Annotated in this window: 60 protein-coding genes and 1 pseudogene (1 of these 61 running past the window's edge); 11 read left to right on the top strand and 50 right to left on the bottom strand. The window is 30.8% G+C overall.

All coding sequences use genetic code 11. The features are described 5' to 3' along the window. Window positions 1-691: 691 nt before the first annotated feature. The 4 genes from KM800_RS08510 to KM800_RS08525 all read right to left on the bottom strand — a co-directional run bounded on the left by KM800_RS08510 (window position 692) and on the right by KM800_RS08525 (window position 2,340). Entirely contained in the window at window positions 692-1,012 is a 321-nt protein-coding gene (locus KM800_RS08510; protein ID WP_217812691.1) for a DUF960 family protein, read from the bottom strand. Further along, a complete protein-coding gene (gene radC, locus KM800_RS08515) occupies window positions 1,013-1,507 on the bottom strand; it encodes a RadC family protein (RefSeq protein ID WP_217812692.1) in 495 nt (164 codons plus the stop codon). It lies immediately after the preceding gene. After that, window positions 1,491-1,832 (bottom strand): hypothetical protein, encoded by a 342-nt coding sequence (locus tag KM800_RS08520; RefSeq protein WP_217812693.1) that lies wholly within the window; start codon window positions 1,830-1,832, stop codon window positions 1,491-1,493. The genes radC and KM800_RS08520 overlap by 17 nt, the downstream gene beginning before the upstream one ends. 106 nt (window positions 1,833-1,938) lie before the next feature. Further along, window positions 1,939-2,340 carry a hypothetical protein gene (locus KM800_RS08525; RefSeq protein WP_217812694.1) on the bottom strand — a complete coding sequence of 134 codons (402 nt, stop codon included), beginning with the start codon at window positions 2,338-2,340 and terminating at the stop codon, window positions 1,939-1,941. A gap of 223 nt (window positions 2,341-2,563) precedes the next feature. Between KM800_RS08525 and KM800_RS15660 the strand changes: the two genes are divergently transcribed. Beyond that, a complete protein-coding gene (locus tag KM800_RS15660) occupies window positions 2,564-2,644 on the top strand; it encodes a putative holin-like toxin (RefSeq protein WP_330655533.1) in 81 nt (26 codons plus the stop codon). A 211-nt stretch (window positions 2,645-2,855) separates the two neighbouring features. On the opposite strand, the gene rlmH is transcribed toward KM800_RS15660, so the two are convergent. The 5 genes from rlmH to KM800_RS08550 form a co-directional block, all read right to left on the bottom strand. Beyond that, window positions 2,856-3,335, bottom strand: a complete 480-nt coding sequence (gene rlmH / locus KM800_RS08530; RefSeq protein WP_217812695.1) for a 23S rRNA (pseudouridine(1915)-N(3))-methyltransferase RlmH — start codon at window positions 3,333-3,335, stop codon at window positions 2,856-2,858. Between the two features lie 78 nt (window positions 3,336-3,413). Further along, window positions 3,414-3,737: a hypothetical protein gene (locus KM800_RS08535; RefSeq protein WP_217812696.1), complete on the bottom strand. Its 324-nt coding sequence runs from the start codon at window positions 3,735-3,737 to the stop codon at window positions 3,414-3,416. An 87-nt stretch (window positions 3,738-3,824) separates the two neighbouring features. Then, window positions 3,825-5,018 (bottom strand): YibE/F family protein, encoded by a 1,194-nt coding sequence (locus tag KM800_RS08540; protein WP_217812697.1) that lies wholly within the window; start codon window positions 5,016-5,018, stop codon window positions 3,825-3,827. 67 nt (window positions 5,019-5,085) lie between these two features. Further along, on the bottom strand, window positions 5,086-7,287 hold the full coding sequence (gene clpA / locus KM800_RS08545) for an ATP-dependent Clp protease ATP-binding subunit ClpA (RefSeq protein WP_217812698.1): 2,202 nt from the start codon (window positions 7,285-7,287) through the stop codon (window positions 5,086-5,088). Between the two features lie 2 nt (window positions 7,288-7,289). Further along, a complete protein-coding gene (locus KM800_RS08550) occupies window positions 7,290-7,589 on the bottom strand; it encodes an ATP-dependent Clp protease adaptor ClpS (protein WP_217812699.1) in 300 nt (99 codons plus the stop codon). A gap of 307 nt (window positions 7,590-7,896) precedes the next feature. Between KM800_RS08550 and KM800_RS08555 the strand changes: the two genes are divergently transcribed. After that, window positions 7,897-8,628, top strand: coding sequence for a TerC family protein (locus KM800_RS08555; protein WP_217812700.1), 732 nt, complete (start codon window positions 7,897-7,899; stop codon window positions 8,626-8,628). Between the two features lie 18 nt (window positions 8,629-8,646). Here KM800_RS08555 and yqeB read toward each other — a convergent pair whose 3' ends face one another. From yqeB to xdh, 6 genes are read right to left on the bottom strand one after another with little or no spacing between them, the layout of a single operon-like run. After that, complete coding sequence (yqeB, locus tag KM800_RS08560) at window positions 8,647-9,471, bottom strand: selenium-dependent molybdenum cofactor biosynthesis protein YqeB (protein WP_217812701.1); 825 nt, start codon at window positions 9,469-9,471, stop codon at window positions 8,647-8,649. Window positions 9,472-9,477: 6 nt separating this feature from the next. Next, window positions 9,478-10,056, bottom strand: coding sequence for an NTP transferase domain-containing protein (locus KM800_RS08565; RefSeq protein WP_217812702.1), 579 nt, complete (start codon window positions 10,054-10,056; stop codon window positions 9,478-9,480). Beyond that, window positions 10,053-10,778: a selenium cofactor biosynthesis protein YqeC gene (gene yqeC / locus KM800_RS08570; protein ID WP_217812703.1), complete on the bottom strand. Its 726-nt coding sequence runs from the start codon at window positions 10,776-10,778 to the stop codon at window positions 10,053-10,055. The genes KM800_RS08565 and yqeC overlap by 4 nt, the downstream gene beginning before the upstream one ends. Window positions 10,779-10,795: 17 nt before the next feature. Beyond that, window positions 10,796-11,410: a sulfurtransferase-like selenium metabolism protein YedF gene (yedF, locus tag KM800_RS08575; RefSeq protein WP_217812704.1), complete on the bottom strand. Its 615-nt coding sequence runs from the start codon at window positions 11,408-11,410 to the stop codon at window positions 10,796-10,798. A gap of 29 nt (window positions 11,411-11,439) precedes the next feature. After that, the gene (gene selD / locus KM800_RS08580) at window positions 11,440-12,471 is read right to left on the bottom strand and encodes a selenide, water dikinase SelD (protein WP_217812705.1); all 1,032 of its coding nucleotides are present in this window, start codon (window positions 12,469-12,471) and stop codon (window positions 11,440-11,442) included. A 4-nt stretch (window positions 12,472-12,475) separates the two neighbouring features. Next, entirely contained in the window at window positions 12,476-15,058 is a 2,583-nt protein-coding gene (gene xdh / locus KM800_RS08585) for a selenium-dependent xanthine dehydrogenase (RefSeq protein WP_217812706.1), read from the bottom strand. Window positions 15,059-15,255: 197 nt separating this feature from the next. Here xdh and guaD point away from each other — a divergent pair, with 197 nt between their 5' ends. After that, on the top strand, window positions 15,256-16,530 hold the full coding sequence (gene guaD / locus KM800_RS08590; RefSeq protein WP_217812707.1) for a guanine deaminase: 1,275 nt from the start codon (window positions 15,256-15,258) through the stop codon (window positions 16,528-16,530). A gap of 88 nt (window positions 16,531-16,618) precedes the next feature. Here the strand turns inward: guaD and KM800_RS08595 are convergent, their stop codons facing one another. From KM800_RS08595 to KM800_RS08615, 5 genes are all read right to left on the bottom strand, one after another. Next, the gene (locus tag KM800_RS08595; protein ID WP_217812708.1) at window positions 16,619-17,470 is read right to left on the bottom strand and encodes a DegV family protein; all 852 of its coding nucleotides are present in this window, start codon (window positions 17,468-17,470) and stop codon (window positions 16,619-16,621) included. Between the two features lie 115 nt (window positions 17,471-17,585). Beyond that, window positions 17,586-18,368, bottom strand: a complete 783-nt coding sequence (locus tag KM800_RS08600) for a hypothetical protein (protein WP_217812709.1) — start codon at window positions 18,366-18,368, stop codon at window positions 17,586-17,588. Next, entirely contained in the window at window positions 18,368-19,063 is a 696-nt protein-coding gene (locus KM800_RS08605) for an ABC transporter ATP-binding protein (protein WP_217812710.1), read from the bottom strand. The genes KM800_RS08600 and KM800_RS08605 overlap by 1 nt, the downstream gene beginning before the upstream one ends. Continuing rightward, on the bottom strand, window positions 19,064-19,453 hold the full coding sequence (locus tag KM800_RS08610; protein WP_217812711.1) for a GntR family transcriptional regulator: 390 nt from the start codon (window positions 19,451-19,453) through the stop codon (window positions 19,064-19,066). Between the two features lie 179 nt (window positions 19,454-19,632). Further along, complete coding sequence (locus KM800_RS08615; protein WP_217812712.1) at window positions 19,633-19,893, bottom strand: hypothetical protein; 261 nt, start codon at window positions 19,891-19,893, stop codon at window positions 19,633-19,635. A 258-nt stretch (window positions 19,894-20,151) separates the two neighbouring features. On the opposite strand from KM800_RS08615, the gene KM800_RS08620 reads away from it, so the two are divergent. Beyond that, window positions 20,152-21,168 (top strand): AI-2E family transporter, encoded by a 1,017-nt coding sequence (locus KM800_RS08620; protein ID WP_217812713.1) that lies wholly within the window; start codon window positions 20,152-20,154, stop codon window positions 21,166-21,168. 66 nt (window positions 21,169-21,234) lie between these two features. On the opposite strand, the gene KM800_RS08625 is transcribed toward KM800_RS08620, so the two are convergent. Then, a complete protein-coding gene (locus KM800_RS08625; RefSeq protein WP_217812714.1) occupies window positions 21,235-21,462 on the bottom strand; it encodes a hypothetical protein in 228 nt (75 codons plus the stop codon). A gap of 227 nt (window positions 21,463-21,689) precedes the next feature. On the opposite strand from KM800_RS08625, the gene KM800_RS08630 reads away from it, so the two are divergent. Further along, the gene (locus tag KM800_RS08630; RefSeq protein WP_217812715.1) at window positions 21,690-22,913 is read left to right on the top strand and encodes a pyridoxal phosphate-dependent aminotransferase; all 1,224 of its coding nucleotides are present in this window, start codon (window positions 21,690-21,692) and stop codon (window positions 22,911-22,913) included. 67 nt (window positions 22,914-22,980) lie between these two features. Further along, window positions 22,981-23,424 (top strand): hypothetical protein, encoded by a 444-nt coding sequence (locus tag KM800_RS08635; RefSeq protein ID WP_217812716.1) that lies wholly within the window; start codon window positions 22,981-22,983, stop codon window positions 23,422-23,424. Between the two features lie 64 nt (window positions 23,425-23,488). On the opposite strand, the gene KM800_RS08640 is transcribed toward KM800_RS08635, so the two are convergent. The 11 genes from KM800_RS08640 to KM800_RS08690 all read right to left on the bottom strand — a co-directional run bounded on the left by KM800_RS08640 (window position 23,489) and on the right by KM800_RS08690 (window position 36,973). After that, window positions 23,489-25,378 (bottom strand): LTA synthase family protein, encoded by a 1,890-nt coding sequence (locus KM800_RS08640; protein ID WP_217812717.1) that lies wholly within the window; start codon window positions 25,376-25,378, stop codon window positions 23,489-23,491. 106 nt (window positions 25,379-25,484) lie between these two features. Further along, window positions 25,485-27,029 (bottom strand): glycine betaine ABC transporter substrate-binding protein, encoded by a 1,545-nt coding sequence (locus KM800_RS08645; protein WP_217812718.1) that lies wholly within the window; start codon window positions 27,027-27,029, stop codon window positions 25,485-25,487. Beyond that, window positions 27,029-28,156, bottom strand: coding sequence for a betaine/proline/choline family ABC transporter ATP-binding protein (locus KM800_RS08650; protein WP_217812719.1), 1,128 nt, complete (start codon window positions 28,154-28,156; stop codon window positions 27,029-27,031). The genes KM800_RS08645 and KM800_RS08650 overlap by 1 nt, the downstream gene beginning before the upstream one ends. A 330-nt stretch (window positions 28,157-28,486) precedes the next feature. Further along, the gene (locus KM800_RS08655; RefSeq protein WP_217812720.1) at window positions 28,487-30,016 is read right to left on the bottom strand and encodes a sensor histidine kinase; all 1,530 of its coding nucleotides are present in this window, start codon (window positions 30,014-30,016) and stop codon (window positions 28,487-28,489) included. A gap of 26 nt (window positions 30,017-30,042) precedes the next feature. Then, a complete protein-coding gene (locus tag KM800_RS08660) occupies window positions 30,043-30,726 on the bottom strand; it encodes a response regulator transcription factor (RefSeq protein WP_217812721.1) in 684 nt (227 codons plus the stop codon). 113 nt (window positions 30,727-30,839) lie between these two features. Continuing rightward, a complete protein-coding gene (locus KM800_RS08665) occupies window positions 30,840-31,772 on the bottom strand; it encodes a methyl-accepting chemotaxis protein (protein WP_217812722.1) in 933 nt (310 codons plus the stop codon). Between the two features lie 174 nt (window positions 31,773-31,946). Then, window positions 31,947-32,219, bottom strand: a complete 273-nt coding sequence (locus KM800_RS08670) for a PfkB family carbohydrate kinase (RefSeq protein WP_217812753.1) — start codon at window positions 32,217-32,219, stop codon at window positions 31,947-31,949. Between the two features lie 139 nt (window positions 32,220-32,358). Beyond that, window positions 32,359-32,502 (bottom strand): hypothetical protein, encoded by a 144-nt coding sequence (locus KM800_RS08675; protein WP_217812723.1) that lies wholly within the window; start codon window positions 32,500-32,502, stop codon window positions 32,359-32,361. 209 nt (window positions 32,503-32,711) lie between these two features. Then, window positions 32,712-33,161: an MBL fold metallo-hydrolase gene (locus tag KM800_RS08680; RefSeq protein ID WP_217812724.1), complete on the bottom strand. Its 450-nt coding sequence runs from the start codon at window positions 33,159-33,161 to the stop codon at window positions 32,712-32,714. 115 nt (window positions 33,162-33,276) lie between these two features. Next, the gene (locus KM800_RS08685) at window positions 33,277-35,454 is read right to left on the bottom strand and encodes a methyl-accepting chemotaxis protein (RefSeq protein WP_217812725.1); all 2,178 of its coding nucleotides are present in this window, start codon (window positions 35,452-35,454) and stop codon (window positions 33,277-33,279) included. A gap of 328 nt (window positions 35,455-35,782) precedes the next feature. Then, window positions 35,783-36,973, bottom strand: coding sequence for an IS110 family transposase (locus KM800_RS08690; RefSeq protein WP_217812726.1), 1,191 nt, complete (start codon window positions 36,971-36,973; stop codon window positions 35,783-35,785). Between the two features lie 404 nt (window positions 36,974-37,377). Between KM800_RS08690 and KM800_RS08695 the strand changes: the two genes are divergently transcribed. Further along, a complete protein-coding gene (locus KM800_RS08695) occupies window positions 37,378-37,572 on the top strand; it encodes a hypothetical protein (RefSeq protein WP_254906507.1) in 195 nt (64 codons plus the stop codon). 173 nt (window positions 37,573-37,745) lie between these two features. Here the strand turns inward: KM800_RS08695 and KM800_RS08700 are convergent, their stop codons facing one another. The 7 genes and pseudogenes from KM800_RS08700 to KM800_RS08725 all read right to left on the bottom strand — a co-directional run bounded on the left by KM800_RS08700 (window position 37,746) and on the right by KM800_RS08725 (window position 45,857). Further along, a complete protein-coding gene (locus KM800_RS08700; RefSeq protein WP_254906508.1) occupies window positions 37,746-38,315 on the bottom strand; it encodes a GDSL-type esterase/lipase family protein in 570 nt (189 codons plus the stop codon). Window positions 38,316-38,403: 88 nt separating this feature from the next. Then, window positions 38,404-39,822: a dihydrolipoyl dehydrogenase gene (gene lpdA, locus KM800_RS08705; RefSeq protein WP_330655577.1), complete on the bottom strand. Its 1,419-nt coding sequence runs from the start codon at window positions 39,820-39,822 to the stop codon at window positions 38,404-38,406. Between the two features lie 198 nt (window positions 39,823-40,020). Further along, a pseudogene (locus KM800_RS15665) lies at window positions 40,021-40,182 on the bottom strand (biotin/lipoyl-containing protein); the annotation flags it as partial. Window positions 40,183-40,225: 43 nt separating this feature from the next. Continuing rightward, window positions 40,226-41,578: a 2-oxo acid dehydrogenase subunit E2 gene (locus KM800_RS08710; RefSeq protein WP_017751087.1), complete on the bottom strand. Its 1,353-nt coding sequence runs from the start codon at window positions 41,576-41,578 to the stop codon at window positions 40,226-40,228. 114 nt (window positions 41,579-41,692) lie between these two features. After that, a complete protein-coding gene (locus KM800_RS08715; protein ID WP_017751086.1) occupies window positions 41,693-42,664 on the bottom strand; it encodes an alpha-ketoacid dehydrogenase subunit beta in 972 nt (323 codons plus the stop codon). A gap of 1 nt (window position 42,665) precedes the next feature. Beyond that, entirely contained in the window at window positions 42,666-43,622 is a 957-nt protein-coding gene (locus tag KM800_RS08720) for a thiamine pyrophosphate-dependent dehydrogenase E1 component subunit alpha (RefSeq protein ID WP_217812754.1), read from the bottom strand. Between the two features lie 276 nt (window positions 43,623-43,898). After that, window positions 43,899-45,857, bottom strand: coding sequence for a sigma-54-dependent Fis family transcriptional regulator (locus KM800_RS08725; protein WP_217812729.1), 1,959 nt, complete (start codon window positions 45,855-45,857; stop codon window positions 43,899-43,901). 167 nt (window positions 45,858-46,024) lie between these two features. Between KM800_RS08725 and KM800_RS08730 the strand changes: the two genes are divergently transcribed. Beyond that, window positions 46,025-46,540: a Gx transporter family protein gene (locus KM800_RS08730; protein ID WP_217812730.1), complete on the top strand. Its 516-nt coding sequence runs from the start codon at window positions 46,025-46,027 to the stop codon at window positions 46,538-46,540. 75 nt (window positions 46,541-46,615) lie between these two features. Here KM800_RS08730 and rnfB read toward each other — a convergent pair whose 3' ends face one another. From rnfB to KM800_RS08765, 7 genes are all read right to left on the bottom strand, one after another. After that, entirely contained in the window at window positions 46,616-47,470 is an 855-nt protein-coding gene (gene rnfB / locus KM800_RS08735; RefSeq protein WP_217812731.1) for an RnfABCDGE type electron transport complex subunit B, read from the bottom strand. Between the two features lie 16 nt (window positions 47,471-47,486). Next, on the bottom strand, window positions 47,487-48,065 hold the full coding sequence (locus tag KM800_RS08740) for an electron transport complex protein RnfA (protein WP_217812732.1): 579 nt from the start codon (window positions 48,063-48,065) through the stop codon (window positions 47,487-47,489). Beyond that, window positions 48,065-48,688, bottom strand: coding sequence for an electron transport complex subunit RsxE (gene rsxE, locus KM800_RS08745; RefSeq protein ID WP_217812733.1), 624 nt, complete (start codon window positions 48,686-48,688; stop codon window positions 48,065-48,067). Before rsxE ends, KM800_RS08740 begins: the two co-directional genes overlap by 1 nt. A gap of 1 nt (window position 48,689) precedes the next feature. Beyond that, entirely contained in the window at window positions 48,690-49,241 is a 552-nt protein-coding gene (locus KM800_RS08750) for an RnfABCDGE type electron transport complex subunit G (RefSeq protein WP_217812734.1), read from the bottom strand. A 4-nt stretch (window positions 49,242-49,245) separates the two neighbouring features. Beyond that, a complete protein-coding gene (locus KM800_RS08755) occupies window positions 49,246-50,238 on the bottom strand; it encodes an RnfABCDGE type electron transport complex subunit D (protein WP_217812735.1) in 993 nt (330 codons plus the stop codon). Between the two features lie 15 nt (window positions 50,239-50,253). Beyond that, window positions 50,254-51,642, bottom strand: coding sequence for an electron transport complex subunit RsxC (rsxC, locus tag KM800_RS08760; protein WP_217812736.1), 1,389 nt, complete (start codon window positions 51,640-51,642; stop codon window positions 50,254-50,256). A gap of 129 nt (window positions 51,643-51,771) precedes the next feature. Further along, the gene (locus KM800_RS08765) at window positions 51,772-52,185 is read right to left on the bottom strand and encodes a SoxR reducing system RseC family protein (RefSeq protein WP_217812737.1); all 414 of its coding nucleotides are present in this window, start codon (window positions 52,183-52,185) and stop codon (window positions 51,772-51,774) included. A 311-nt stretch (window positions 52,186-52,496) separates the two neighbouring features. Between KM800_RS08765 and KM800_RS08770 the strand changes: the two genes are divergently transcribed. After that, on the top strand, window positions 52,497-52,976 hold the full coding sequence (locus KM800_RS08770) for a hypothetical protein (RefSeq protein ID WP_217812738.1): 480 nt from the start codon (window positions 52,497-52,499) through the stop codon (window positions 52,974-52,976). Window positions 52,977-53,000: 24 nt separating this feature from the next. On the opposite strand, the gene KM800_RS08775 is transcribed toward KM800_RS08770, so the two are convergent. Next, complete coding sequence (locus KM800_RS08775; protein WP_217812739.1) at window positions 53,001-54,104, bottom strand: D-alanyl-D-alanine carboxypeptidase family protein; 1,104 nt, start codon at window positions 54,102-54,104, stop codon at window positions 53,001-53,003. Between the two features lie 155 nt (window positions 54,105-54,259). On the opposite strand from KM800_RS08775, the gene KM800_RS08780 reads away from it, so the two are divergent. Continuing rightward, a complete protein-coding gene (locus KM800_RS08780) occupies window positions 54,260-54,802 on the top strand; it encodes a DUF2953 domain-containing protein (RefSeq protein ID WP_217812740.1) in 543 nt (180 codons plus the stop codon). 21 nt (window positions 54,803-54,823) lie between these two features. Then, entirely contained in the window at window positions 54,824-55,255 is a 432-nt protein-coding gene (gene ytfJ / locus KM800_RS08785) for a GerW family sporulation protein (protein WP_217812741.1), read from the top strand. 47 nt (window positions 55,256-55,302) lie between these two features. Here the strand turns inward: ytfJ and KM800_RS08790 are convergent, their stop codons facing one another. The 3 genes from KM800_RS08790 to KM800_RS08800 all read right to left on the bottom strand — a co-directional run. Then, on the bottom strand, window positions 55,303-56,409 hold the full coding sequence (locus KM800_RS08790; protein ID WP_217812742.1) for an amidase domain-containing protein: 1,107 nt from the start codon (window positions 56,407-56,409) through the stop codon (window positions 55,303-55,305). A gap of 98 nt (window positions 56,410-56,507) precedes the next feature. Beyond that, window positions 56,508-57,410, bottom strand: a complete 903-nt coding sequence (locus KM800_RS08795; protein WP_217812743.1) for a M15 family metallopeptidase — start codon at window positions 57,408-57,410, stop codon at window positions 56,508-56,510. 77 nt (window positions 57,411-57,487) lie between these two features. Beyond that, window positions 57,488-57,671 carry the 3' portion of a methyl-accepting chemotaxis protein gene (locus tag KM800_RS08800; RefSeq protein ID WP_217812744.1) on the bottom strand. 1,859 nt of this gene lie beyond the right edge of the window, so only the last 184 of its 2,043 coding nucleotides appear in the window; its start codon lies beyond the right edge, outside the window — the gene reads right to left on this strand; it ends in the stop codon at window positions 57,488-57,490.

The following is a 57,671-nucleotide window of genomic DNA, read 5'->3' on the forward strand; positions in this document are numbered from 1 at the left end:
ATTATACTCTTATTATTTTTTGTATATATTTATTTGAAATAAATATCACTAAATACATTAAAACAATTATACTAAATTTAAAATCATCATAATCTGATCTGAAAATATACATCATTAATAAATATAGAATTATTATTAGTACTGTACTAATAATAAGTATGAGCTTAATTTTTTTATATTCATTTTGACTCAATTTATTAGATTTTAGTAAAATTAAATTATTTTTGCCTATTGTTAAACTTACAAAAATATTATTATAATATTTTTTTAAAAAACAATAGAGACCTATCAAATAAATTAATATGGTTACTGTTGCAAAAATAGTAAATACATAATAAACCACAACATACCTCCTTTTTAAAATTATTTGCTAGAAAGCAGTTTTCCTAAATGTAAATATATAGTTATACTAACTATATTATCATATAATTCAAATATAATCATCTATTTTTTGGTATATTTTAAATAGAAGTTATTTCTTTTAATTTTACTACTATGAATTAATTTACAAATAGATTATATCATTTTATACAATGCCCTGTACTTTTTAAATAACTTTTTTACATATTTATATATAGGTATTAAGAAGAAATGACAACATTTTGTACCCCTTTCATCACCTGAAAATATGGGCACTATCGACATACCGATACTCTTTTAAATATGAAAAATGAGATTTAATTATTTAATTCTAGTATTCAGAAGCTTTCATCATTACAGTATGCTCTGAATCATCTATTACATATATCTTGGCATTGACTGGAGTATCTACTTTCAAAAATATTTGCTCTTCATATTCAGGCTGTTCTTGAATATGAACTATCTCTTGATTATAGCAATTGTTAAATTCTCTAATATTTTCTATCTTTTTTAATTCAAATATCTGTAAATAATCTATACTAAAATTACGCATGGACTTCAACCTATCAATAATATTCCATATTTCTATTTGCATTTTTTCATCTATACTCTCATGTATTCCTATAGTTATATATCTTATATTATCAAACATCTATAATAACCCCTTTTCTTTAAAGCTATAATATTCTCTATCCCCTATTATTATGTGGTCTATTACATTAATCCCTATGATATCTCCACATTTTTTCAATCTCTCTGTAATATTAATATCTTCGTTGGATGGCTCAATATCACCTGATGGATGGTTATGAAACAACATTATTGAAGCCGCATTACTTAAAATGGCAGCTTTGAATACTTCACGTGGATGTACAATAGATTTATTAATGCTTCCTATAGATACTATATTAATCAGAGTTGGTTTATTTTTATTATCAAGACAACATATCATAAATTCTTCTCTATCTGCATTTTCAAGAAATATTCTCCCTAATTTTTCTGCATCCTTGTATGAATTTATAACTCTTATATCAAATAATATATTCTTCTCCCTTATCATTTTTATTGAAACTATCCCTATCCTCTTGCGAGGAATAACCTTAGATTTATCTGATTCAGATATTTCTTCATTAATTTTGTTTGACATCTTTCAACTCCCCTTTGCTCTGATTTTTAGGCTGTCTTTGATTCAACTGTTCACTTAAATTCTTTATGAATTCCTTTGAAAATACCGAATTATCTATAGCCTGTTTCATCAATTCAAGCAATTCTTCTTCTGTAACATCCAGTGATCTTGGAATATATCTCTGAGGTGTCAATATCGTGTCTTTGTACAAGCTGAACCTTATTTCTTCCCTTTCCTTGCCCTTTACAAATATCTTCTCAATACAGTAGGTATATTCTTCATCTGATATTTTCCCCTGATTGAATATCTGGCAGTATTTAGTATCCTTTATGATTTTTCTAGCCATATTACACTCCTTTCATTTAAAAAAAGCCTTAACTACCACAAATACAGTAGTTAAGGCTTTTTAAACAGAAAAATAACCACCTAATTTTTAATTTAAAATTAGGTGGTTATCTGTTATTTTCTATCCAATTTTTCACTTCAGTATCCATGTTGTTCTTTAGCAGAAATATACTCAATGCATATTCATTGTTGCAGACTATACATATACTCTCCAGTTTATCTTCTCCTATAGTTTGTTCATCAATCCACTCTGGAGCTGCTCCTAAAAGTCCATTATCTTCTGGATTGAGTCCTATTTCCTCCAAGTCCCATACATTATCTCCATCTTCGATGTATACAATTATTCCACAATCTTTTAGCGAAAACTCATCTATTGCCTTTCCTTCTGACTTGCCTATGTTGTTATATACATTATTGAAGTATTCCTCAATTTCCTGGAGTACTTCTCTATCTATTTGCGATTTCTCCTTCAGTAGTTCAATATCTTTTAGTGTCTTAATAATTCTCATATTACCATCCTCCAAATATAAAAATAAAGCATTCATTGACTTCACATCAACAAATACTTTTCTTTTTTATAATATATATTTAAGGTAACAGATGATACTAACTGTAGAATTATTCTATTAGACATGCTATAATTTACTGGTACAATTGAATATGTTGCGTGTGGGCTACTGGTATCACTCATCCCTGTTGAAGGGAGGTGATACAATGAGTAATGACATCTTAATGTTACTTTTTGAAGCAGGATTATTCCTCATTTCGCTATTAACATTTATAGTTTTACTTATTAAAGAAATAAAAAAATAGTAGCCCCGACTCGCAATTGGACGCTACTATTTTTATTTAATAAACATAGTAATACCAGTTGCCTAAGCAACTAGATTGTATACTACAGGATGTTAGCGCATCCTGTTTTTATTTTCTCTCTTTATAAGAGTATTATAACATATTTTATGATTTAAAATCATATTTTCTAAAAATTTTTGCTTATATCAACCCATTACACAAAAAACCTCCGTCATTTGTGATAAGGTTCTCCTTTCAATATTCTAAACCCTCTATAGATCTGTTCCAGCAGCATTACTCGAAACAGCTGATGGGGAAATGTCATCTTGGAAAAGCACAATTTATAATCCGTTCTATGTAAAATTTCCCTGGAAATACCAAGAGAGCCTCCTATAATAAAAGTAATATTACTGCTTCCTTTCAAAGCAAGCTCTCCAATGAATTCAGAAAATTTCTCTGATTCAAGCATATTTCCCTTTAGATCCATTGCAATTATGTACATATTGTTGTTTATATGTTTTAATATTCTTTTTCCCTCTCTATCCTTAATAATTTCTTCATCTTTTAGTGAGGCATTATCAGGAGTTTTCTCATCCTGAACTTCTATTATATTTAATCTGCAGTATCTGGAAAGTCTTTTTGTATATTCACCTACTGCATCTTTTAGATATTTTTCTTTTAACTTTCCCACTGTAATCAAGGTTATATTCATAAAACATTCTCCTACTCAATTATAATATATAAAAGGGACCTTCTTGAGAAAGCCCCTTTTATCCTTATTTTAATAATTCTATTTATTATCAGAACCAAATGTATCTTTTATAGAATCAAGCACATTTTTCAAAGTTTTGTTGGCCAGATCTTCTATTTCATCTATAACTTCTTCAGTACTTTTTATTCTAGTTACATATATATTGAGTTCATTGTTCTGTAAATTTTTAACGGATTTAAGCACCTCATATTCAATATTATCGTCTTTTAAAATCACTGTGTCTCCTGATTTTAAATTAAGATACAAAGGACTGTCTGAGCTTATAGTTTTATACAATTCATTTTTTCCTGATTTTAAAATTTCATCTTCCTTAACTAAATAAAAATTCACTGTAGTACCCACTTATTTATCCTCCTTATACTGATTTTTTATCACAAGTAAGCTCCATTCACAATCAGTATATTAATTAAAATATTTAAATGTTACTACTTACAGTTCTTTTTTATTTGGGCTAAACAATTTTTTGAGTTTATTATACATAAGATCCACTTTCTTTTCTGATTCATATTTAGTATAGTCAGGTTTTTCTTTTATAGTACTTAAAAATGCTGCTGCAAATGCAGTTATTGGGATGGCGAGTATCAATCCTATACTTCCTGCAAGAGCCTTGAGAACTTCTGCAGCTATTACATCCTGATTTATAGCTGTAGATATGGAACTTGTATAAGAATAAGAAGCTATCATTATCATAAGATACATTGCACCTCCTGCATAGGCAAGTATAAGGGTATTAGACATACTTCCCATAATATCCTTTCCAACATTCATGCCGGATTTGAATAACTCTTTAATATTCATATCCGGTTTGGCATCTTTTATTTCTTTTATTGAAGATGCAATAGATACACTTGTATCCATAACTGCACCAAGTGCACCCATTATTATTTCTGCAAACAACAATCCTGAAAAATTAAAATTCGAATTTTGTACCGTATAGATTATAGTCTGCATTTCATCATCCGTAAGTCCGCTTATTCTAAGAATTGAATTTGAAAATGAGGCTATAAATCCTGCAATTACAACTCCTCCTGACGTTCCTATAATAGCTGCCAATGTCTTTTTATTTCTACCGCTTATTATAGTCAAATTTACTATAATTAGAAATATACATATTGCAATGGCAACTGTCATGGGATTAAATCCCTGAATTACAAGAGGTATTAAGATTCTCACTATGGAAAATCCTGTTATTGCAAGAGTTATCAAAGATTTAAGACCTTTCATTCCTCCAATTACTACAAGTAAGAGTGCAAATACTATTCCCAATTCATATAGATATTTGTATCTTACAATTTCATATATGTACGCCGTCTTGGGATCACCTTTTTTATAATTATCTATATTCACCATGACGTCATCGCCTACTTGTGCAAAGCTCTGAGTATTGCTTCCTTCATCATTTATCTTTCCACTTACAGAGTTTTGCACGGTAATTATTTGGCCTTTCAATTTTCCCGAAGTTATTTTTATGTCTATGTATGCATACCTTATAGAATTTTTATCTGTCGAATTTACACTGCCGTGCATCTTTACAACTTTTCCATGAACTACTCCACTATTGTCTTGTTGCGAATTTGATTGTGCCTTTACTCCAAAGCATGTAAATATCGTAATTGCACACATGATAACAACAAGAACTACTTTATTTGATTTTAATATTTTAGGTCACCTCGTAATTGTTTAACTAATTTTAGCATACAATGTCTATTTTTTCATCTTTTACATCTATAGTAGTAATTTCGTCCTCACTGTTATCACCAAATAAAACTTTATCTACAAAATAGGGTTTTATGTACTGATTTACAATTCTTATTATTTCTCTTGCCCCATATTCTTCGGACATACCTTTTTTAGCCAGAAATTCATAACATTTTTCAGTAACTTTTATTTTTATATTTTTGGACTCAAGCTGGTCTTCAAATTCCTTCAACACCTTTTCAGCAATCAAAAGAGCCATCTCCTTGTCAATAGAATTAAATACAATAATATCATCAAGTCTATTTCTGAATTCAGGAGAAAATATTCTATTCACAGCCGTATCTACAGCATCTTTTTTCACAGTTCTATTTCCAAATCCAACAAGAGATTTCCCCATAGACCTTGCACCTGCATTTGATGTCATTATAAGTATTACATTTTTAAAGTCTGTTTTTCTACCTGTATTGTCTGTAAGTGTTGCATAGTCCATCAACTGCAAAAGTACATTTAATACATCAGGATGTGCTTTTTCAATTTCATCCAAAAGCAATACACAGTATGGTGTCTTTTTTATGGAATCAGTTAAAAGACCACCTTCTTCATAACCTATATATCCAGGTGGAGATCCTATAAGTCTGGCAACAGTATGTTTTTCCTGATACTCACTCATATCAAATCTTATTAGTGGAATGCCAATTATATTTGCCAATTGCCTGGTTATTTCTGTCTTTCCCACTCCAGTAGGTCCAACAAACAAAAGATTTGCCATAGTCCTATTTACCTGATTGAATCCAGCTCTGGATGTTTTTATAGCTCTTGATATAGAATCCACAGCTTTATCCTGACCAAATATTTTACTTTTAAGGCTTGCATTCAAATTTTTTAAAATCTGGTTTTCATCTTTTGATATACTGTCCATAGGTACTTTGGCAATATTTGAAACAGTTTTTTCTATATCATTTTTGGAAATCAGTATTGTATCATCATTATTAGAATGTAATCTAATATAAGATGCAGTTTCGTCAATTATATCAATTGCCTTATCTGGAAGGTACCTATCATTTATGTACTTGGATGAAAGTTCTACTGAAGCTTCAATTGCCTCATCACTATAAATTACATTATGAAATTTTTCATATTGTGACTTTATCCCCTTGAGCATTTTACAAGCTTGATCCTTTGAAGGTTCCGGAACTTCTATTTTTTGAAATCTTCTTGAAAGTGCCCTATCCTTCTCAAATATTTTCTTATATTCATCATAAGTAGTTGAGCCTATAAATTTGATTTTGCCACTAGTTAAAAAAGGCTTTAATATATTGGCGGCATCAAGGGAATTCCCTGATACGGATCCAGCTCCAATTATAGTATGAATTTCATCTATATATACTATGGGCTGATCTTCTTGCTCTATACTTTTCAATACCTTTTTTATTCTATCTTCAAAATCTCCTCTATATTTAGTGCCTGCAAGCATTGAACCCATATCAAGAGAATATATTTTACTTTGTTTTAACATTTTAGGCACTTTACCTTCTATAATTAATCTGGCAAGTCCTTCGGTGATAGCTGTCTTACCTACCCCTGGTTCACCTACATGGATTGGATTATTCTTGGTTCTCCTAGTTAAAACCTGCATTGTTCTATCCAGTATATTCTCTCTTCCAATCAATGGATCAATATTACCCATTTTTGCCTTTTTAGTAAGTTCTACTACAAATTCTTCTATTTTATTATTTTTTGACTCGTGATTGTCACCATACCCACTATTACTTTCAGAGACATTCTGAGTTATATAATTCAGCATATCTATTCTCTTTATGCCCTGTTTTTTTAAAAAATAGCTGGCAGAGCTCTTTTCTTCATCATATATTGATATAAAAATATCTCCCAGTCTTATAGCATCCTTTTCTGCAGAAAGCACATAATCACCTGCAGACGTAAGTACATTTTGAAGAGATATGGTTTCTACCGGTTCTTTTTCTTCAACAATATCTATTTGTTCATTAAAATAATTCATAAGATCTCTTTTTATATCTTGAATATTTCCACCACAGCCTTCTATGATATCAATTCCCTCAAGAAAAAACAATGAAGCATACAATACATGTTCAGGAGTAAAATATTCATGCTTATGGTACTTGGCTTCATCATAAGCAGCATTTATAATTTCATTTACTATTTTATCTAATTTCATAACTAATCCTCTTCCATGCTGAATTTTAGTGGAAATCCACTATTCTTTGCCATTCTTATTGCCTGTGCCATTTTAGTTGCAGCTATATCATAGCAGTAAACCCCCGCAATTCCCATTCCTTTTCTATGTACAGTATACATTATTTTATTAGCTTCATCTTTCTGTTTTTTAAATATACACACCAAAACTTCAACTACAAAATTCATAGTAGTATAATCATCATTATGTATAAGAACCTTATACATTCTAGGTTTTTCTACATGCGTTTCAGATTTAGTTTGTTCAATAAATTTCAAGTCCATTTAAAAACAACTCCAAAATAATTTTATTTAGAATTATTTTAGCACAGTTTGTACTAAAAGTGTACAATAAGGGAGCATTAAAATTGTAATATAAAATTAAAAAACGCACGTATAAATCAGTCAAATTCAAATATAAATATAATATCAGTATTGATAAGGATACATGGTATGTTAAAACTCATATTCCATGTATTATAACTATATAATAAGATTGTAAGCTTTATATTCCACAGGATTTGTGATAAACTATTATATATTATATAGATTTTTAAATACGTATATAGTATAGAGCAAAGGAGATAAAAATATGGAAAACCTGATGCCTTTTGTAATAAAGGCTCTGCAAATCACTCTTTTGGATATAGTTTTAAGTGGAGATAATATTGGGGTTATTGCACTAGCTACTAGAAATCTACCAAAAAAGCATGCAAAATCGGCTTCTTTAATAGGAGTAATTTCGGCAGTAGTTTTAAGAATTATATTTGCCTGTCTTGTAACTTATATTCTTATGGTAGAATGGCTTCCAATAAGACTAATAGGTGGAATCATACTTGTAAAGATAACTTTCGACTTTATAAAACCCAATAAAAAAGAAGAAGATGTAAATGTACATAATTCCAATAAATTTTGGGGGGCAGTTTTAAGTATAGTTGCAGCAGATGCTACTATGAGCTTAGATAATGTGCTTGCTATTGCAAGTGTTGCGGAAGGACATGACCTGCTCATAATATTTGGTCTCATATTAAATATACCTATTATTTTCTTTGGAAGTCAACTAGTTGCAAATCTTATGAAGAAATACCCTATAGTTACATATATAGGTGCAGCAGTACTTGCCCATACATCTTTCAAGATGATATTTGAGGATAGGCTAACCCATAACCTGCTATCTCCTACCATGGTCAATGTAGTATCTTTTGGTGCGGCGGCACTTACCATACTATATGGAATATATGTTATAAATAAGGCCAAAACATATTCCTTCAAGGAATATAAAAAAGAATATCAAGATAAAAACTCCAAAACAAAAATCAGTTAGAAAATATAAAATACACAATCAGCATGCACTGATTGTGTATTTTATATTTTTCTTCTTTAAATACATAACTGCCTCTAAAACCCCACCACCTATATTTCTTGCCTTGTCTGAAATAGTAAAACAGTTTTTTCTTTCACTTATTCTAGGATCTACATCTGCAATTTTAAGCCCTTCTTTTACTATTGTTCTGTCCCTTATGATTCCTCTTAAAATACCACTTATATTAGCTGTAACTTTAAAACCTTCTACATGTGCAATTGTTTCACCTGATTTAACTGTATCTCCTATATCTTTTATATTATTTATAATACCACTATATGGACTGTATATTACCCTTTCTCTTGAGTATCCTTTTATAACTCCAGGAACTCCAGTATCATCTGCTGCTTTTCCCTTAAATATAAGCCTTCCCAAATTGTGCCCTCTATTTGTCTCTACAACTGCATTTACATCCTTGCCTGCTTCAAATCCCGGTCCAAGTGCTACAGTTATAGGAGCCATATCCATATTTGTACCTAGATTTTTCTTTGCAAGTATCCCATCTACTACTATTTCAGGCTTCAACAATCCTATATAAATTCCATCGGGATCCACAACAACAGGTATTTTTCCATTATTCCAGCATCCATGTACTGCATCCAGGCTGTCTACATATGAGGCTTTTATATTTTCGATTTCTATATTTTGGTCATATATTGCTTCACTAAAACTTACCTTTCGTCTAATGGATGTAGGCTTTTCTATTTCCAATATCAATACTTTGAATCCACTTCTATGTAATTTTTGTATAGCTCCAGAGGCAACATCTCCGCCGCCTCTTACTATAACAGTATCTTTGTTCATATCCAATCATTCCTTCGTAACTATCAGTCTTCTATAGTCTTCTTTTGTATCTACATCCATTAATGGAATCTCACTTTTCAACTCTACAAAAGCTATATCCTCTTTATGACAATTCATAACTTTTCCACCACCCACATCTCCTTCAAGACTTTTAAGCTCGTCTACAAATCTTAAAGGAAAAATTACAGGACTTCCCCTTCTATTGCAATACTTTGGGACAATTATATTTTGGTTATTTATATTAAAACTATATACAAGAAGATTTATAGTCTGTATATCTATAAATGGCTGATCTGCTGTAAAAAACATGTAACCTTCGGTTTTGGGTGCATATTTCAGTGATAGTTTTATTGACTCACTCTGACCAATGTTAGCTCTATTATTTTTCATACCCAAAAATCCTTTTTGTTTTCCCAATTCAAGTATAATATCATCCCTTGCAACAATTATCTTTTCATAAAAATTACATTTTGAAACTACTCCTAAAACATGCTCTACCATGTATTTTCCCCTGTAAGGTAAAAGAAGTTTGTTTGTTCCCATTCTTCTGCCAAAACCCGATGCCATAATTATAGCATTTATCATTTCAAATACCCTTCCTTTAAACTTCCACTTATAATTTTATATATGTATCCTCCATTGACTTTTGAAATATTCTGTATTAATTTTTGAGCTGCAAAAATATCTCTATCCTTATCAAGTTTATTTATAAATAGTATTCTTTGTCCTCTTGAGTTTTTAAATAATCCTTTTTTATGAAATATAAGAGAGATAATATGTTGTTCATTTATAATATCACCAAAATTTGAACCAGTAATACTCATAAATTCTTCCAGGCCATGTACATTATCTTCATTAACTGTTTTACCAATCACATTTACCGGAATAATTCCTATAGTCTTGCTAGTATTGTTCAATATAACAGGCTCATTGGCTTTCCAGCCTTTAATTGGCTTTTTCTTGGAACCATCAGCTTCAACAAATACATAATCAAAATACTTAAGCTGCTTTTCCAATATATAAGGTTCGATACCTATTAGCTTTCTTTCATTATTTACAAAACTTCCATATACATAAATACCATTAGATTTCATATTATTGTATAAAGTATATTTTCCTGTCCCGCAACATATAAAATCAAACTGATTAATATGGGGAACATATATCTTTGTGGTAGTAGTTACAAGTACCTTATTATTACAACTGACTTCCCTAGCAAGAAGGAACATCAGAGTAGTCTTGCCCCCTGATCCAACAATAGATACAATATCACCCCTGTCTATTTCAAAAACTTTTTTAATCTCCATAATATCAGTAACCTCAGCTATGGCTTTATTATTTTGTCCGCATCCGCTATCTTCTCATATATATTATACATATTGGTTAATTCACCTACTGCAAGATTATCTGTTAAATTGTAATAATTTGAACACGTTCCACATGTCAAAATTTCCACACCTTTTGTATTTAAAGTTTGCAGGTGTTCAACTACTGGAGAACCTTTGGCAGTCAGTTTTGCCCCACCGTTATAAAAAATTATTGTATCAGGCAATTTTTCAGACTCTGTAACAGCATATATAAATGCCTTCATTAAAATTTCACCTAACTCCTGACTTCCTTCTCCCATTCTATCAGATGAAATAACCATGGCTATATTTTCTTCTTCAGATCCATGCTTAATTTTTAGAGCTTTATGAGGTTCTGAAGGCTCAATGTTGTGTTTTCCCTTTATAATCTTTACTTCATATCTATCTTTATTTACTTCATTGGTAATATATTTATATCCCATCTCAGAAGCCATCTTCTCTAAGTTTTCTCTTGAAATTTCATTATCTACAATAACAAGTACTGCTCCATCATTTTCTATTTGTTTTAGAGCTTTCCTAGCTTTTATTACAGGTACAGGACATACATCTCCCAGCGCATTTACTTTTATCATAATTTCCTCCTGACTTTTCCACAATAAATTTATTTTACAATTATATTGTAATCCTTTCTTTCTGTTACCTCACCTACAATGTTAGATTTTATCTGAAGATTGTTTAATTCTTTCAGTAAATCATGTGCATCATCTTTATTCACACTTATTATAAAACCACCTGAAGTTTGAGGATCAAATAGTATTTCCTGAAGTGCAAATTCTATATTTTCCATTTTTACTTTATCTTTGAGATGATTTCTGTTCTTCTGTCCTCCTGCAGTTATAAGAAATTCTTTTGCATAATCATAAGCCTCTCTTATATATGGAATACTATACGCCTCTATAAGCATAGTATAATTCTCTTTAGTCATTTCGTTTAAATGACCCAAAAATCCAAATCCAGTTACATCAGTGCAAGCATTTACTTCATACTTCTTTATTATTTCGGATGCATATTTATTTAAAGTCTCCATGGATTTTACTGCCTTTTCATAAGCTTTTGTACTTGCCTCACCTACTCTGTTTGCAGTAGTTATTATTCCAACTCCAAGAGGCTTTGTAAGTATAAGTTTATCACCAATTTTACAATTGTTGTTTGGAAGTATATTTTTAGGATTTACTATACCTGTTACAGAAAGTCCATATTTGCACTCACTATCATTTATAGAGTGTCCTCCACATACTATTCCACCTGCTTCATATACTTTTTCCGCTCCTCCTCTCAATATTTCTGCAAGTATTGAAGAATCCAATTTTTCCGGAAAACATACAATATTCAATGCAGTTTTTACTTTTCCACCCATGGCATATATGTCACTTAAAGCATTTGCTGCAGCTATCTTTCCAAATGTATACGGATTCTCTACTACAGGTGGGAAAAAATCCAATGTCTGTATTATTGCAATATCATCTGTTATCTTATATACTGCTGCATCATCTGAACTTTGAAATCCTATGAGCAAATTTGGATCATGCCTGCTTTCAGGCAAATTTTCAAGGACATGCTTCAAAAAACCCGCTCCAAGTTTTGCAGTACATCCGCCTCCACACGTAAATTCACTAGAACTCTTATCCGACATATTTTCACCTTCTCGCATTTTTAGATTTTCTATAAGCAGTGTTATCCAGTGGAAGTTTTGTTCTAAATACACCATCAAATTCATAATAAGCCTGTTGAACTGCCGGTGCCGTAGGAACACATACTATCTCCCCAACTCCTTTAGCTCCATAGGCAAGATCAGTTGTATTTTTCTCTATTATAACAGATTGTATTTCCGGAACATTTACAGATCTAAAGAGTCCCAGTGTCCCAAACTTGGCAGTAGGTATACAGTCTTTTAATGGATAATCTTCAGTCAGTGCATATCCAAGTCCCATAGCTACTCCGCCCTCTATCTGTCCCTCAACAGTAGTGGGATTTATTGCTCTTCCTATATCATGAGAGGCTATAACCTTTTTCAACAATCCTTTTTCATCCAATACTACAAGCTGTGTAGCAAATCCGTAGGCTATATGACTTACTGGATTTGGCTTTTTTGATCCAATTGGATCTGTCTTAAAGGAGTATTCTCCATAAAAGTCCCTTCCTTCAAGATCTTCAAGTTTCTTGCCTTTAAGTGCAGTTTTTAATTTTTTTGAAACTATGTGCACGGCTTCTCCTGTAAATACAGTTTGTCTTGACGCTGTAGTAGTTCCAGAATCCGGAGTAATATCTGTGTCAGGCTGATCTACAACAACGAGTTCAGGTGATATGCCTATAGTTTTGCATAAAATCTGGGTTTCAACAGTTCCTATTCCCTGTCCTATACAGGCAGCACTGCTCCTTATATGAACCTTGCCATCAATTATAGTAAGTCTGCATCTCCCAACATCAGGAACACCGACTCCTACTCCACTGTTTTTCATGGCAGATGCTATTCCTACATATTCATTTGTTGAATTTGCATATTTATAGTATTCTTCCTTTACTGACATTAGAGTTTCCTTAAATGCAGTTCCATTATCTGCAATCTGACCATTTGGTAGTATCTGACCTGGTTCTATTGCATTTATATATCTTATCTTCCAGGGTGAAATTCCAACTTTTCTAGCCAATTCATTTAGATTTGATTCTATTGCAAAAGCTGATTGAGTAACTCCAAATCCTCTAAATGCTCCCCCAGGTGGATTATTAGTATAGATTGATCTGCCAACTATATCTACATTTTGATAATTATATGGTCCAGCCGCATGAGTACATGCTCTTTGAAGTACCGGTCCACCTAAAGATGCATATGCACCACTATCTGATATTATAGTTGCTTTCATACCTGTAAGTTTGCCATTTTCATCACATGCAAGTGTAAATTCCATTTCCATAGCATGCCTTTTAGGATGTACTTTTATACTTTCTTTTCTAGATAAAGTCACTTTTACAGGCTTTTTTGCTTTATATGCAAGAAGAGCTGCATGATGCTGTACACTCATATCTTCTTTTCCGCCAAATCCACCTCCTACATAAGCACTTTTTATTCTAACTTTATCTTCTTCAAGACCAAGAAGATTCATTATTTCACGTTTTTCATCATATACGCTCTGTCCACCAGTATATACAAATATACCATCACCATCTGGAACACCTATAGCACATTCAGGTTCCAGAAATGCATGTTCCGTAAAAGGTGTAGAATATCTATGGTTTACAACATATTTTGAATTTTTAATAGCCTCTTCTGCATTTCCCCTTTTTAGAACCTCCTCATCTAATATATTACCATTCTCATGAATCTTAGGTGCACCCTCCCTTAGAGCTTCTTCAGGACTTGTAACTGGTATTAACTCTTCATATTCAACTTCAATAAGTTCAAGCCCTTTTTTTAATGCAGCTTTAGTTCTTGCCGCCACAAGTGCTATTGCATCACCTATATACCTAGTTTCTTCACCTACATCAATCATGGCGGGCCAATCTTGAACTAAATGACCTATGTATCTTTTTTCTGGAATATCTTTGGCAGTAAGTACAACTTCAACATCAGGATGATCCAAGGCTTTAGATATGTCTATTTTTTTGATCAACGCTCTTGGATACTTTGTTCTAAGTGCAGATCCGTATAACATTCCATCTACTTTGATATCATCAGTATACTCTGCTATGCCGAGTGTCTTCTTAAAAGCATCTATTCTATGAAATCTTTCTCCTACTATACCGCTTTCATCCTCTTTAGGAATATCCCTGTTCTCTCTTAAAATTTCCGCAGCCATGAGTATTGCCTTCTCTATTTTTACATATCCAGTACATCTACATATATTTCCTCTAATTGCTGCCTTAACATCTTTAGATGTGGGGCTGACATTTTTGTCTATTAATGCCTTTGCACTTACCACCATTCCAGGTATGCAGAATCCGCACTGAACTGCACCTGCCTCTGCAAATGAATATGCAAAAACTTTCCTTTCATGTTTAGAAAATCCTTCCAGTGTCAATATTCTTTTTCCCTGAATTCTAGCTATAGTCAGAACACATGCCCTCATAGTCCTGCCGTCTACTATAATAGTGCAAGCTCCACATGCACCTTCAGAACATCCGTTTTTTACAGATGTTAAATTTTCCCTTTCGCGTAAAAATTCAAGTAAGTTCATATCTTCTTCAGTTTTAATTTCTCTATTGTTGAGTATAAATGTATACACTACTATCTCATCCTATTCTTTTTATTCTATTATAACTATAAATTATATGCATGTAATTTAATAGTGTCAATAATTTTTTATCATTATTTTATTATTTTTATCATAAATGATGATAATTCATGATAATTCTATTGATAAATGCTTGTTTTAGTGTTATTTTACTATTATAAAACATTAACTTTAAGGAGATGAACACCATGAAAGAGATTTTTAAAGGAAATATACTATACACTAAAACTCCAAATAAATTTGATATAATTGAAAATGGATATATAGTTGTTATAAATGGAAAAATTCAAGAAGTTTCAGATAAATTAGATAAAAAATTCAATGGAATGGAGCTTCATGATTTTGGCAATAAATTGATTATACCAGGTATGAACGATCTTCATCTACATGCGCCTCAATACAGAAATATGGGCATTGGTCTTGATAAAGAACTGCTCCCCTGGTTGAATTCATATACATTTCCTGAAGAATCAAAATTCAGTGATGTAAACTATGCTGAAAATACATATAAAAGATTAATAAGGGAATTGTGGAAACAGGGTACTACTAGATCTGTAATTTTTTCAAGTATTCATAAAGATGCTACAAAATTACTTATAGACATGTTCAATGATTCTGGTATGTCAGCTTTTATAGGAAAAGTAAACATGAATAGAAATTCTCCTGATTCATTAACTGAAGATACTGTACAATCTTTAAAAGATACAGAGGAGATTATAAAATACTGCAGTACAAAGTCAAAACTTGTAAGGCCAATAATAACTCCCAGATTTGTTCCAAGCTGTTCCGAAAAGCTTATGGATGGTCTTGGAAAATTAGCTGAAAAATACTCAATACCGGTACAATCACATTTATCTGAAAATACAGATGAAATAGCCTGGGTAAAAGAATTACACCCTGAAAGTAAATCTTATGGTCATGTCTATGACAGCTTTGGGTTATTTGGAACTACTCCTACTTTAATGGCTCACTGCATATATTCATCTCAAGAAGAAATCAAGCTTATAAAAAATAAGAATGTAAGGATTATTCACTGCCCTACATCAAATATGAATATAGGAAGCGGTATAATGCCCTGTAGAAAATATCTTGATCTAAAAATTCCCATTTGCCTGGGTACAGATATAAGCGGCGGAAGCAATCTATCCATGATAAAATGTATAGTTTATGCTATTCAACTTTCAAAATTATACTGGGTTCAATCCAAAAAGAAATATAAGTTTCTATCTACATCTGAAGCTTTTTATATGGCTACAAAATCTGGAGGAAGTTTCTTTGGAAAAGTTGGAAGTTTTGAAAAGGGTTATTCCTTTGATGCCCTAATAATAGACGATTCAAATCTCAACAGTTTTGACTATTCCATAGAACACAGACTGGAGAAATTTTTATATGCTGGAGATGATAGAAATATTGTCTATAGATACGTGGAAGGCTCACTGGTTAAAGATCCGAATTTACTTTAATCTACATAAATGCATTATATACTATTTTTAATACTTCAAGTACCTCTTAAATTTTTATTTCAAGAGTACTTGAAATATACACTGTTAATTATTCTTCTTCATACATTACTACACCAACAAGTCCCGGTCCACTATGAACTCCTGCAACCGGGCTTATGGAACCACACAATTTAGCTGAGACTATATTTTTATGTTCCTTTATCTTTTCAAATACTTTCTTTGAATCATCAAATGCTGCACCATTTACCACAAATAGGCTGTACTTGTTAGAATCTAAAATTTTATTCGCTATTTCGACCATTCTTGCTATGGATTTCTTTCGCCCGCGTACTTTGTCATAGGTATAGTATTTTCCATCTGAGTTATCTATAGCTACAATTGGCTTTATGTTGAGAAGCTGCCCTATTGTACCTGCAATTTTTCCTATTCTTCCGCCTTTTTTCAAATATTCCAAGGTATTCACTATAAAAAACAATTTGATTTTGCTTTTTATACAAGGTAATTCATTTACTACATATTCAAAATTCATACATTTTTCTATAAGTTTGGCACATTCTAAAACCAATATTCCTTCTCCCATAGATATAAGCTTGGAGTCAAAAATACATGTTTTTATTTTAGGATGATTTTCACTTACAAGTTTTATTCCATTATAGAAACCTGTAAGTCCACTTGATAAAGTTATAACTATAGCATGAGTATACCCTTGTTTTTCCAATAAGCCAAAAACATTTTCCATCTCATCTACAGCAGGCATTGATGATGTTGGTATCTCATTGTGCAAATTTTCATATACATAATCTGGAGTTATATTTATTTTATCTATATATTCTCTGTTTTTATATATTATTCTATAATGCATTACATTTATACTGTATTGCTCTATTAAGTCTTCAGGTAAATCACTAGTTGAATCCGTTATCAATGCAATTTTATCCAAAACAATTCCTCCCTATAAATGCATATTATAATTATTATATCATTTTCTCACTATACATCAATATTCATACATAAAAATAAAAAGCGAGCTTTAAAACTCACTTTTTATTTTCTATCTATAGATCCAGTTTATTCTCCAGTAAATATGCCACTATATAAAACATAGCCACCACAATGGCCACAGTACAGATTACTAAAGATATATTTACATCAACAAAACCATTTGATACTTCTCCAATACTCAAATTTCCTTTAGATGATAAAACATTCAGCTTAAAGGTTTGAGGAAATATTTTTGCAAATAAAGTCTCAACTCTTGCCTGAGCTATTACCAAAACTATAAATATGATAAAACTCCCAAGCTTGCCGATTTTTCTACTTTTAATTGCAACTTTGCTTAAAGTTACAGCTAAATAAACCGTAAGCAAAAAGCTTATATAGCTTACCACTACAGCAATAATACCCAATATCATAAACTTCACGCTAAAAGTTTTAAATATAGAATTAAATATATCTCTTACGTTAAACACAAAACCAGAAGTAACCTGCAATACCTGTGTCCATATAAATGTTATGATTATTGCTACTATTCCTATTATAATACACTGAAGAATGGCTGTTATAATCTTGCTTCCAAGTATGGAAGATCCACTTCTAGGAGTAGTAAATAAAAGATATCCGCTGTCTCCATAAATATCCCTGGCAAATAATGCTATATTCCATATTACCACTACTACGGATGCAGCAAAACTTATCATCATGCTTATTCCAAGTATTGCATCATTTCCCCATGAACTTACCTTGATACCCAGGGCCAGATTTAATAGAACCATGGCACAAATCATTATAAGAAAATCTTTATAATAAGCCTTAAGATCATATTTTATAATTTCAAACATTATTTAAATACCTCCCTGTATATTTCATCTACGGATTTGCCTCTTTTGGCTCTCAATTCTTCAGCATCCCCTGACAATGTTATCTTTCCTTCTGATATAAAAGCTACATCATCAAATAATCTTTCTATATCACTTACAAGATGAGTTGTAATCAATATAGAACTATCCTTACTGTAATTATCCAATATGGCATCCAATATTCTCTCTCTTGTAGTTGGGTCAACTCCGCCTAAAGGCTCATCTAATATATACAGTTTTGCACTTCTTGAAAGCACTAGTGTCAAATACAATTTTTCACTCATTCCTTTTGAAAGGGATTTTACTTTACTGTTTATATCCAGGTTCATGAATTTAAGAAGTTGTAAAGCCTTATCATAATTGAAATCTTTATACATATCATTAAAAAAATTAAAAGCATCTTTTATCTTCATCCATTTAAATAGATAATCTTTATCCGGTAAATATGAAACTTCCGATTTCGTAATAACTCCCGGCTTATTACCATTTATAAGTATCTCTCCAGAACTTTGTTTTAATATTCCTGCAGCAATTTTTAAAAATGTAGTCTTTCCACTTCCATTAGGTCCTAATAGCCCCACTATTCTTCCACTTTTTATCTCAAGATCCAATCCATCTAGAGCTTTTTTTCTAAAATAATTTTTTCTAAGTTGCGAACTCTTTAAAATTACATCCATTTATTTTTCCTCCTTACCTTCTGAAGTTACATCAACTATTCTTTTTTCAACTATATTTAATATCTGAGATCCTGAAAATCCTAAATTTTTCATTCCATCTATAAAATTGTCTATAACTTTCTCAGCCATTTCATGCTTTAACCTTCCAACCATATCTATATCCTCCTTAACAAAATTCCCCATTCCTCGTTGGGTATAAGTAATGCCGCATCTTTCTAACTCCTGATAAGTTCTCTGTATAGTATTTGGATTAACTTTGAGATTTGATGACATTTCTCTTATAGACGGAAGTTTATCACCAGGTTTTATTTCATTTGATATTATTTTTCTTTTTATAATATTCATTATCTGCTTGTATATTGGTAAATTAGGATCAAATTCCACACTCATAATAACACCTCCATTTTAATCAATATGTGATCTGTTGTACTATATATATAGTACACTATGTATATGTATTAGTCAATTGTTTTAAATCTATTTTATAAAAATAAATATAGTTAAAAGACTGTGTTTATAATTTTATTATACCCACAGTCTTTTATTACCTTAATATATTAAATTAATATTTATATTTCCTTTGGTATCATGGCCACTTTATAACTCATTGTACTATTTTTTAAAAAATTATTATTCATGGTAATTTGTTGTACCTCATTTAAAGTTTTTGCCGTAAATATAACATTGCCGCCGTTTTTATTTAAAATTCCACTTCCTATTAAATACTTACTTGAAGTTGTGTTTATGTTGTTAATTCTAGTATTATTTTTAACCTGTTCAATATTATTTGCTCTATAATTTATACGTACAAAAAGATTATATTTATCCATAATATCGTCTCCAAATCAATTTTATTATATGCCCATAATTAATTATATTAACTTATTTATAAAATATTACTAAATATTTAACTTATGTTATTAATTATATCGAACACTTGTTCTTATGTCAATGATATGTTTCAACTTATTTCATGTATTTTAGCGAATTTATAACATTTATATCTATATTTTTTTGATATGCCTTGAAATTGCTATACTTTATCTCTTATAATATAAATACTATCAATTTATTCGAAAGGAGATACCATGAACTTTCTCATCAACTTTTTTTCAAAAGACTCAACAAAGAGAATATTATTATTTATAGCTATAATAATATTTTTTTATAGCTTTCAATCAGTATTCAATTTATTCCTGTTAACCTTTTTATTTGCATATATAATGAATAGTATTCAGGTATTGATACTTAAAAGATTTAAAAATGTAACAAAGGTAAAGGAAAATATAGTGACAGTAATATTGTATTCCATTTTATTTTCATTTATAGTATTCGTAATTGTAAAGTATATACCCCAGCTTGTAAATCAAACCAAATCTCTTATAGATCGTTTTTCAGAATTTAAGTTTTCAGGAAACTCTAATTCAGTAATTCAGAAATACATAGTCGATATGCTTGGTCAGATAGACATTAAAAGTTATGTCAAATCAGGTTTTAGTGCTTCTCTCCAACTGGCTTCTGAAATAGGTAAATGGAGTGTAAATATATTTATATCTATTATGTTAAGTTTATTCTTTATACTTGAAAAAAAAGTAGTTATTCAATTTATTAGAAAATTTAAGTACAGCAAGATATCTGGGATATATAATTATCTTGCTTTTTTCGGAAAAAACTTTCTAAATTCTTTTGGTAAAGTTATTCAGGCACAGATATTAATAGCTCTTGTAAACACTGTTCTATCTGTAATAACTCTATCAATTCTACACTTTCCACAACTTATAACTCTTGGATTTATGATATTTGTACTTAGCTTAATTCCTGTTGCAGGAGTAATAATATCTTTAGTTCCCCTTTGTTTAATAGCTTTTAACATAGGTGGCTTAACTAAAGTTGTATCTGTCCTTATTATGGTTGCAGTAATACATTGTATAGAAAGTTATATTTTAAACCCAAAGTTAATGTCATCCAAAATAAAAATACCAATTTTCTTTACTTTTGTAATACTAATAGTTTCTGAACACATATTGGGAATATGGGGACTTCTTATTGGAATTCCACTATTCATGTTCATACTTGACCTTCTGGATGTAAAAATACACGAATAACAAGGACTGGAACAATATTAGATTATATCTATATGTTCCAGTCCTTAATGATTACATCTATAAAATCTATTTTGATACTTCTCTGTATCTTACATCTATAACTTTTTTATTGAAAGGTTCTTTGCTTTTTCTAACTTTACTTCTGCTCTTGAAGTAATTTATACATTTTACCAATCCCAAAATTGCAATTCCTGCAATTATAACAAAAGGCAGTATATGTATAAATACTAAAGCAATAATTATTGCAAGTCCAATTTTCCATATTAATGATATATTTTTATATGTAAAATTCATATTCAAAACCCCTTTTCCTATGCGAGATATAGTATTTTTATAGATTAATTATAACATACTTTATAAAATATAGTATATTATAACCTATAATAAAGTATTAATAAAATATTAATTTTAAACCAATACTGTCTTAAAATATATTATATGTGGCTCTTTTTTTATTTATAAATTTGTGGCACAATATAACTTAATGAAATAAATAAACATTTTTACAGGAGGATATATATATGCAATTTTCAAATAGAATTTCTAATATGGATTTTTCGCCTATAAGGAAATTATCCAAATTTGCAAAAGATACGGAAAAAAGGGGTATAAAAGTATATCATTTAAATATAGGTCAACCTGATGTTAAAACACCTGATACATTTTTTGAAGGAGTAACCAATTACAATGAAAATATAGTAAAATACTGTGATTCCCAGGGAATAGATTCACTAATAGAAAGCTTTATTCAATCATTATCTGATTCAAATATATATTTTGATAAAGATGAGTTGATGATAACTCACGGTGGAAGCGAAGCAATCCAATTTGCACTTATGGCTATATGTGATCCGGGAGATGAGGTAATATCCCCTGAACCATTTTATTCAAATTACAGTAGTTTTGCAAAAATAGCTGGCGCTGAAATAGTCCCTGTTGAAACAAAAATTGAAAATGAATTCCATCTTCCAGATGAATCTGTAATAGAGTCTAAAATTACTAACAGGACAAAATGTATCCTCATATCAAATCCATGTAATCCTACGGGAACAGTTTATTCATATGATGAATTGGAAATGCTGGCACGAATTGCCAAGAAATATGATCTCTTTATTATCTCGGATGAAGTATACAGACAATTTATTTTTGACAATATTTCATATACTTCATGTATGCATTTATCTGATATATTGGACAGAGTAATACTTGTAGACAGTATATCAAAACATTATAGTGCCTGCGGCGCAAGAATAGGTCTTGTTGCCTCTAAAAATAAAGAATTGATGCACAATATATTAAAATTATGTCAGGCAAGATTATGTGTATCAACTATAGAACAATTTGCAGCTTCAAACTTGATAAATACCATGAACAGCTATATTACAGATGTAAAAATGCAATATAAGAAAAGACGAGACATAATGTATACTGCTATGTCAAATATACCCGGTGTTCTATGTAGTAAACCAGAAGGAGCTTTTTATATGCTTGCAAAACTTCCTGTTAATGATTCAGATAAATTTGCCAGATGGCTTCTTGAGGACTTTTCTTATAACAATCATACTTTAATGTTTGCACCTGCATCAGGATTTTATGCAACTAAGGGACTAGGGAAAAATGAAGCTAGATTTTCATACTGTACAAGCATAGAAGACATTAAAAATTCAATGATAATTTTAGAAAAGGCATTGGAAAAATACAACAAGATTAATAAAGTCAAGATATTTGATCTTGCAGAACAATAAACTAATTGTAACCTTTATGGATTAAATTACATAACCTATTATGTAGTTAATTCTATGGAGGATTAAAATGAGTTTAGAAAATGAAAATAAGAACTATGATAACTGTAATACAGAGGCTATAAGCACATCAGAAGATTGCAACTGTGATACCACTAATTACAATTCTAACGAATATATGGATTATTACAACAATGTACCTTCTGCACCTATACCACCTTGTTACAATACACCTTATGGATATGGTATGATACCTTATGGAATGTTACCAATGCAACCACAACCTTATCCTTTTACAAACAATGACATATACAATGAGCCTTACTATGATTATGAAAATGATGATAATACTGAAGATGATGTATGTAGAGATGATGATATAGACGACAACAGCGATGATAATTTTAGTAATTTGACAAGATCAAGGAGATCCAGAAGACGTAGAAGAAGACGTCGTTATGATTATCCCTATTATCCTGGTGGCTTTCCATTCTGGCTCTGGTGGTTTTTATAAAACCATATAAATAATTACTTAAAAAAGGACTGAACGTATTTTTTTACGTTCAGTCTTTTATAAATTACTCTTTATTGAGAAAAGTTTTTAGCAGATTATGATTTAATAAATCATCAGAATACTGCAGTTCTTCTGTGTATTTGTCTTTCTCCTCTTTTAATTTAGCCGTCTCTTGAACAGGCTTTCCTGTAGCCAGATCATAATAGCTGTTTGCCCATGATACATAAAGATTTTTTCCATCTATAAATGAACCATTTCTAAATATAACTTTACCACTTTTATCATTAAGCATGTCCTTTCCAAACATATATTGTTTTGAAAGTCCCATGAGATTTGCCAGTGTAGGATACAAGTCCATCTGAGCTGTATAACTATGATCTATAACTCCAGAGTTCATACCATCTGGGAAATGCATTATAAGTGGAACCTTTTGATATTTGAACCATGTATAATCACTCTGATTGTCTACATTTTCAAAGTTATATAACTGATCCATCTTGTCTTTTGGTACTGCAAAATGATCTCCATATAGTGCTACTACTGAATTTTTAAGTGTGCCATTTTTTTCAAGAGTATCTAGATAAGTACCCAATTGCTCATCTGTATAATGTATTGCCTGTAAGTAATTTCCCATGAAGGTTCCTTTATATTTTCCTACATCAAAGTTACCATATTTGCTACTTCCTGCATCATAAGGAAAATGGCTTGTAAGTGTTACAACGAATTGATAATAAGGCTGCTTAAATTTTTTCATTTTCTCAATAGATTGATTTAAAAATGATTTATCACTAAGTCCAAGTCCTATTATCTCATCTACATTATAACTGTGCTGTCCAAAAAAATCATCAAATCCTTCAGCTTTATACATTACATTTCTATTCCAAAATCCTTCTGTATTTCCATGCATAGCTGCCGTATAATATCCTTTATTTTTTAAAGCAACTCCCAATGAATTATATGTGTTTCCACTATACGTATAATATGCAGCTCCCGATTGAGCTGGATACAGGGAATTATTTGACATAAATTCAGCATCAGCTGTAGTACCACCTGCCACTTGATAATAATAATTATCAAAATACATACTTTTTTTAAGCCATCTGTTTAAATTTGGAGTTATTTCCTTGCCATTAACTTTTTGATTAATTACAAATTGTTGTAATGCTTCTACTTGTATTACTATTAAATTCTTTCCTGAATATTTTCCCTGAAATTTAGCTTGTCCGCTTTGTTGGTCATTTTGCTCGAGAAAATTCTTTATTTTCTCTACCCTTTCCGTAGGCAGTTTCTTGGAATTTTTTATATTTGTACTTACAAAATTAAATGCATCCACCGCATGAAAGTCTATATTGCCTATCATTTTAGTAAGATATATCCTATTGCTCATAGCAGTTAAAAGAGTAGGCTGGGTTTTAGAAACATTATATAATGTACCTGCGTTTAGAACTACACCCAATGCAATTAATATCAAAAATCCCGGGATCCTATGTGATAGTTTTAAAGAGTTTTGTTTCAATCTCTTGTACATTTTTTCAAATGGAATAAGTATAAATACATCCAGTATATAAAATATATCTTTAAAATTGAAAAGACTTGCAACACTACTGGATACATCTCCAAGCATTTTAGCATTTTTTATAGATGATACTGTAATTATATCCTTAAAATATCTATAATACATAACATCCGCAATAAGCATTGAACTTATGACTATATTTGCAATATATAAGAAACTAATCCTTGTCTTCTCTTTCATTATCAGTGAAATACCAATAAATACCAGCATTGAAGCTATTATAGGTATTATAACAGATCTATCCAGATATCCTGGAGATATTGACTTTGAATAGGTATAAAGCTTTGCAAAAACTAAGATAAAAAATAAAATGATATCTATATTATTGAATAAAAAATAAAATAGAAACTGTGATGTTTTTTTATTTGATTCTCTCATTTCTTCTCCTCTTTTTTATTTATCTATTTTTAATACTACCATTTTAAATTTTATCTCACTAAAATGACACATCAATGGCATTTATATGAACAATTTGTTAATAATATTATTTTATCAATCCCTGTTCCTTTAAAAATTCGTGAGCAACAGTTTCTGGCTTTTGCCCCATACTATCAACTTTATAATTTAATTCCATCATAGTCTGATCATCTATTTTTCCAGTTAACTTATTCAAAATCTCCTTAAGTTCAGGATGCTTTTTAAGGGTATCTTTTCTTACTATAGTAGCCGCATAGTATGGTGGAAATACTTTTTTATCATCCTGTAAAGATTTTAAGTTAAATTGTTTTAACAAACCGTCAGTAGAAAAAGCATCTATTACATCTGATTTTTTCTGATTTAATGCAGTATATCTAAGCCCTGCATCTACACCTTTTATTTCTTTAAAGTTTATACCATATACATCTTTAAGTGGTCCCAGTGTATCTGAACGTTCTGTAAATTCCATTGTACAGCCCAGTCTTAATTGGTTGCTTACCTTTGCAATGTCTGATATAGTATTTAAATTGTATTTACTGGCTGTATCTTTAGATACTGCCAATACATAAGTATTATTGAATCCAATTGGATTAAGCCATTCTATATTTAAATTTTTATCATAATAATCTTTAACTGTATTATATACCTTGTCTGGATTATGAATTAAACCATGTTTCATTACATCCACAAGTCCAGTACCTGTATACTCTACACTTACATCTACATCACCAGACTTCATAGCACTGAGTACTATATTGGTTCCACCTAAATTTGGCTTGTAATCAACTTTCATATTACTATTTTTTTCAATAAGTTCTCCAATCATGTCTACCAATATAATTTGTTCTGTAAAATTTTTTCCTCCAACTACAATTCTATTCTTTGTACCATTATAGTAAAATACTGATGTGGCAACTATTATAATACAGATTACAGCTGCAATTGCTTTCTTATATTTTGATGATATTTTTTTCTTCTTTTTCTTTGTTGCAGATTTTTCAATCTTGCTGATTGCAAAATCCATTATAAGTGCCAATATACATGCTGGTATAGCTCCCGCAAGTATCATATTATTATTTACACTTTGAACTCCTGCAAATACCATATATCCCAAACCGCCGGCTCCTACAAAGGCTGCTATAGTCATAAGTCCAACTGCTGTAACTGCTGATATCCTTATACCTGCCATTATTATAGGGAGGGCAAGTGGCAATTTTACCATCTTCAATATTTGTGATTCTGTCATTCCAATTCCTTCTGCTGCTTCTATAATATTTTGATTAATACCTACAAGTCCTGTATATGTATTTTTTATAATTGGCAATAATGAATATAAAATTACCATTACAATTGCAGGTTTGCTCCCAATTCCTATAATTGGAATTAAAAATCCCAGTAAGGCCAAGCTAGGAATAGCCTGTATTATATTTGCAACGCCAATTACAATTGAAGATACTTTTTTATTCTTAGTTATAATTATTCCAAGAGGTACTCCTATTACAATAGCTATAATTACAGACAATACAGTTAATTCAATATGTTGAAGAAAAAACTTCAATATTTCCTGGTATCTGTCTTGAACAAAGCCAAAAAATCCTATAATCGAGTTCATTAAATATCCACCTCCATATCTAGAAATTGACTGCTCAATACAGCTATAAGGCTACTGCGTGTAATAAGACCTTTTAATTTTCCTTCAGTATTTAAAACAGGTACATATCCTATTCCCTTAGAGTTTATTTTTTCAAGTATATCAACTATGCTATCTTCTTCAGACACTGAAAATATATTTGTTCCCATTATATCTTTTAATTTTAATGTTCTTTCCATACCTTTTCTTATATCTTTAAGTGTTACTATTCCAAGAAGTTTTAGACCTCTATCAACTACCATAATACTATCTACTTTATTAGTTCGCATTATCTCTATTGCCTGAACTATATTTCTACTCGAATTAGTCATGACAGGACTAGTTATCATAATATCCTTTGCTTTTATAAACTCCGGCTTATTCCAAATTCTATTCTTACCTATGAATTCTTCTACAAACCCATGAGAAGGATCTTTTAATATTTCTTCTGGAGTATCGAACTGTACTATATTGCCATCTTTCATTATACATATTCTATCTGCAAGCTTTATAGCTTCATCCATATCATGTGTAACAAATACTATAGTTTTCTTTAATTCCTGCTGAAGACTGAACAACTCATCTTGAAGCTGGTTTTTAGTTATAGGATCAAGTGCACTAAATGGTTCATCCATTAGAATTATATCAGGATTCATTGCAAATGCTCTTGCAACTCCTATTCTCTGCTGCTGACCACCACTTAATTCATCAGGATATCTATCTAAATATTCCTCTGGATCCATACCAATCATATTTAAAAGTTCAATAATTCTACTTTGTATCTTATCATCAGACCATTTTTGAAGTTTAGGTATCAACCCTATATTTTCCTTAACAGTCATATGAGGAAAAAGACCTGTTTGCTGGATTACATATCCTATATCTCTTCTAAGTTTTATTGTATCCTGTTTTCTTATATTTTTTTCATTTATAAAAATATCACCGGAAGTAGGTCTGACAAGCTTGTTTATCATCTTTAGTGTAGTTGTTTTTCCACATCCGCTAGGACCTATAAGTACCACTAGTTCTCCATCATTGATCTTTAGATTAATATTGCTTAATATACTTTTACTTTTGAACGACTTATTTATATTTTTAAATTCTATCACAAAATTCCTCCATTCCTTAAGATATGATTCATAATATTCACTTTATAATTTATCGCAATTATATAATTTAATATACTGATAAAATGGAATTCTCGAATTATTATATATTATTCAACAATTTATTTTAATATTAACATAAAAGCACCAGTCCAATCAAATGCATAATTTTAAAAATGCGTATTCATATATTCAGGATAAATAAAAAGAGCGTATATGTTATTTTTTTAACATATACGCTCTACCTAACTATATTCTATGTTAGAGTCAAATTACACATTTTATTAAATGTCAATATTTTTTACAAAAAATATACTTTTTATTAACAAAAAATTAATATATTGTGTTCATCTCAAAATAAAATTTCACTCCAATATTTGTATTTTTTATACCATATTTATAACCATGAAGTGTTAAAATGTTTTTTACTATAGCCAAGCCAAGTCCAGTACCTCCCAACTTCCTGTTTCTTGATTTATCTATTCTATAAAAATTATTCCAGACTTTGTCAATTTGATCCTCAGGTATATTAATCCCACTGTTTTCAACAGATACAACAATTTTCTTGTCTACTTTAGCAATTAAAACTATAATATGTCCATTTTCATTAGTATATCTAATAGCATTTGTTAAAAAATTAGTAATTACCTGTTCAATCATATTCCAATCTGCATATACTTTAATATTATGCAATATTTTAGTTTCCAAAATTATATTTTTATTTTTTATAATAACTGAAAACTTTTTTAAAATAGGCTGTATAAGTCTATCTACAAAAAATTCTTCTCTTGTAATCTTGAATATACCTGATTCTAGATGTGATAAATTCAACATATCCGCTACAAGATACCCCATTTTTTTGCTTTCATCTATTATTATATCAATATAATAATCCCTATTTTCAGATTCAAATACATTATCTTTAATTCCTTCAGCATATCCCTCTATTAAATTTATAGGTGTCTTCAATTCATGAGATACTGCATTTACAAAATCCTTTCTTGTCCTTTCAAGTCTTCTCTCTCTTTCTATATCCACTTCAAGCTTTTTATTTACTTTTTTTAGAGATGTAAGTGCATTATCAAGATTATCTGACAAAAAATTTAGATTACATGCCAAATTTCCAATTTCATCATTGCGATTTATACTACACTTCTCTGAGAAATCAAGTTCAGCCATTTTTTTTGCAGTTGAATTGATTTTTACTAGCGGCTTTGAGATCATGTTAGTATATATTAAAGATAAGACTATAATAATAACCATGGCTCCAATATAGAAGTATACATAAAATTCTTTTATTACTGCTGATGCTTCATTTACAGGTTGTAATGAAGTTATTGCAAATATTATTTCATTTTTTTTATTATCTGGAACTGCACTTAATATATTTTTTGTGCCATTAATTCTTGTATCCGTAATAATTGTAATTGGCTTATTATTTTGTTTCATAGTACTCAATATATCTGCACTTGAACTCCACTCCATTATTATGCTATTTATGATTTTTACCCTTAATGTATCATATCCTTTATCATAAGAATTTGTTATGAATTTTATCTTTTGATTCTGTCCCATTATTACAATTTTTGAATTATTATCTTCTTCAAAATTCTTCATTAAATCAATTATGTTATTTTCATCTTTTGATTTATTATATTGCAATGCAAATTTTTGGATTTTATTCTCTAAATGCCTTTTCTTTTGTGCTATATAAAATTTTCCAAAAAATACCGACTGAAATAGTAGTGTACTTGTTATAAATATTGTAAAAACAAAAGCTGTTACCAAAAATAACTTCAAAGTTATATTTTTTCTTATTTTCAACACAATCCTGTTTTTTAATATTAAATCTTGTAATTTCATAACATTTACTCCATATGGATAATTTTTTATTTTTTTTCTTTAATATCAAACTTATATCCTACACCTCGTATAGTGGTTATAAGATACGCCTTATCTCCCAACTTTTCTCTAAGCCTCTTTACGTGGGTATCAACAGTTCTTAAATCACCATAATAATCCAATCCCCATACATAATCCAAAATTTTTTCTCTGGTTAAAACTATATTTTTATTTTTTATCAGATAACAAAGAAGCTCAAATTCTTTTGGTGAAAGATATATATCATCTTCATTTATTTTCACTTCATGGGCTTCTTCATTCATACACAATCCATCATAATTATTTTTTTCACCATTTTCTGCGTCTGAATAAGCTCTTTTTAAAAGAGCTTTTATTCTTGCTACAAGTATACTTGGACTTACAGGTTTAGTCACATAACTATCAGTACCTAATTGAAATCCTAAAAGCTGATCTTCATCTTCCGCTCTTGCCGTTAACATAATTATAGGAACATTTGATGTCTCCCTAAGTTTTCTACATACTGTCCATCCATCCATTAGAGGCATCATTATATCCAATACAACTAAGTCCACTTCGTATTTTTCAAATTTATCCAGTGCATCTTTACCATTTTCAGCTAATACAGTTTTCATCCCATCCTTTTTAAGATAAGCTTCCATAAGTAATCTCATTCTCTCTTCATCATCTACTATTAAAATAGTTCTATTCATTTAAAATACCCCTTAAAATATATGTTTTTATAGGAATTATACCATAAATTTAAAAATACTTATACAATAAATACCACGCAAACAGTATACTGTTTACGTGGTATTTATTGTATCTAATTCAGTTTTTCTGTAAATGAAGCCAACTCATTTACACTTTCATCCAAAGCCTCATCTACTACAGAAGCTTCATCTATATGTTTAAGAATCTGTGTATTTGTATTATTCAATATATCGTCTATCGCACTTGTTTTTTTGGATATTTCCTCTATATTCTGCTTTTGTTCAGTCATAGAGCTCTTTACCGATTTGACTATGTTTTCTACCTGTGAGAAAGCACTTAATGTATCATCTATTTTCTGCATGGCTTCTTTTGAAGATTTTATTCCATGTTCAACAAATTCTGTACTCTTTCCAGCATTACCAAGAACAACTTTTGTATCATCGTTTATAGATCTAATTAGATCAGTTATATCCTTGGTACTACTTCCTGTAACTTCGGCTAATTTTTTTACCTCATCAGCAACTACTGCAAATCCCTTTCCACTTTCTCCCGCTCTTGCGGCTTCTATAGATGCATTCAATGCAAGTAAATTTGTTTGACGTGCTATACCTGTTATTAATTGTGCTATCTGATTTATTTTATTAAATCTTTTTGCAAGCTCATTTAAGCTAGAATATGTACCTTTTATTTCCTTCTCCAAAGATTCTACTTCTTTTTTGTTCAGTTCAATAGCCTGTCTTCCCTTTACAGATTTTTCTATAGTTTCTTCTGTCAAATCAAGAAGCTTGTTTCCTTTTTCAAATAAAAGGTTTGTTGATTCAATAGCATTCTTTGTAACATCTGATATTCCACTCATATGATTTTCTATATCTTTTGTAAGTTCCTTTAGAATATCATGTTCACTATTAACCTCATTATGCTGTTTTATTATATCTTCTATTTTTATTTTCATATTTTTTAAAAATTCTACAGTATCATTATTTGAAATTACTTTAGTACCTTCAAGTTCTACATTATTTCTCTTTTTTGTATTAGAAAAATCCATATGTGCCTTTCCTCCTTATATTCCGATAATTAATTTTATATTACATCTAATTTTGAAAATTAGCAATAAGACTTTATCTACAGACTCAAAGAAACTGAAATGGCTATAAATAGCATATTATAAAAAATATATTCCTATTTAAAGATGCAGTTTTTATACAGATCAGCTCTACATTTATTTATAAATCCTCTTAACTTCCTTCAAATATGGAATGGAAGGTTGTGCTCCTTTTCTCTGAACCGTTATTGAAGCTACCCGATTTCCAAATACTACAGCATCTTTTAAATTTTCAAAAGATATATGTTCTATATCAATTTTTGAAACTAATGCTCCTAAAAAGCTATCTCCTGCTGCAGTAGTATCAATAGCTTGTACTTTATAAGTTGGTATCAATTCCTGCTTATGTTCTGTAATTAAAGCCGCTCCAATTTCTCCAAAAGTTATTATTACAGCTTTCCTGCCTCAGCCTCACTTTTTAAATTATTTACATGTATTTTTGTGAGTGCATATATTTCAACTTCATTTGGTATTATTATATCTGTGTTTTGTATAATACCATCACTAATTTCCAATACAGGCGAAGGATTCAATACTGTAATTTTATTATATTTTTTGCTATTTTAAAACCTTTTTCTATAACCTTCATGGGTATTTCAAATTGAGATACTAAAATATCAGATTTAGAAATAATATATTCTGAACTATCTATATCATTATTCAAAATGTCCATATTACAGCCTGATACTACTATAATTGGATTATCTCCCTGATTATTTACAGTTATAATTGCAACCCCGTAGGTTTATTTTCTTATTTTAAATCATCCCCCAATAAAATGTTTAACTTCCTTATATACTCATGATAACTTATTTATTTGAAAAATCAATAAATCATTTTATCGGGTAGATTCAAATACTTCTTATTTACGCCATAAAATCATTATATAAATAATACTCTGTCATTTACTATGTATGACATGGAACCAGGATCATGATCTGGTATAACAAATGATTTTATTTTTACTCTTCCTATACTGGTTACTTCTCCATCTTTAAGTTTTCTGTAACTTGTATTTTTATACCTGTCAAGGTAGGATATTAATTTTTCAGACTTTTTAGATGATATGTCCCTTGACAAATGGATTCTGGCATTTCTAAATAATTTAATACCTCCTATATATCTAAAATCTGGATGTGTTAAAAATACACTTGAAATTGAATCTGGATTTATATTTATCTTTTTTAATTCCCTATTAATAATAAACGGCATGAATCCAGTATCAAAACATATATTGGTATTTCTATCAGAATATATGAAGAAATTAGAAATTAATGTTTTTACAACAAAAACATTTCCAGTTATTTTCTGAGTTTTATTCAATCTAAACATAATATAGAACCTCACATTCACAGGTTTAATCCGTACTATTTTCTTAACTGTATAATTTCCATATTTCAATAAAATTATACATAATTTAAAGTGATGTGAAACTCTATATAGAATTTCACACCACTTTAAATGCTCCAACCATTTCCTGAAGATTGTCTGAAGTATACTCTAAATTATCCGTAACCTGCTTTAATCTTACTGTTTCTTTAAGAATTTGTTGTAATAAAATCAAGGATTCCTCACTTCTGCTGGCACCATTTGAAGTTCTTCTATCTATTTCATCAGCAGATTCGTTTATATTTATTACCATATTGTCTACATCTTTATTTTCCTTATTGGTTATTTCAAGTATAGTCTCCATTTTTTGAGTTATGTCCTTTACATTATCTACAATATATTTGAAAGAATCTATATTGTCCTTTACATTTCCAGTGGACTCCTGTACTTTGCTGTCAATTTCATTTATATCGTTAAAAGTATTATTTGTCTCCTTCTGTATATTTTCAACTAAATCTCCTATAGATTTAGTCGCCTCTTCTGTTTGTACTGCTAATTTTGATATCTCCTCTGCTACTACTCCAAATCCTTTTCCTGCTTCCCCAGCCCTTGCAGATTCTATTGTTGCATTTAATGCCAAAAGTTGAGTCTGTGCACTTATACTACTTATCGTCGTAACTGCTTTACTTATAGAATCAGAATGCTTTTGAAGTATTTTTATTCTGTCCAAAGTTATCTTCATGGTTTTTTCCAGATCGCCTATGGATTTAAGCACATTGTTAGAAGAATCATTTGCCTTAAGCGCATGATTGCTTGTATTTACAGTTTTATCCGTAACCTCATTTATGAGAGTGCCCATTTCCTGTATTGATGCTGAAAGATTATTAAAATGTTCTTTTGTTCCCTGAAATACACTATTCTGTTTTTTCGAAATATCTACCAAACCATCTACAGTTTTGGATACTTTTTTCATACTTTCCTTTATGTTATTGGTTAAATTGGAGACTATATTAATAGAATTTTTTGATGCTTTAGAAGAAGTATCAACTCTTTTTATCATAGTCATTTGATTATTTATAAATTTATTAAACCATCGTGACAACTCGCCTATTTCATCATAAGACATCTTATCTACTCTTTTAGTTAAATCACCTTCTCCTTCAGCCAATAAATGAAGTATATCAACTGTTCTGTTAAGTGGATTTGAAACTAGCTTTTTTGATATTTCATAACTTACGAAAGTTATTATAAGCCAGACTATGATTGAACTTATAATTCCATAATTTGGCTTTAAATAGTATGCTATATTACCACATACCATAGCCGCTGCTGATACAGCAGATATTACAAGTGGTATTCTAATATTTATACTTTTAAAATTATATATTTCCGATATATCTCCTTCACACATCATTCCCCAAACTTCATCACTACAGGGCGGTTTTATAAGAGTGCCTTTCCCGCCTACCATAATATGTCTATAATCAGGATATCCTGGCCAACAATCTAAGTTTTCACCATTTTTTATAGTATTAAGTACACCATTATGTAATTTCCCCGTTTTAGGATCAGTAAATCTAATTTCAAATTCAGTATGCTTTTTTATTCTAACTGTACCCCATTTTGAAGTTTTTATTCCGTCTTTGAGATTATCTCCCATAGTAAATGTATTATCTTCAAATCTACTTCTCGATATAGCTGTTCCCTGAGGTATATCCCTATCTGTTTTTACCATAAATAAGTAGTTATCACCTGAATCCTTATATACATGAGTATCTTCGTCTTGAATCACATTGCTCATATCATCATTTAATACACGACCTAACAGTATTCTCCTGCTACTTGTACAATTTATATATGGTATAGAAAACATCAGCGTAACTTCGTCTGAAAATTTCTTTTTTGATAGATCTATGTCCAAAGTATATTTATCCACATAAGGACCATACATGAACCTTTCTTCCTGCATGCCCTTTTTATAATTTGGAAAACTGCTCATATCAATACCTTTGTGTTTATTATATGTAGATTGAAATATTATACCTTTATCATCCAATATGATAAACTCGCAAAAATCTTTATATTGTTTAAGTCTTTCATTCATTTCTCCAAGTACTTTAGTGGTGTCTTCATCAAAGTTTTTTATAATATGACTGACATTCTCCATCTGTACCCATTTATCTCTAAACCAATTTTCGAGAGCCTTTTTTCTTCCTCTTGATATTCCTTCAAATACTTGTTCAGATTGTTTCTTAATTTTTCTATTTAATATATACATGAACTTTGATTTTATCATTAGTTATCCCCCTAAAATGAATAAAACTACTTCAATATTATTTTTATTCTCCAAATTTATTTAAATTCCTGCAAATTTATTAAAAAAAATGTAATTTATTTAAATTTTGATTTACATTTATAATGTATTGTTTACAACTTCTTAATCTATTTGTGATATACTATTGTAAAAAATATTACATACTTAAAGGAGATTGGTAATATGTCAATATGAAAAAACAAAACAATTGGAAATTATTTTAGAAATTTTCATAAAAAAGAGTACAATTAATAAGCTTTAGTCAGTTTCCATTTTTTAACTGGAAACTGTAAGGGTAGAATATAAAAGATTATGAATTTATTTCTTTATCAGCGTCATCATTCATAGTGTAGAGCTGATTTTTGCTCAGCAATGCAAATATCAACCTTATTAGTTTTCTACCTGTGAGTGCAAGTGCTCTTTTATGTTTGTGGATTAAAGCTTCATTATACTTTTTATGGTAGTAGTCATTGTATTCTCTATTGAATCGTAAAGTACTGCCTGCGGCTTCGAGGATATAGTATCTTAAATATTTATTACCTGTTTTAGTTAAATACGTATCCTCTGCTGTAATTCCGGCTGCAAAAACAGGCCCTATGCCATATATAGAACAAAGGCATTCAAATTCATGTGTCTGCAGTACTTTAACTGCTCTTTCAATTGCTTTATCAAGAGTTTTAACCTCTTTTTCTAAAGCTTTTATGCAGTTAAATGATGCAGCAATTGCAGCATTAAGTGGGTTATATAAAGATTTATCAAGTCGATAAGAGTCACGCGCTGCCCTTTTTAGAATTTTGGCGGTAGCCATTGGATCTTTGAATCTATTTTTACTTTTGTCAACTAAGAAATCAACTAATTGGTTTATATCAGTGTTCGCAATTTCTTCTGTTGACATAAATTCAGTTAATACAGCCGAAGATGTGGATCCAAATTTATTTGAAAAAGGTCGGTCGCTCTTATCCAGTACAGCTAATTCACTGAACTTAAGGAAAATATTCGAGAGAATATATGATTTTTCCCTTGTGATATTTTCCATGATATGCAGCCTGCATCTAGTCAGTCTCTGTAATGCAATATATTGGCTGCCTTTCCATGGTGCCGTTGTTATTTTTCCTACTCTTGCAAAGTCCGAAATAACCATGGCATCCTTCGGATCTGTTTTGTCAATATCAATAAAAGTTTTCTTATAATTAGCTATAACCTTTGGATTCAGACAATAAACCTTCGGCTTAAACCACAATAATTTCTCATGACATGATAAAAAGTTGGCTATATGCCAGCTATAGAATGAGGTGGATTCCATAGCTATATTAAGGTGGGTAAGTGAATTTTTCTTAAGACACTGAAGTATTTCATGTGCAATAACTTCAGCACCTGGATTGTTATTGGAAGTTTGAAAGGAAAGCAGTTTATTACCGAAGAAGTCCATACCATACACATAATTGGATTTTGAACTAACATCTATTCCTATAAATAAAGCAGCTGTTAAAGTGTTGTTCATTGGTATCACCACCTTTAATTTAGATTATAAAAAATAGGAACTAGCACAGGACTACCCTTAGTTTATACTGCATCAACACCCTCGCACTAATAAGAACTAAGTTATTAAACATTTTGCACTAGTTGCTGCGCTAGCAGTCCAATAACCTGAACAACGCCTGGGTTAGAAGCTAACAATATAAGTAAGGAAACAGTCTTTTTAAGAAGTACCACTAATGTGGTCAACAAGGAGAAACTGAATATACCTATGCTAATTCCATATTTAAATATTAGCACTAAGGGCACTCCAGTACCATCCTTTATACAAATATAATTTCCAGTAATATGTTTTCTTAAGTGGTCATTTTAATTACTGGAAATAGCATCTAAATTGACTGCTAAATTAATCATACGAGGAGATTAAAAATGAAACACAGAACGAAATTTATTATTGTTGGACTGTTTTCAGCTGGAGTTTTAGCTCACACTATTGGTAATGTAATTAGGAAGAAAAACAAATCAAAAAATATGATTGTCCTACCCCATAAAAATTTAATTATTGATGATGAATTAAAATATCTTGTTTCAGAAGGTAAAAAAATCAGGCTGTTAAAAGAGTAAAAAAATTATTTAGGTCTTAGCTTAAAAGAAGCAAAAAAATATATTGACAATTTAGATGTTTAAAACTATATAACACAAATCAGCTAAATATTTTAATTATTTAGCTGATTTTTAATATAATTAAATTTAAGCTGATTCTCTAAATAACTCAGGCTGTTAATAAACCTATTTTGTCAATAGTCTTCTAAATTTATAATTTCAGCCATTTTTTCATGACCATATCTATTTAAATGTAACCCGTCAATATAGTATTTCTCATCTATATTACCATCATCCATGTAGAAAAGCGGATAAAAATTTATTACATTAATATTATAGTTCTCAGAAAAAGTCCTTATCCATTGGTTTAATTTTATGATATCACTATTTATATTATCAAATCTTCCTATAAATCCCCACTTTTTTTGGACAATATTTTCACAGATAGGTATAGATAGTGCAAATACAGGTGTTATATTATTTTGCATAATCTGAAATGCCATGGCGGCCAAATTGGCTTCAATCTGATGTATATTCACATTCCAAATCAGGTCATTTGTCCCACCCATTATTATTGCATGTGTTGGGTTATTCAAAATAACATCATAATATATTCTAGATAGCATTCCTCCGGTTGTATCCCCTGATACACCCTTGTTTATTACTTCCACATTCAATTTAATTTCCATAAGTTTAGTCCATACCTGGCTTCTATTTACTCCATATCCATAGGTAATACTGTCTCCTATACATATTAATTTCATAGGCATCATCCCATCCCCTATTAATTTTAAATTAAAAATGACCTGCTTATTATAAACAAGTCATTTTTAAGCCATAAACTCTATACAATTAACTATGAACTTTTTGCTCTGTATTACCAACTGGGTTATTTACCATATTAAGTGCTCTATTGTCAACAGCCAGAGCAGCTTCTTTAATTGCCTCTCCCACTGTTGGATGAGCATGTATAGTAGTAACTATCTCATCTACAGTAGCCTCAAGCCTCAATGCCAGAGCAGCTTCAGTTATAAGGTCCGTAGCTCTGGGTCCAAATATATGAATCCCTAAAACTTCATCATATTCCCTGCTTGCTATTATCTTGACAACTCCATCGGTTTCATTCATTATCATTGATTTTCCATTTGCCGATAATGGAAATTTTCCTACTTTATAATCTATACCCTTCTCTTTTGCCTGCTCTTCAGTAATGCCTACAGCTGCTATTTCAGGCTTTGTATATACACAAGCCGGTACAGTCTTATAATCCATTTTGCTATTCTGTCCCATTATATTTTCTGCTGCCACAACTCCCTGTTCTGATGCCACATGTGCAAGCATGTTTTTTCCTGTACAATCTCCTATTGCATATACATTTTCTAAATTTGTTTTCATACTATTGTCTACAGAAATTTTTTCCCTTTCTGTTTTAATTCCTATACCTTCTGCATTCAATCCTTCTATATTTGCATGCCTTCCTATGGCAACTAATACTTTTTCAGCTTCTACACTTAGGTTTTCACTACCTTTTACAAAATTGACCTTTAGCCCATTTTTACTGTTTTCTATTTTGGCTACCTTACAGCCATTATTTATAGTTATACCTTCTTTAGCTAATTTTGACCTGACAAGTTCTGAAATCTCCCTATCTATTGGCGGCAAAATATATGGAAGCATTTCTACGATAGTTACCTTGCAGCCCAGTGAATTAAATATATTTGCAAATTCTATTCCTATTACTCCTCCTCCTATGATTGCCAGACTATCAGGTATTGAATTAAGGCTCAATGCTCCTGTACTGTCAATTACTCCATCCAGATCTGTTCCTGGAATTGGAGGTATAAATGGCAGAGAACCTGTTGCAATTATTGCATTATCAAAATCAATTGCTTGGGTTTGTCCATTTTCTGATGTTACTGACAGCGAATTTCTGGATTGCAATTTTGCAGATCCTTTTACCACTTTTACTTTATTGAAAGCAAGGAGTCCTCCAACACCTGATACAAGTTTCTTGACTACTTTGCCCTTTCTCTTTTGAAGGTTTTTCCAGTTTACTGTTACTTTCCCATTTATGTCAATTCCCAAATCACTGCTGTTTTTTACTTCAATAAATACCTCAGCTGAATGCAATAAAACTTTAGTAGGAATACATCCTACATTTAAACATGTACCTCCAAGTGGACCTTTTTCTACTACAGTTACTTCAGCTCCAAGTTGTGCTGCACGAATAGCTGCTATATAACCACCTGGTCCTCCTCCAATAACCACCACTTTCTTATGATCCTTTGAAGGTGATGTTTTGGACTCAACTTTCTTATCTGAAACTGAAACTTTAGATTTCACTTCTCCAACATCTGCACCTGCCTGTTTCAATAAATCGGAAATATTCTCATCTATACCTGCAACTATTGCTACTGGTTCAAGACATTTAACCGTATCTCCTTCTTGTGCAAATACCTTTCTGAGAACTCCACCTTCTTTTGCTTCAACTTCATTTGTCAATTTATCTGTTGTCACATCAAAGAGAACCTCTCCTTTTTTTATTTCTTCTCCTTCACTTTTATGCCAGGTTTCTATTTCACCTTCTTCCATAGTTAATCCAAGTTTCGGCATAACTACCAACCAACTCATAAACAACCCTCCTAAATCCTATTTCATAAATTTTTAATAGTAATTACAGTAATAATAACTCAGGTTTTTCTATATATTCTTTAATTTTTGCCAGGAATTGTGCTGCATAAGCACCGTCTATAGCTCTATGATCCGCTGTAAGGGATAGATTCATAAGAGGTTTTATAATTACTTTCCCATCTTCTACCACAGGAGTCTCACATATCCTGTTAACTCCAAGTATAGCTACTTCCGGCTGATTTATAATAGGAGAGAAGGTATCTATACCATACATTCCAAGGTTTGTTATAGTAAACGTAGCACCTCCCATATCATCTGGACCAAGCTTGTTTTCTTTGGCTTTTTTTGCAAGTTCCTTGAACTCTACTGAAAGTTCTTTCAACCCTTTTTTATCCGAATCTTTTACAACTGGTACTATAAGGCCTTCATCCAGTGCAACTGCAACACCCATATTTACATAGTTCTTTAATATAAATGAATCTCCTGAAATAGAACAATTTACAAGTGGAAACTGTTTCAAAACCACAGATACTATCTTTATAAGCAAATCAGTATAAGTTACTTTGCATATATCTTTAATGTGATTTTTAAATCTCTTTAATTCTGAAGTATCAACACTCATATTATAGGTTACAGTAGGTGAAGTACGTACACTTTCACTCATTCTCTTGGCAATAACTTTTCTCATAGGTGACATCTTTATTATTTTTTCACCATTTATTGGCTCACCTACTTGACTTGTATCAATTTCTGATAATTTTTGAATCTGTACTTCATCTGCCTTTGCAAATTTCAATACATCTTCCTTCATGATTCTTCCATCTTTATTTATCTTGTTCAAGTCAACATTAAGTTTTTCTGCCAATTTTCTTGCTACCGGTGAAACTTTAATCCTATTGCTTTCGATATATTGCTCTACATCATTCTTTACTATCCTGCCCATGGGGCCTGTACCTGTTATAAGTTCAAAATCCACATTGTTCTGAAGGGCAATTTTTTTTGCTATTGGTGATATTTTTATCCTTCCCTCTCTTTTAACAGGTACGCTCTCAGCTTCGTGCATCTCATTTTTATCCGATACCGGTGATACAGTCTCTTTTGGTTGTATTTCATCACCATCTATATTCACTTCCTGGAGAAGTCCTGAAATATCCTCATTCTTACCGGCAATTATAGCTACAGGATCAAGACACTTAACCGTATCTCCCTCCTGTGCAAATATTTTTCGGAGTACTCCACTTTCCTTTGCTTCAACTTCATTAGTTAACTTGTCTGTTGTAACGTCAAAGAGAATCTCTCCTTTTTTTACTTCCTCTCCTTCACCTTTATGCCAAGTTTCTATTTCACCTTCTTCCATAGTTAATCCAAGTTTCGGCATTACTATTAAGGAACTCATAAATACACCTCCCAATCATTTTATAAAGAACAAATATCAAAGTTCAAAGTTCAAATATCAAAATAGTGATTTACTGAATTACATGATATCTGTTCTTTATTCTTTAAACTCTGTCTAAAATAGTCCTTTAACAGCAGTAATTATCTTATTTGAATTAGGTATTACGTAGCTCTCGAGTTTCGGTGCAAATGGTATTGGTAAATTATAAGTCCCTATTCTAGCTACAGGAGCATCTAAATAGTCAAATACTTCTTCACTTATAACTGCTGAAATCTCTCCACCGAATCCGCCTCTTTTAGTTTCTTCAGTAACAACTACTGCCCTGTTTGTTTTCTTTATGGAATTGAATACAGTTTCCTTATCAAATGGATACAGAGTTCTTGGATCTATTACTTCAGCTTCAATTCCTTCTTTGGAAAGTCTATTTGCTGCTGAAAGTGCCTCATGAACCATTCTCCCTGTTGCAATTATTGTAACGTCTTTTCCTTCTCTTTTAACGTCTGCAACTCCAAATGGTATTGGCTTACCGTTCTCCTCAACTTCTCCTTTTTTAGCATATAGAACTTTATGCTCGATAAATATAACCGGATTATCATCATCTATAGCTGTAAGCATTAGACCATATGCATCTTTCGCAGTAGATGGATATGCAACTTTAAGACCCGGTACATGAGTAACCCATGCTTCCAGTGACTGTGAATGTTGCGCTGCTGCTTGAGTTCCTGCGCCACACGGAACCCTGACTACCATGGGGAGTTTTATTTTTCCACCAAACATATATCTCATTTTTGCCGCTTGATTTGCAAGCATGTCCATTCCAACAGTTAGAAAATCTATGAACATCAGTTCAGCAATTGGTCTCAGTCCTGTTGCGGATGCTCCAATTGCACATCCTATAATAGCTCCTTCTGAAATAGGGGTATCTCTAACTCTCATTTCTCCAAATTCTTCATGCATTCCCTGACTTACTCCAAAACAACCTCCAAAAGGTCCTACATCTTCACCAAACAGTAGTACATTCTTATCTTCTCTCATTCTAGTAGACATGGCATCTCTTATTGCCTGTGAATAAGTTATTTTTTTCATGTTAATCAACCCCCTCTTTCATATCAGTATATACGTCTTCAAATACTGAATTTAATTCTGGTTCAGGACTTTTATCTGCAAATTCCACTGCTTCTTTAATCTGATCATCAACTGACTTCTTAACTTTTCTCAACTCATCTTCACTCACAATATTATTTTCAACAAGGTATTTTTCAAATCTTGGAATAGGGTCTTTTTTAAGCCACTGTTCCTGCTCCTCCTGTGGTTTATAATTTGCTGCATCACCTTCGAAATGTCCCCTCTGACGATAAGTTTTACACTCTATAAGAGTTGGTCCTTCTCCATTTCTTGCTCTTTCCACAGCTGTTTTGGAAGCTTCATAAACTGCAACAGGGTCATTTCCATCTACTATTACTCCAGGTATGCCATAAGCTTTCGCCCTGTCAGCTACATTTTTAATATTCTGATGTCTCTTCTGACTTACTGAAATTCCATATCCGTTATTTTCACATACATAGACAACAGGCAGTTTCCATACACTTGCCATATTTAAAGATTCATGAAATGTACCCTGATTTGTAGAAGCATCACCAAAGAAACATACTGCAACCTGGTCAGTTCCTCTATACTGTGCACTCATACCTGCTCCAACTACTATATCGTGACCTGCTCCTACTATACCATTTGCGCCCAATATTCCTTTAGTTGAATCGGCAATATGCATTGAGCCACCTTTTCCTTTACAGTAACCTGTAGCTTTTCCGAAAAGCTCGGCCATCATATATTTCAAATCCCCACCTTTGGCAATTATATGACCATGTCCTCTATGGGTACTTGTAATATAATCAGAATCTTTAAGATTTTCACATACAGCTGAAGCTACAGCTTCCTCTCCTATATATAGATGAACAAAACCTGGAATTTTTCCTTCCGCAAAAGAATTCATTGCCACAGTTTCAAAAGCCCTTATTTTTAGCATTTTATCATAGATATCCATAAGTTTGCTGGAATCTATCCTCTCTTTTACATTTTCCAAAACAATCCCTCCTAAATCAATAATATTTATTAAATAAACGTTTTCAAGGTTGTTAATTAATTTTGTCTTGTACTTATTTACTTCAGCAAATCCCGTGCCAAAACCAAAGTCCTTATAAACTCCCAATATATATTTTTGCAATATATAAATTGTAATCTTTTTGGGAAAAATTTATGCCATAGTGGGAAATTTAAACTTTTTTCCCATTATGGCATTTAAACATCATATTTACCTAGATTAATTTTCTTCTATGTCAAGATTATATCTTTTAATTTTTCTATATAGAGTAGATTTGCCTACATCAATCAATTTGCTTGCCTTAACTACATTTCCATTGCAGTATTTCAGTGCTTTTATAATATGTTCCTTTTCAATCTGTTCCATTGTTTGGATTTTAACAGTAGATTCTGTATCATCACAAGCAATACACTTTATATTATGTTTAGTAATATCCTTAATATAATCTGGTATAAGCTCTCCAGATATAACTCCATCTTTTGCTAGATAATAGGACCTCTGAACTACATTTTCAAGTTCTCTTACATTACCAGGCCATTTATAATTTTTAAGCACATCAAAAAAACTTTTGTCAACATATTTGATTCTAAGAGAATTTTTATTATTTAATTTATCTAGAAATGATTTTATAAAGAGTGGTACATCTTCTTTTCTTTCTCTTAAAGGAATTAATTTTATATTAAACACGTTCAATCTGAAGTACAGATCACTTCTAAAACTCTTTTTATCTACTTCTTTAATTATATCTCTATTGGTTGCCGCCACTACCCTCACATTTAAATTTCTCTCAAATTTTCCTCCAATTCTTGTAATTGTATGATTATCCAAGACTCTTAAAAGCTTAGATTGTATTTCAAGAGGAAGTTCTCCAATTTCATCTAAAAATATGGTACCTCCATTTGCCAATTCAAACTTTCCAGGATTCCCTTCCTTGGAAGCTCCTGTAAAAGACCCCTTTTCATATCCAAAAAGCTCACTTTCTACAAGATCCTTTGGAAGAGCTGCACAATTTATTGCCACAAAAGGTCCTTCACTCCTTCTACTTGCATTATGAATTGAATGTGCAAACAATTCCTTTCCAGTTCCACTTTCTCCTGTTATAAGTACGGTACATTCATTTTGTGCTATACTCTTTGCATCCTTGATTATATTTTTCATTTTAACATTATCTGTAAGTATATTTTCAAAATCATATTTAGAAGAAAAGCCAGCTATTCTATTTACAAGATTACGCATACTGTCAGCTTTCTTTACAAGTACTACAAATCCAATATTATTTTCATTCATTGATACAGGAGTTACATCTATATTACATTCTATTCTTCTCTTTTTTATATGCAAACTTATCTCCCTGTAAGTAATCCTGTTGTTGTTATTTGAATCATACATATCATTTTTAATATCACTGAGTAAAACTTCTATATCCAATTTATTCATTTCATCTTTTGATATCTTTAGTATTCTGCAAATTTTAAGATTGAAATACTTCAATCTTAAATCATTATCTATAACTAATATTCCCTCATTAATTGAATTAAAAGCTGCTTCAGTCCATTTTCTATGCTCTGATATAACAAATTGTTCCTGTATAGTGTTAGAAGCTTCTACTACTATGCCTAATGTATGAGTGTGAAAATCTCCAAATCCCCCTGACAAGTCAATGCATCCTATTATCTTACCCTTACTATCATGTATAGGTGCAGCAGAGCAAGTCCATTTATGTTGTCTATTGCAGTAATGCTCGGCTCCCAAGGTTTGAATTGGCTTGTTTAAATAAATACATGTTCCAATAGCATTTGTTCCAACATCTTTCTCCAGCCATCTACGTCCTTCAAGAAAATCAAGATTTCTATTATCATTCATTATTTTCTCATTTCCAATTATCTTTAATATAACTGCATTTTCATCTGTTAATATGATAGAATAGTTGGTTTCTTTTAAAACATCATATAAATTAAGCATTATAGGCAATGCAATTTGTATAAGTTCTTTTTTCAATGATAATACATTGTCAAATTCACTTTTAGAGAGTAATTTAACATTCTTCATATTAACATCTACACCATAGTTTTTACACCTGATCCATGAATTCAAAATATCTGGTCTTACATTGATTGGTATGTCATTAAAGTTTATAAAATTATTTCTCTGATCTTCAATTTTCTCTAAATACTCCATAGATTTTCCCCCTAAATTTTTAATGAAGCATAGAATATCAACTAATTATATTATAATACTATTTTGTTTACTATTGTAAATGTATTCACACTGTAGTAAAATTTCATTGTATCAAATTCTATAGTACAATAAATATATAAAAATTTATTTGGATTGGGTTGAATATAATGGCAAATAAGACTACCAAAATGATTTTTTTAAGTTTTCTTACAGGTATAGCTTTAGTTATATATGTTTTGGAAAGTCAAATCCCTGTATTAATACCCGGAATAAAACTTGGACTTGCCAATATAATTTCATTGACAGCCTTGATATTATTCGGATGGAAAGAAGCACTTATAATAATGTTTCTAAGAACTTTTCTAGGTTCCATGTTTTCAGGAAGCATGTCAACTTTCATGTTCAGCATAATTGGAGGTATACTCAGCAATGTAGTAATGATTTTATTATACACGTTCTCTAAAAATTCTTTAAGTTTGTGGTCTATAAGTATATGTGGAGCTGTATTCCATAATATTGGACAACTCTTGGTAGCTGCATTTGTAGTTCATGATTTAAGAATATATATATATTTACCTCTACTTTTAATTTCTGCTGTCATTACAGGATATTTCATAGGTCTGTGTGCAAAATTTTTATGTGAAAGATTAAAAAATACAAAAGTTTTTAAAAAGCAGCTGTGAAATTCTAAAATAAAAACAGCTCTTAAAAACAATATGTATAGTTGTTTTTGAAAGCTGTTTTTTGTCTTACAGTTGCTATTTAACTGCAACTTTTTCTTTATTTTGTTTGTCATTATTTAAATTCAATAAAATCCCTTTAATAGCTCCTGTAGGACATTTAGTCAAACACTTTTCTTCAGAACATTCATTTATACAAATTTCAGGATTTACTACAGCTAGATTATCTTCTATTTTAATTGCATTATGTTCACAATTTCTGCTGCACATTCCACATCCAAGACATCCTACAGTACAGTTTTTACGAACTTTAACACCTTTATCATGAGAATTGCACTGAACTTCCACTTTCGCACCTACTGGAATTAAAGATATTACATTTTTAGGACATACACTTGCACACTTTCCACATCCTATACATATATCTGTATCTATAAGTGGAATACCATTTTTGCCCATCATCATAGCATCAAAAGGACAATTTCTTACACATGTCCCAAACCCTATACATCCAAATGAACATCCTTTAGGACCACCTTGGAGAAGATTGGCAGCAGAACAGTCCCTTACACCTTGATACTCATATCTTCTAACTGCATTTTTTAAATTTCCATTACACATGACATGAGCTACTTTAGGTTCCATTTCTTCAGCTGCCTTTCCAGTTAACTTTGCTACTTTTTCGGCTACAGCTGCCTTTCCTGGAACACAAAGACTTGGTGATACTTCTTTGTCTAAAACAACAGCTTCTGCATAAGCACGGCATCCTGCATACCCACAGCCTCCACACTGTCCTTTTGGCAATTCATCCTCTACTAGATCTATAAGTGGATTGGATTCTATGGCAAATCTCTTATTTGCATATCCCAGTACAAGTCCAAATATCAATCCAATAACCGTCATTACAATTAATACCATAATTGCAGTATTCATAATTAAAATCCCCTTTCTATATGGCTATCATACCTGAGAAACCCAAGAAAGCCAGTGCAAGCATTCCCGCTAATATAAAAGCAATTCCAAGGCCTTGAAGCGGCTTGGGTACATCTGCTAATCTTAATTTTTCTCTTAAGCTTGCCATTAAAATTATTGCAATGGCAAAACCAAATCCAGCTCCTATGGCATTTACTACACTCATTAAAAATGTATAATTTGATTCTACATTTAAGAGAGGTACTGAAAGCACAATACAGTTTGTAGCTATTAATAGAAGATAAATTCCCCACATGTTATAAAGTGCAGGAGCCTGTTTTTTAATTATCATCTCTAAAAGTTGAACAAAACTTGCAATAAGCAATACAAAAACAACCGTAGTCAAAAATGTTAAATTAAAAGGTAAAAGTACAAAATGGTATACTACCCATGCAAGCATTGAACTAAAAGTTATAACAGAAGTTACCGCCATCCCCATTCCAATTGAAGCATTAAGATTTTTGGAAACTCCAAAGAAAATACATAATCCTAAAAATCTTGTTAAAACAAAGTTATTTATAATTACAGAACTTATAAACAGTGTAAGATATGCCATTACATGTCACCTCTACTCATTTTTAACTTTTCCTGATGTTGATTGTATACTTTAACTATAGCAACTAAATATCCAATCAATATAAAGGCTCCAGGAGGCAAAATCATGATAAGGGCAGGATTATACCATGCACCCATTACATGCATGCCAAATACAGTACCAGAACCAAGTAGTTCACGTATTACACCAATTATAAGAAGTGCTGCACAAAAACCAGCTCCCATACCAAGACCATCAAAGAATGATGGAACTACTGAATGCTTAGATGCAAATACTTCTGCACGGGCCAATATAATGGCGAAAACCACTATAAGTGCTAAGTATATACCTAAAGCTTTGTACAATTCAGGTGCAAATGCTTGAAGTACAAGCTGTACAACAGTAACAATTGTAGCTATAGATGTTATATAAACAGGTACTCTTACTTTCTGGTTTACAAATTTTCTAATTATAGATACAACTGTATTATTGGCAGTTATAACGAACATTACAGCTAGTCCCATTGTAAGTGCATTTATTGCTTCACTAGTTACTGCAAGTGCAGGGCATAAACTCAATGCAAGTACAAAAATAGGATTTTCTGAAATTATACCTTTTTTAAATATGTTCCATAATCCTTTCATGTTATTTACCTCCCGTATATTTAGTAACTTGAATTACAGCTTCCTTAATACCTTTAGTAACAGCTCTTGAAGTTATAGTTGCTCCTGTCATTGCCTGTATATCCTTGGTATCTGACTTGTCCTTTGTTACTGTTAGATTTTCAGAATTTTTATTTTTAAATTGATTTCTAAATTTATCATTTGCAGCATTTGCTCCAAGTCCAGGTGTCTCATTATGTGATACAATACTAAAATCTATAATTTTCCCCTCAGGCGTAACAGCAACCAGCATAGTTATAGCTCCACCATATCCTTTGCTTTGAGCAGGTACTATATATGCAATGGTTTTATTTCCCTTTATTGCTGAATACCAATCTTTTTTGCCATTTACAGATTTAAAGTTATCTGCATTTTTTACAAGCTGCTGCATGGACTCATTTTTCAATTCTATCTGTTTTTTTGCAGCTACTGGAGCTGTAAAATAATATGTTGTTGCGATTATGATTCCAGATATAAAACAGGCGGCTGTTAAATTTCTAGCAATACTAAAAACAGAATATTTATCTTTTGCCATAATACTACCTCCTCAATCCAAATTTAACTGGTTTTACAAGACGATCAATCAATGGTGTAACAGCATTCATTAAAAGTATTGAATAACACACACCTTCTGGATAACCACCCTTTAATCTTATAACGCTGGTAATAGCTCCTGCTCCTATAGCAAAAATAATTTGTCCCTTTAAAGTTATAGGAATAGTAACCATGTCAGTTGCCATAAAAAATGCTCCTATAATAAGTCCTCCAGCCATCATGTGAAATACTGGATCTCCTGTAAAAAATCCACTAGGTCCAAAAATCCATGTTAAAATTCCGACAGTTGCAATCATTACGACTGGAACCTGCCAGTTTATATAGTGTTTATATATAAGAAAAGCTCCTCCCAAAACAAGCAATATTGTACATGTTTCTCCTATACATCCATTTCTATTTCCTAAAAAAAGTGCTTTATAAAGATTTCCTGTTCCCCCAAAAGTCTGAACCAATTTAGAATATCCATCAAGTTTTAAAATTCCAAGAGGAGTAGCAGAAGATACAACATCTACACTGGTTGTCATTTTACTCCATAATGTCATGGCTGCAGGCCAGGAAGCCATAATAGCTGCCCTACCTATATGAGCAGGATTAAATATATTGTATCCCAATCCACCCATTGATTGTTTTGAAATTGCTATAGCTATAAATGACCCAATTCCCACCATATATGCTGGTATAGTAGGAGTAACACACATCGCAAGCAAAAGTCCAGTTAAAAACGCACTACCATCGCTTACGGTTATCGGTTTATTCCTTATTTTTTGTATTACAGCTTCAGTTATAACTGCTGATAAAATACTAACTATCATAATCTTTAGTGCCGCCAGTCCAAAATGGTAAATTCCAAATATTGCTGCCGGTGCCAGTGCTATGTTTACACTCCACATTATTTTCGATATAGACTCTTCACATCTCACATGAGGTGAAGATGAAACAGTAAAAATCTTATTTTTTGTCAGTTCTGTCTCTGCCATTTTATAATCCCCCCTCTATTTTTCCACACTCGTCTTAGCTTCTACACCTTTAGTATCTGCTTCCTTGGCATTAATTTTATTATTTAAAATTTTTGCTTCTGCTGCATTTTTAGCTTTTGAATATTTAATATACTGCACAATATTTCTTTTAGCTGGACAGGAGTATACACAACTTCCACATTCTACACAATCCAAAAGATTATATTCATCTTTTGCTTCCTTATAAAGATCGTTTTGTCCAAGTATACTCAGCATACTTGGGTTAAGCCCCATAGGACAGGCTTGTATACATCTTCCACATCTTATACAAGGTGATTCTCTTCCTGAATTAACTTCATTCTTAGTTAGAGCCAATATTCCAGAAACACCTTTAATTATAGGAATGTCTAAGTTTGACTCTGCAAATCCCATCATTGGGCCACCCATAATTATCTTCACTGGTTCTTTTGAAAATCCGCCACAAAAATCAATTGCATCACTAAAGCTTGTACCAATTCTTATCAAAAGATTTTTAGGAGAATTTATTGCGCCTCCACTTATTGTAGTTATTCTTTGAATTAAAGGAATTCCACTCTCTACTGCATCACTTATTGCAATTAACGTTCCAACATTTTGGACTACAACTCCAACATCTGCTGGAAGTCCACCTGAAGGTACTTCTCTTCCTGTCAAAACTTTTATGAGCATTTTTTCAGCTCCCTGTGGATATTTGGTAGGCAAGCTTACAACCTGTACATTATTAATATCAGAAAAAGTTTTCTCCATACTTTTTATAGAATCAGGTTTGTTATTTTCTATTCCAATATAACATTTTTCAGGCTTTAAAATTTTCATTACTATCTTCATACCAGTTGCTATTTTATCCTGATATTCTATCATGGCTCTATGATCTGCTGTTAAATATGGTTCACATTCAGCCGCATTTAAAATAAATATATCAATTTTTTTATCTTTGGGTGGAGAAAGTTTTACGTGAGTAGGAAACGTTGCTCCTCCCATTCCCACTATACCATTTTCTTTTATGATTTCCAGAATATCACTTTCATTTAAATCTTCAAATTTACGTGTTGTGGGAATTCCTTCCATCCACTCATCTTTTCCGTCGTTTTCAATAACTATAGCCTTGCATACTCCAAAAGTAGGATGAGGATAATTACCCACATCAATTACCTTTCCTGAAATAGAAGCATGTATATTACTTGATATAAAGCCTCCACTTGCAGCAATTATCTGACCTTTCTTCACTTCATCCCCTTTCTCTACCAATGGAGATGCTGGAGCTCCAATATGCTGCCTTACCGGTATAACAACCTTTGCAGGTACAGGTGCAATTTCAATGGATTTATCTGATGTATATGTCTTGCTTCCATTTGGATGGACTCCACCTCTAAAACTTTTTATCACTATTAACACCTCTTTCTATTAATTCTTAATAAAATTACTTATATATTAAATTATAGAAATATTATCATTGATAATATTCCTATAATAAAATATTTATGATAAAAACTTATGATCAATTCATAAGCTTATCTATAAAATATGCTTTATAACAGGCTTTATAGATTCTTTCTTTCCTGCTGACTTATCAAAAACCTTTACACATAAAAGTGACAAAATAAATAGTATAACTGCTCCTCCTATTTGAAATGCTTTTAAATTTCCTCCAATCTTATTAAATATAAGTGTTCCGATTAGTGCCCCCAGGAATATTCCAACAAGAGGCAGTATATACACAACAAATGCTGCTTTTAGCATGTTTGTTCCTTCTATTTCAAATGTGACATGCTGACCAGGTTTTGCACCAATTGGATTTCTAGCATTTACTACAGATGCTGCTGCTCCAGGACAAGCTCCGCAATTTGCACAATCTCCATGATTGCTAGTTCTAACCTTAGCCATTCCATCTTTAGCTTCAATTACAATACCTGAAGATTCATTTTTCATTTATTTTACCCCCATGATATATTATTATCCAACTAATATAAAAAATCTCTTATATAATTAATTATATCATATATTGATAAATTTAACTTTTTTTATATTTATTTCTGTATAATCGTTTACTTAATGTACAATAACTATACATTAAGTAAACAAACATATAGCGACAGCACAATTTTAAAAAATATGCTGTCGCATTAACTGCTTTAAATAAACGTGATAATCATATCAGTTGTTAAAAATTTATAAATATTTCCTATATTTTTTTATTTATGATATTATAATTATAATACAATTTGAAGGTGATATCAATTATGGATAGTAATAAAAAGAAAGTTTTAAAAAATATATGCAAATACTGTGTAAGCAACTATATCGTATCAAACAGTTCTCCTATAATATCTTCACTTATATATCATATATGCAAATTTTTAGACATGGATTCAATGGCAGTACAAGGTATAGTAACCTTGCATATAAATGAAAATTCAAGTAAAAGTTTCGCACACTGTTTCAACGTATGTGATGGAATTATAATAGATGCAAGCATATATGAATATGCACTTATAAACAGGAGAATATCTCATATTATACCTATGTATATAGTTGATAGTATTCCCTACAACATAAGTTATACTGTACAAAATGAGATACCCATAGATTATAGATTTAAATTTTCCAACGAATTTGTAAATAATATACTAAATGAAATCAAATCCGTTGACGATATTTACTTGAAAAAATTCAATTTAATAGATGATGCTAAAAAGAAAAATTTGTTTTATTGTCGTTAATCATCATTGGATACATATTTATTTTTAATGAAAAAACGGCAATATAAATTTTTTACCAAGTTTTACTGAATTACCTGCCTTAAGTGGAGAATTGTATATTTTTTTACCATCTTTATATATATATAGTTCTCCTACATTGTCACCTTTTTTTACTGTAGATATTATCTTCTGTGGTTTTACAATTTTAGAAGTATATTTACATCTTTTATCAACAGGTATGACTACATCTTCTCCATATTTCAGTTTCAATTGTTTCTTACCTACATTTAATTTCAATGCAATTTTACCTTTTGAAAACATTTTTTTGAATTCATAATTTTTACTTACATAATCATATATTTTTTTGGTTTCCTTCCATCTTCCGGGGCAATTTAAAACTACCATGACTATATCATTCCCATTAAATTTAGCTGATGTAACAAGACATTTTCCCGCCTTTCCAGTATACCCGGTTTTTACTCCATTGGATTGTGGAATTTCCCATAAAATTTTGTTTATATTGTGATAGCTTCTGCTAAATTCATTCTTTTCTTCATCTACATCTTTTGAACCTACAATATCATTGAAAAGTTTGTTTTCTTTAGCTTTACTTGCAACTAGTGCTAGATCATATGCAGTAGAATAGTGTTCATCTTTATCAAGACCATGAGGTGTTTCAAAATGAGTATTTAATATCCCTATTCCACTAGCATATTCATTCATCAATTTTACAAATTCTTCTACACTTCCGCTTACTCCTTCTGAAATTGCTATGGCCGCATCATTTCCGGATCTAAGCATAAGTCCATACAAAAGCTCTCTCAATTTTATTTTTTCACCTTTTTTATAACCTACTGTAGATCCTCTTACACCTGCTGATCTTGCTGAGATTTCCACTTTTTTATCTAAATTTCCATATTTTATAGCTACAAGGGATGTCATAATCTTCGTGGTACTCGCCATAGGAACCAATTCATAAGCATTTTTTTCATATAGAACTACTTTAGATTTGCTATCTATGGCTACTGCACATCTAGCATCTATATAAGGAGACTTATCTATAGCAGCAAACACATTATTGTCGCATATATTAATTCCTATAAATAAAACCATAATAAATACCAAAGTTTTTTTTAATTTCCCACCCATACTTTTGCCTCCTGACTTTAAATATTTTATTCAAAATTATCTAAATATATTTTTTACTAAAATATTTAAATTAATCTTAAAATTAATTCCATATAAGTATATATTTCTATATTTAGGTTATATTTATTAATATATTAGAATTAAGGTGGTATAAGTTGTTTATTTTATTTATAGTTATAATGTTTTTGATTATTATTTTTATACCTTTTCCTGTGAAATTACATGTTTTTTATAATAATAAAAAATTGCATTTATATTTTTTTAATATAAATATATTGAATAAGATTACATCAAATAAAAAAAGATTTGATATAAATTCGGCTAATTCTACCAGGCAACTGGCAAAGACTATAAGGAAATTCAGAATAGTCTTCAAACGGCTTTTAAAAATTAAATATAAACCCCAAATCAGCATTGATATAGATATGGTCTATGGACTTGATGATGCTGCATATACTGCCATATTATACGGATTAATAAATGCTTTGACTCCTTCATTATTAATACTATTATCTAAATTATTCATATTAAAAAAGCAAGAAATAAATATAAAACCCTGTTTTAACAAATCTTATTTTAAATTAGAAATTAATAGTATAATTTACGTAAGTTTTGTAAAAATTATATATATAATCTTATCATTATATATTGATAATAAAAGTCTTAAAAAATTAAGAACTTCTGTTAACAAGATATAATCAAATAGAGGAGGTATTCATATGGATAGTCATCCTATAGAAAATTTATTAAAAAGCACCATGGAGAATCTTAAAGATATGATAGATGTAAATACCATAGTTGGAGATGCAGTGGAATCAAAGGATGGTTCCTTAATAGTTCCAATATCAAAAGTATCTTTTGGTTTTGCTTCCGGTGGAAGTGAATTTGACACAAATAAAAAAGATGAATCAAAGCCGGATTATCCATTTGGTGGTGGTTCCGGAGCTGGAGTAACTGTTAAGCCAGTAGCATTTTTAGTTACTAAAGGAGATTCCATAAGACTTTTATCTCTGGATCAACATAGTACCTACGATAAAATAGTTGATTCAGTTCCTCAAATAATGGATTACATAAAAGATATGGTTTGTTCTAAAAAATCCAAAGATAAATCTTCAGATGATACTGTATCAGATACTGGAGAAGGCATTTAAAATATAAAAATTCAGGCTTGGATTTTAAGCCTGAATTTTTATCTGTATTAATAGTGAACTCTTATAAGCCAAAATTTTATATTTTTATCATTCCATCCCAAGTCCCATGGAACCTTATCCCTGTCTGTATTATGACATGTTACCAAAGCATATCCCTTTGAATCCAGACCTGTTACTGTTGATATATGCGTTATGTCACCTTTCTTTTCGTAAGCAACAAAATCTCCTGGTAAAAGTTCATAAGAAGCCTTATACACTTTTTCATAACTTCCATGAGCTACAATTGAAGCTCTTCCGCTGTATATCATGTAATCTTTAAAGCCGTCTGCATTTAGCCATGATCGCGTAGCGCCCTTTTTATCATAGCTCCATGTAGAATTTTTTCTGAATTTTCCGCCTTCACAAAGTATTTGAGATGCAAAATTTGCACAATCCCCTCCCTGTGAATTATAATTTCTATATTTTTTATTATATGTGTATCCAAATTTTTCTTCAGAAGCTAATCCGCAATATCTGTCTGCATACTCAATTGCTCTTTTTCTTCTATCACTAATATTGGAAATATCTTTGGCAGTATGAGAAAGTATATATTTTTTTATGGAATCTACTTTTAAATTGTTTATTTTAAGTGAATCTGCAAAAGGATCCTTATACCATTCCTTTGTAATAATCCACTTGTCATCTCTTTTTACAATGTTTAATATATGAGAGGTTCCTATCCTAAATACCGTTATATCCTTGGGCGTATCTACATATGAATATCTATATTGTGTAGAACATATCAAATTCACTGATAGTTTATTATCACCTTTTTCTCGAATTTTCCTAACAACAACTTTAGGTGTTATATCTATAAACTTTATACTCTGCTTTTCAGCCCAATTTTTAATATACTTCATCTTCTTTTCTTCATATTCATAAGCCCAAGTCCCATACTTTGTGTTTTTATCGTATATACTTTCTACGAGTTTAAGATTTCCATCTAGTATTGCCTTATTTCTGTCACTAAATATCTTTTGAATGGAACTTTGAATTTCATCTTTATTGTATGTTTCTTCAGCTTTAACTTTAAATACAGCTATGTTCATAAACAAAATTAAAATAATAATTATATTTATAAAATTATTATTTAGTTTTCCCTGATAATATTTCATAGCAATCCCTGCCTTAATAATTATAAATTTAATTGCTACAAATATTGTTACCAGTTAAAAACAAATACATTCAGTTAATTGTATCCAAAGTTTGAAATTTAGTTTAATTCATTATCAATTCTGTCAATATATCCTTTTACTATACTATCTTCATATGGAGCCCCATCATACCATTTATTCAAACTATTTTCCCTGTTTCCAAAATATTTTGATTTTAAAATTATTTCCGGTCTATATTCAAAATGCAATATATCAAAATGGCTCCATTTTCCTCCCCATACAAAATTATTTTTTTCAAAAACATCTACAATTTCTTTAGGATATGATTTAATTCTACTAGTTCCTTCTTTTTCAGTGGTCCACTTCCAATAATCCCTTCTATCTCTTGCTAAATCTATAGCTATAGCAAATGAATGAGGACTTTTTAAATTGGTTCCAGAAATATTTCTATAATTGTAAGTACCACTATATGGAAATAGCGAAGTGGAAATATTGCCATTTTTTTTGGACATAGATACTAATTCCTTGATGGCACTTTCAAGACAATCTGATGCCTTATTGTTTTTATTGAATTGCAGATTTCTATATACCAAATTTGCAATTTCAAGATTTTTTTCTATCTGACTTCTAGAACCGCCATATACTTCTTCCAAAAGAGGATAAACTCTAAATCTTCCCGGATCTGAGTCTTTGTCCATAACCTTGTCAATACTGCCAAGTGGATAAACTTGTTCCATCATATCCTGAATATCTGTATTGAATAATTTTTCATCAAAACTTTTTTCTCTTTTGTCATCATACAATATCTTTCTTCCAGACTTCATTATGATGTATACATATCCATTCTCATCTTTTATTACAGTTTTAACATATTCAGGGTATGCCATCATAATACACAATAGATCTTGTTTCATCTTCACACTATAATCTTTAGATTCCTCTGCCTCAACTGAAGTACTAAATATAAAAATTGCTAAAAGTATAAGCATTATTTTTTTCATAATTTCACCACCTTATATGATTTATAATTATTTTTTACCATACTTATAATACTTATACTTTAAATTAAAATGTAAAATTATAGATGGAATTTATCTATCACATCATGCAGCGAATCAACACTTTTTTTATTATCAATAGCACTGGAATTAATATTATCAATTTTTTCAGATATGTTGTTGGTTTTTTGAGATATATTCTGCATTCCTCCTGCACTTTCAGTTATGGTTTGTGCCATCTCTGCCGTAGATTTTACTATTCCC

The organism is Clostridium tyrobutyricum (assembly GCF_019144085.1).
Taxonomy (GTDB): domain Bacteria; phylum Bacillota; class Clostridia; order Clostridiales; family Clostridiaceae; genus Clostridium_B; species Clostridium_B tyrobutyricum_A.

What these genes read in the sequence shown, in the direction of transcription:
- yqeC (WP_217812703.1), bottom strand. Translation starts at nt 10,778, where the DNA reads ATGGAGATTAAAAAAGTTTTTGAAATAGACAGGGGTGATATTGTATCT.
- KM800_RS08520 (WP_217812693.1), bottom strand. Translation starts at nt 1,832, where the DNA reads ATGGCTAGAAAAATCATAAAGGATACTAAATACTGCCAGATATTCAAT.
- KM800_RS08720 (WP_217812754.1), bottom strand. Translation starts at nt 43,622, where the DNA reads ATGGATATCTATGATAAAATGCTAAAAATAAGGGCTTTTGAAACTGTG.
- KM800_RS08740 (WP_217812732.1), bottom strand. Translation starts at nt 48,065, where the DNA reads ATGGCATATCTTACACTGTTTATAAGTTCTGTAATTATAAATAACTTT.
- KM800_RS08565 (WP_217812702.1), bottom strand. Translation starts at nt 10,056, where the DNA reads ATGATAAATGCTATAATTATGGCATCGGGTTTTGGCAGAAGAATGGGA.
- KM800_RS08620 (WP_217812713.1), top strand. Translation starts at nt 20,152, where the DNA reads ATGAACTTTCTCATCAACTTTTTTTCAAAAGACTCAACAAAGAGAATA.
- KM800_RS08605 (WP_217812710.1), bottom strand. Translation starts at nt 19,063, where the DNA reads ATGGATGTAATTTTAAAGAGTTCGCAACTTAGAAAAAATTATTTTAGA.
- KM800_RS08610 (WP_217812711.1), bottom strand. Translation starts at nt 19,453, where the DNA reads ATGAGTGTGGAATTTGATCCTAATTTACCAATATACAAGCAGATAATG.
- KM800_RS08775 (WP_217812739.1), bottom strand. Translation starts at nt 54,104, where the DNA reads ATGGGTGGGAAATTAAAAAAAACTTTGGTATTTATTATGGTTTTATTT.
- KM800_RS08765 (WP_217812737.1), bottom strand. Translation starts at nt 52,185, where the DNA reads ATGAAAAATGAATCTTCAGGTATTGTAATTGAAGCTAAAGATGGAATG.
- KM800_RS15660 (WP_330655533.1), top strand. Translation starts at nt 2,564, where the DNA reads ATGTTACTTTTTGAAGCAGGATTATTCCTCATTTCGCTATTAACATTT.
- yedF (WP_217812704.1), bottom strand. Translation starts at nt 11,410, where the DNA reads ATGATAAAAGTAAATGCGCTGGGAGATGTATGTCCTGTACCTGTAATA.
- guaD (WP_217812707.1), top strand. Translation starts at nt 15,256, where the DNA reads ATGAAAGAGATTTTTAAAGGAAATATACTATACACTAAAACTCCAAAT.
- KM800_RS08795 (WP_217812743.1), bottom strand. Translation starts at nt 57,410, where the DNA reads ATGAAAAAAATAATGCTTATACTTTTAGCAATTTTTATATTTAGTACT.
- KM800_RS08600 (WP_217812709.1), bottom strand. Translation starts at nt 18,368, where the DNA reads ATGTTTGAAATTATAAAATATGATCTTAAGGCTTATTATAAAGATTTT.
- clpA (WP_217812698.1), bottom strand. Translation starts at nt 7,287, where the DNA reads ATGAAATTAGATAAAATAGTAAATGAAATTATAAATGCTGCTTATGAT.
- ytfJ (WP_217812741.1), top strand. Translation starts at nt 54,824, where the DNA reads ATGGATAGTCATCCTATAGAAAATTTATTAAAAAGCACCATGGAGAAT.
- KM800_RS08665 (WP_217812722.1), bottom strand. Translation starts at nt 31,772, where the DNA reads ATGGATTTTTCTAATACAAAAAAGAGAAATAATGTAGAACTTGAAGGT.
- rsxE (WP_217812733.1), bottom strand. Translation starts at nt 48,688, where the DNA reads ATGAAAGGATTATGGAACATATTTAAAAAAGGTATAATTTCAGAAAAT.
- selD (WP_217812705.1), bottom strand. Translation starts at nt 12,471, where the DNA reads ATGTCGGATAAGAGTTCTAGTGAATTTACGTGTGGAGGCGGATGTACT.
- KM800_RS08510 (WP_217812691.1), bottom strand. Translation starts at nt 1,012, where the DNA reads ATGTTTGATAATATAAGATATATAACTATAGGAATACATGAGAGTATA.
- rnfB (WP_217812731.1), bottom strand. Translation starts at nt 47,470, where the DNA reads ATGAATACTGCAATTATGGTATTAATTGTAATGACGGTTATTGGATTG.
- radC (WP_217812692.1), bottom strand. Translation starts at nt 1,507, where the DNA reads ATGTCAAACAAAATTAATGAAGAAATATCTGAATCAGATAAATCTAAG.
- KM800_RS08725 (WP_217812729.1), bottom strand. Translation starts at nt 45,857, where the DNA reads ATGGAGTATTTAGAGAAAATTGAAGATCAGAGAAATAATTTTATAAAC.
- KM800_RS08555 (WP_217812700.1), top strand. Translation starts at nt 7,897, where the DNA reads ATGGAAAACCTGATGCCTTTTGTAATAAAGGCTCTGCAAATCACTCTT.
- KM800_RS08710 (WP_017751087.1), bottom strand. Translation starts at nt 41,578, where the DNA reads ATGAGTTCCTTAATAGTAATGCCGAAACTTGGATTAACTATGGAAGAA.
- KM800_RS08790 (WP_217812742.1), bottom strand. Translation starts at nt 56,409, where the DNA reads ATGAAATATTATCAGGGAAAACTAAATAATAATTTTATAAATATAATT.
- KM800_RS08625 (WP_217812714.1), bottom strand. Translation starts at nt 21,462, where the DNA reads ATGAATTTTACATATAAAAATATATCATTAATATGGAAAATTGGACTT.
- yqeB (WP_217812701.1), bottom strand. Translation starts at nt 9,471, where the DNA reads ATGAACAAAGATACTGTTATAGTAAGAGGCGGCGGAGATGTTGCCTCT.
- KM800_RS08695 (WP_254906507.1), top strand. Translation starts at nt 37,378, where the DNA reads ATGAAACACAGAACGAAATTTATTATTGTTGGACTGTTTTCAGCTGGA.
- KM800_RS08645 (WP_217812718.1), bottom strand. Translation starts at nt 27,029, where the DNA reads ATGAACTCGATTATAGGATTTTTTGGCTTTGTTCAAGACAGATACCAG.
- KM800_RS08525 (WP_217812694.1), bottom strand. Translation starts at nt 2,340, where the DNA reads ATGAGAATTATTAAGACACTAAAAGATATTGAACTACTGAAGGAGAAA.
- KM800_RS08730 (WP_217812730.1), top strand. Translation starts at nt 46,025, where the DNA reads ATGGCAAATAAGACTACCAAAATGATTTTTTTAAGTTTTCTTACAGGT.
- KM800_RS08635 (WP_217812716.1), top strand. Translation starts at nt 22,981, where the DNA reads ATGAGTTTAGAAAATGAAAATAAGAACTATGATAACTGTAATACAGAG.
- KM800_RS08680 (WP_217812724.1), bottom strand. Translation starts at nt 33,161, where the DNA reads ATGTTTAGATTGAATAAAACTCAGAAAATAACTGGAAATGTTTTTGTT.
- KM800_RS08685 (WP_217812725.1), bottom strand. Translation starts at nt 35,454, where the DNA reads ATGATAAAATCAAAGTTCATGTATATATTAAATAGAAAAATTAAGAAA.
- KM800_RS08660 (WP_217812721.1), bottom strand. Translation starts at nt 30,726, where the DNA reads ATGAATAGAACTATTTTAATAGTAGATGATGAAGAGAGAATGAGATTA.
- KM800_RS08715 (WP_017751086.1), bottom strand. Translation starts at nt 42,664, where the DNA reads ATGAAAAAAATAACTTATTCACAGGCAATAAGAGATGCCATGTCTACT.
- KM800_RS08655 (WP_217812720.1), bottom strand. Translation starts at nt 30,016, where the DNA reads ATGAAATTACAAGATTTAATATTAAAAAACAGGATTGTGTTGAAAATA.
- KM800_RS08675 (WP_217812723.1), bottom strand. Translation starts at nt 32,502, where the DNA reads ATGGACATTTTGAATAATGATATAGATAGTTCAGAATATATTATTTCT.
- KM800_RS08615 (WP_217812712.1), bottom strand. Translation starts at nt 19,893, where the DNA reads ATGGATAAATATAATCTTTTTGTACGTATAAATTATAGAGCAAATAAT.
- KM800_RS08750 (WP_217812734.1), bottom strand. Translation starts at nt 49,241, where the DNA reads ATGGCAAAAGATAAATATTCTGTTTTTAGTATTGCTAGAAATTTAACA.
- rlmH (WP_217812695.1), bottom strand. Translation starts at nt 3,335, where the DNA reads ATGAATATAACCTTGATTACAGTGGGAAAGTTAAAAGAAAAATATCTA.
- KM800_RS08770 (WP_217812738.1), top strand. Translation starts at nt 52,497, where the DNA reads ATGGATAGTAATAAAAAGAAAGTTTTAAAAAATATATGCAAATACTGT.
- KM800_RS08540 (WP_217812697.1), bottom strand. Translation starts at nt 5,018, where the DNA reads ATGTGTGCAATTACGATATTTACATGCTTTGGAGTAAAGGCACAATCA.
- KM800_RS08640 (WP_217812717.1), bottom strand. Translation starts at nt 25,378, where the DNA reads ATGAGAGAATCAAATAAAAAAACATCACAGTTTCTATTTTATTTTTTA.
- KM800_RS08700 (WP_254906508.1), bottom strand. Translation starts at nt 38,315, where the DNA reads ATGAAATTAATATGTATAGGAGACAGTATTACCTATGGATATGGAGTA.
- KM800_RS08550 (WP_217812699.1), bottom strand. Translation starts at nt 7,589, where the DNA reads ATGGACTTGAAATTTATTGAACAAACTAAATCTGAAACGCATGTAGAA.
- KM800_RS08690 (WP_217812726.1), bottom strand. Translation starts at nt 36,973, where the DNA reads ATGAACAACACTTTAACAGCTGCTTTATTTATAGGAATAGATGTTAGT.
- KM800_RS08755 (WP_217812735.1), bottom strand. Translation starts at nt 50,238, where the DNA reads ATGGCAGAGACAGAACTGACAAAAAATAAGATTTTTACTGTTTCATCT.
- KM800_RS08630 (WP_217812715.1), top strand. Translation starts at nt 21,690, where the DNA reads ATGCAATTTTCAAATAGAATTTCTAATATGGATTTTTCGCCTATAAGG.